A 55010-nucleotide genomic window follows, 5' to 3' on the forward strand; every position below is an offset into this window, starting at 1 on the left:
TGAGGCGATGGGGCGCACTGCTGTTTCGAGCAGTGCGCCCCATCGCCTTTGTGCATTTAGCATCGAGTTCTGGACCAGTCATCGGGGTCAAACTCGATCATCTGGTCAGAACTCGATTGGTCCTGCGCCACGGCGAGAACGCACCGCACCACTTTCGGTGCGGCCGTGCGCTGCTTCTCGTTCTAGGCGTCTGCTCGCGTCTTGATGGTTTGGACGCAGAGTGGTCTCGCAACGGTCCGGGAATGCAGAAGTGCCGCAGTCTCGCCTGAGCGATGCTGCGGCACTTTCCCTTGGTCGGGATAGCGGGATTCGAACCCACGACCTCCTCGTCCCGAACGAGGCGCGCTACCAAGCTGCGCTATATCCCGTGACCAGGAACTACTATAGCGAGGGGAACGCGATCTGAAAAATCGGGAAGGACCTCTGCTCGAGAATGAAAGGTATGTCTCATTGGCACTGACAGCCGAAAGCATCACCACCACTGCATTGAGCATTCTTTCGCAGTACGGTCTGGGCGATCTGTCCATGCGCCGGCTCGCCCGCGAACTCGACGTTCAGCCGTCTGCACTGTACTGGCACGTCAAGGACAAGCAGTCACTGCTCATTCTCATCTCACGTTCACTCAAAGCCGAAGTCGATGCCCTCTGTCCCGCCACTGCCGACCCGCTCGCCGCGGCGATGTCTCTGCGCGAGGTGCTGCTGAAATACCGTGATGGAGCAGAGATCGTGCTGCTGGGGTATTCGATCGCTCCGACAGACGTTGCGCCTCGGGCCCTGAGTGCTGATCGCCTGGGCGCCGAACTCTCGCACGGAATCCTCACCCTCACACTCGGTGCCGTGGCCGTTGAGCAGAATCGCAGGATCTTCGACGTCGACACCGCAGAGGCAGCTGAGAATTTCGCCGCCAATGCGGCACGCCTGCTCCGATCCTCCTGATGGCAGTCCGGACCGACGCACTGAGCGGTCCCGCGACCGCCTGCGTTCCCGTTTCGCCGGTCCCCATCGGATGTGGCATACTGATCAAGCGCTGTCGGAGACATCGACGACGCAGGTGGGGCCTATAGCTCAGTTGGCTAGAGCATCTCGTTTACACCGAGAGGGTCGGGGGTTCGAGTCCCTCTGGGCCCACCGTCAAGGCATCCCGTATCACGGGGTGCCTTTTCCGTTCTCCTGTAGGACCGACCCGAGCGGTCTTTGCCCGGCGCCGCTGGCCGGCCCAGGCCGGCAGTCATCACTCCGGTGATAGTTTCGAGGAGGAACTATCGAAGCGATTGAGAGGGGCAGCCGTGGCAGACGAACCCGTCATCGACGTCCGGACCTTACCGAAGTCGGAACGGCATCCGCTCGTCATCAGAGCGTATGAAGATCTTGACGTCGGCTCCAGCCTGATCCTCATCAATGACCACTCGCCTGAAGGGCTGCGCGTCGAAATGGACCGCGAGTTCGCCGAGGCGGTCGGGTGGGAGCCGCTGGAGAGCACGCAGGACGGGGTTCGGGTGCGCATCATCCGTCGTGCCGCCACCCCTGTACCCCGCGTCGTTCTCGATGTTGCCGAGCTGACCGCGACCGTCGAGGATTCCGGGTCCGTCTGGCAGCTGCCGACGCACCACCGTGACCTCGATGCGAATGTCATCGCGCTCGCCCCCGGCGGCGAGATCCGCGAACACACCGGCCCATCTCTCGACGTGCTCATCCACGTCCTCGCCGGTGCCGGCACCCTTGAGACCGCAACCGGAACGATCGAACTGTCCCCCGGTCAGATCGTGTGGCTGCCCCGCCGCTCCCGCCGGCGATTCCTAGCCGACGCCGAGGCGGGACTGCAGTACTTCTCAGTCCATCAGCGCAAATCGGGGCTGAGCATCACGGCTCGCAGATGAACACCGCGACGTTCTCGGCCACCGAGGTCATTCTGCGATCTCTCGGACAGGACCTGTCATCGACCGTCAGCGTGTGCAATCAGCTGCCCGGCTCGGGATCGTCGGGACGGGCAGCGGCGATCGCGATGAGTCGGCGCAGCACCGCCTCGTCGATGTTCTCCAGACGGCGCACATAGACGCACCCGGCCCCCTCGGTGTACTTTCCGAGCTGCGGGAGCAGCCTCGCTCCTTCGGGAAGGTCCTTGAGTCCGTACAGAGAGAGCTGGCTCCTGCGCGGGGAGAATCCCGTGGCCGGCCACTCACCGTGGTTGCGCGGGTTCACGGGCGACCGATAGTGGTACCGGCCGTAGCCGACGATCGAGGGTCCCCACATCACGGGTTCCTCACCGGTGACGTCTCGGAAGATCGCGTCAAGAGCGATTCCATCCTCGCGACGCTTCTCGGGAGTCACCGAATCGAGGTAAGCGGCGACATCGGCATCGGTCGGCTGGGTCTTGTTCTCTGCCATGAAGCCAGTATGGCAGTTCAGGCCTCCGAAGGGATCCAGGCAGAACCGTCTTCGACCCGATAGATGAGGTTCGTGCGCGTATGTGCGACAGCGGGATATCGGGTGAGGTAGTCGAGGACGAAGGACTGTACCGCAGCGGTGTCAGTGGCGACGATATGCAGCAGGTAGTCATCGGCTCCGGCCATGTGGTACATCCGCACCACCCCAGGGAACTTCGGCGCAGCCGCCGTGAACGCGTCGATCTCGGCCCGATCGTGTTTGGCCAGCCGAATCGATACGAGAGCCTGCAGACCGACCCCGAGCGCAGTCGGATCGACGTCGATATGGAAGCCGCGGATGACGCCGAGCGACTTCAGTCTCTTGAGACGCAGGGAGACCGTCGATTCGGAGATCCCGACGGCCGCAGCCAAGACCGCACCCGAGGCCCGGGCATCGGCGTTGAGCTCCTGCAGAAGGCGAAGATCGGTGTCATCGAGTGAGACGTTCTGCGACATGAGTCACAGTCTCCCATATCTGATCGCAGACTATCCCGGAAACGGCCGAATACTTGGAGGAGATTGCACGTTCATTGCACAGACTGGGAGAAGTGTATTGAATGCGCTTATGACTTCTATGCACCCTGAGACCCGTATGGTTCACGGCGGAATGGACGGTCTCGCGGCCGCAGGCGTCCATGTCCCCGCCATCGACCTCTCCACCACCAACCCGGTCAACGACGTCCGCACGGGAGGAGATTCCCATGAGAGCCTCGCCAGCGGACATCCTCTGAAGGAAGGGGACTCCCCCGTCTACCAACGTCTGTGGCAGCCCGGTGTGGCGCGATTCGAATCCGCGCTCGCCGAATTGGAGAACGCCGAATCTGCCGTCGCCTTCGCCACGGGAATGGCTGCCATGACCGCCGCACTGCTGGCCGCAGTCGAGGCCGGGACGCCCCATATCGTCGCCGTCCGTCCCCTCTACGGCGGCAGTGACCACCTGCTCGAGTCAGGTCTTCTCGGCACGTCGGTCACCTGGGCGGAGGAGGACCAGATCGCCGAGGCGATTCGCGAGGACACCGGGCTCGTCATCGTCGAGACACCGGCGAACCCCAGCCTCGACCTCGTCGACATCGGCTCGGTCGTCGCCGCAGCGGGAGTTGTGCCGGTGCTGGTCGACAACACCTTCTGCACCCCAGTGCTCCAACGGCCGATCGATCACGGGGCCGCCCTCGTCCTCCACAGCGCCACGAAATACCTCGGCGGTCACGGCGACGCGATGGGCGGAATCATCGCGACGAACACCGAATGGACCATGCGCCTGCGCCGGGTCCGCGCCATCACAGGGGCCCTCCTGCACCCGATGGGCGCCTATCTCCTCCATCGCGGGCTGCGGACGCTGGCCGTGCGGATGCGCGCAGCTCAGGACACCGCAGGTGAGCTCGCTCGTCGTCTCCAGACACGCTCCGAGGTCGCCCGGGTCCACTATCCCGGTCTCGCCGGGTCCGATCCGCGAGGTTTGGTCGGTTCGCAGATGCGCGGCGGAGGGGCGATGATCGCCATCGAACTCGCCGGTGGATTCGAAGCGGCCCGCACCTTCGTCGAACACTGCGACCTCATCGTGCACGCGGTCTCGCTCGGCGGCGCCGATACCCTCGTCCAGCATCCGGCCTCACTCACACACCGGCCCGTAGCCGCGACGGCGAAGCCCGGCGACGGCCTCGTCCGCCTGTCGGTCGGGCTCGAACATGTCGACGACCTTGCACGCGACCTATTCACGGCGCTGGACGCGATTCGCGAAGCCGCCTGACACCGTCCACTCGTCGAAGGTCTCAAACGGCTCTTGACCTTGACGCTGCGTCAACTTCTAAGCTGTCAGGCATGGACTGGTCCATTCAGGAAATCGCACGGCTGACGGGAACGACGAGCCGAACCCTGCGTCATTATGACGCCATCGGTCTGCTGCCGCCGACCTCCATCGCCGCCAACGGCTATCGCTGCTACGACGAAGCAGCCCTGGTGCGCCTCCAGCGCATCCTGCTGCTCAAGGAGCTGGGACTGCCATTGACGACGATATCGGAGGTACTCGATCGGAGAGACGATCCGGTCGAGGCGCTGTCGCAGCATCTGGTCTCACTCGGACGCGAGAGAGACCGGCTCGACCGACAGCTCACCGCCGTCACCGTCACCATCACACGACTGAAAGCAGGTGAGCCGCTCATGGCTGAAGAGATGTTCGATGGTTTCGACCATCGCGAGTACGAAGAGGAAGTGACCAGGCGCTGGGGAGCCGACGCCTACCGACGAGGAGACGAATGGTGGTCCAACCAGTCGCCTGAGGAGAAGAAGGAGTGGAAAGCCCTCGTTTCCGCTCTCTCCGCGGACTGGATCGCCGCCGCCGAGGCGGGGGCGCGTCCCGAATCGGACCGCTGCCAGGACCTCGCCCGACGTCATATCGAATGGCTGCGAGCAGTTCCGGGCACGCCCGCAGATGACCCCGACGGAGACCTCGGAGGATACGTGCGCGGTCTCGGGCAGATGTATGTCGACGACCCGCGATTCGGCGCGAACTACGGCGGAACCGCGGGAGCCGAGCTCGTCAGAGACTCACTCGACCACTACCTCGAGGTCAAAGGCCTCTGAGTCGATCTGAGCCGAGCAGCATCGGATCAGGACAGTGCGGAGAGCGCCTGCCGAATCTTCTCGGCGGGCGCCTCCAGCTGCTCCGGTGTCTGCATCGGAGCACGGTCGGAGATGTCGAAGTCATCCATGGAGTTCGTCGGCAGGACGTGGATGTGCAGGTGGGGCACTTCGTAGCCGACGATGAGGAGGCCGATCCGCTCGCAGTCGAAGGCCGCCTTCTGGGCTTCTCCGATCCTCTTCGCCACTGCGGTGAGGTGGGCGAGAAGCTCTGCGTCGGCGTCGATCCAGTGAGAGATCTCGTCGCGCGGGACGACCATCACATGGCCCTCGGTCATCGGAGCGACATCGAGGAATGCGACGCACTTGTCATCCTGATGGACGAAGGTGCCGGGGATCTCTCCGTTGATGATCTTCGTGAACAGCGTGGCCATGATGGGTCCTCCTCAATAGGCGCCGAAGGTGCCGTCGATCGGTTCTTCGGCGAGGCTCGATTCTCAGAGGCTGGAAAGCGCCGCGGCGAAATCCTCGGAGAAGTCCCGAGTCTCGGTGCGGGCGACATGCCTGCCACTCACGATCGTACCCGCAGGTGAGATGACGAAGACTCCTCGTTCGGCGACACCGTGGACCTCGTCGAAGACGCCGAACGCGCGAGCCGCCTCACCGTGGGGCCAGAAGTCCGATGCGAGAGTGACGTCGACCCTCGTCTGCCGTGCCCACGCCGCCAAGGTGTACTTGGAGTCGGTTGAGACGACCGCGACGTCGACGGCATGAGAGCCCTTTCGCATCCGTTCCTGCCACTGTTCGAGAGCGGCGAGTTCGTCTCCGCAGATCGGAGAGAAGGCGAACGGAACGAATGCGAGCACACGAGCGGTAAGTGGGGCCGCCTCGGTGAGGGTGATGACCGATCCGAGGTGATCGGGAAGGGTGAGATCCGGGGCCCGATCACCGGGCCGCAGGATCATGAATAGTTCTTCTTGCCCACGAGCCGGAATCCGGCCCAATCGTCGGCGGCGCTGACCGTGGAGGTCACGTGCATTCCGGCGGTGGGAGCCGCTTCGGAGATGTCGGCGGGGCTGATGTGTCCCGGACGGTTCGCCTTCGGGCTGAGCAGCCAGACGACTCCGCCCTCCTTCAGTGTGGTCTGGGCGTCGACGAGACCGTCGACGAGGTCGTCGTCGTCCGACCGCCACCACATGAGGATCACGTCGTAGACGTCATCCTCTTCGCCATCGGCGATCTTGTCTCCGATGATGTTCTCGATCGCCTCGCAGAGTGCCTGATCGACGTCGTCGTCATAGCCGACCTCTTGCACATAGTCGCCCTTTTTCAAGCCGAGGTTGTGTCCCAGCTCGTTTGCGAGGGTCGAAGTGGAGGATGTCCTTTCAGAAGCGGAGTTGCTCATGCCTGTATTCTTCCGCCAACAGTGGCCAAGGTGCAAATATCGGCGCGCCCGCGCGCGGCAAGCGCACTCAAACGGCACTCAATCAGCACACCGGACTGTGAGCCTGTCAGCACAGTGCGCAGATGCGTCAGAGAGATCACAACTTCGCGGGAGCGCGAAGTTCGGCTGGGAGTACTAGGCTGACAGGTAGATCGGGTGGCCTCTGGGCTCAGACAACCTGCGGAGCACACACCATCCGATGGTCATGATCTCTACACCAAAGAAGATCGTGGAGCTGAAGAGAGGACCACATCGTGGACAATCGGAATCAGGGCGGGCCCATCCTCAACGGGCTGCCCAGCCAGGTGCCCGACATCGACCCGGAGGAGACCGCTGAATGGCTGGCCTCCCTCGATGGCCTCATCGACGAGGGCGGTCGGACTCGAGCACGCTATGTCATGCTGCGCATGCTCGAGCGCTCTCGCCAGAAGCAGATCGGCGTGCCCAGCCTCACTGCCACCGACTACGTCAACACCATCGGTCCGGAGAACGAACCCTGGTTCCCCGGAGATGAAGAGGTCGAACGCCGCTACCGTCGCTGGAACCGCTGGAATGCCGCCATGCTCGTCCACCGGGCACAGCGTCCCGGCGTCGAGGTCGGCGGGCACATCTCCACCTACGCCTCCTCGGCGACCCTCTACGAGGTCGGTCTCAACCACTTCTTCCGCGGCAAGGACCATCCAGGCGGCGGCGACCATATCTTCTATCAGGGCCACGCCTCCCCCGGCATGTATGCGCGCGCCTACCTCGAGGGCCGGATGAGCGCAGAACAGCTCGACGGCTTCCGTCAGCAGCAGTCGCACTTCATCGACGGCAAGCCGCAGGGACTGCCGTCCTACCCCCACCCGCACCAGCTGCCCGACTTCTGGGAGCATCCGACGGTGTCGATGGGTCTGGGACCGATGAATGCGATCGCGCAGGCACAGTTCGACAAATACCTGCACAATCGTGGGATCAAGGACACCTCACAGCAGCAGACCTGGGCTTTCCTCGGTGACGGCGAGCTCGACGAGCCGGAGAGCCGCGGCATGCTCCACGTCGCTGCCCTCGAAGAGCTCGACAACCTCAACTTCGTCATCAACTGCAACCTGCAGCGTCTCGATGGGCCCGTCCGCGGCAACGGCAAGATCATGCAGGAACTCGAGTCGTACTTCCGCGGTGCCGGCTGGAACGTCATCAAGGTCGTCTGGGGACGCGAATGGGACGCGCTGCTGGCCAAGGACCGCGACGGCGCGCTCGTCAACCTCATGAATGCCACCCCCGACGGCGATTACCAGACCTACAAGGGTGAGTCCGGCGGCTTCGTGCGCGACAACTTCTTCGGCCGCGACCCGCGGACGAAGGCAATGGTCGAGGACTACAGCGACGAGCAGATCTGGAACCTCAAGCGCGGCGGGCATGACTACCGAAAGGTCTTCGCCGCCTACAAGGCCGCGATGGAGCACACCGGACAGCCCACCGTCATCCTCGTCAAGACGGTCAAGGGCTACTCGCTCGGACCGCACTTCGAGGCCCGCAACGCCACGCACCAGATGAAGAAGCTCACGGTCGACGATCTCAAGCTCGCCCGCGATCACTTCCAGATCCCGATCTCGGACAAGGAACTCGAGGACAACCCGAAGCTGCCTCCGTACTACCACCCGGGTGTCGACGCACCCGAGATCAAGTACATGCAGGAGCGCCGCGCGGAGCTCGGCGGCTACTCCCCCGAGCGTCGATCGACCCATGTCGATCTCAAGATGCCCTCGGACAAGGCCTACCAGGCCGGTCGTCGTGGATCAGGCAAACAGGAGATCGCCACCACGATGGGCTTCGTACGCGTGCTCAAGGATCTCATGCGGGAGAAGGAGTTCGGCCACCGGATCGTGCCGATCATCCCCGATGAGGCTCGCACCTTCGGCATGGACTCGTTCTTCCCGACGGCGAAGATCTACAATCCGCACGGACAGAACTACATCTCCGTCGACCGCGACCTGTTCCTCGCCTACAAGGAGGCCACGGACGGTCAGCTGCTCCACGTCGGCATCAACGAGGCCGGGGCGACCGCGGCACTGACCGCGGTCGGCACCTCGTATGCCACCCACGGTGAGCCGATGATCCCGTTCTACATCTTCTACTCGATGTTCGGCTTCCAACGCACCGGTGACTTCTTCTGGGCCGCCGGTGACCAGATGGCTCGCGGCTTCGTCCTCGGCGCCACCGCGGGACGCACCACTCTGGTGGCCGAGGGCCTCCAGCACGGCGACGGACATTCGCACGTGCTGGCGTCGACCTATCCGTCCGTGGTCTCGTACGACCCGGCCTACAGCTATGAGATCGCGCATATCGTCAAGGACGGCATCCACCGGATGTACGATCCCGCCGATGAGCGAGATCCTGACGTGCTCTACTACATCACCATGTACAACGAGCCGATGGTCCAGCCGCCCGAACCGGAGGATCTCGACGTCGAAGGCGTGCTTAAGGGTCTTTACCTCCTGAAGAAGGGACCCGACAACGGCGGACCGAAGGTTCAGCTGATGGCCTCCGGCGTCGGTGTGCCGTGGGTGCTCGAGGCTCAGGAGCTGCTTGACCAGGACTGGGGCGTCTCGGCTGATGTGTGGTCGGTGACGTCGTGGACCGAGCTGCGCCGTGACGGACTCGACGCCGAGAACGAGCGTCTGAAGAACCCCGAATCCGAACCGCGGACTCCGTATGTCACCGAGAAGATGGCCGAGACCGAGGGCCCGGTCATCGCGACCTCGGATTATATGCGCGCAGTGCCGGATCAGATCCGCCAGTACGTGCCCAGCCACTTCACCTCGCTGGGGACCGACGGATACGGAATCTCGGACACCCGTCCTGCCGCACGTCGCTATTACCTCGTCGATGGTCCTTCCGTGGTCACGCAGGCACTCATCTCGCTGGCCGATACCGGGAAGATCTCGATCGACAAGGCCGCCGAGGCGGCTGAGAAGTACCAGCTCAACGATGTCCGTGCCGGCAACTCGGGTTCCACCGAGGGGGCAGGCGCCTGATCTCGCCCGCACACTGACAGCGAATATGGCCGGAGTCTCCAAGACTCCGGCCATATTTGTCACCTTTTTCGACTCTTTGTATGTCGCTGACAACCGGATTGTTCTCATTCATCTAAACTCGTGCTCATGATGTCTGATGCCGAGACCCTGCGCCGTCGTGCCGAAACCGCCCGCAGACTGCGTGCCGGAGTCGGCGTCCTGTCATCGGTGACTCTGCAGCGGCTGGAGGCTCAGCTGCCCTGGTACCGCTCGATGTCGTCGTCCGATCGCTCTTGGGTGGGGCTGCTCGCCCAATCGGGCATCTCCTCGTTCGTCGATTGGTACCGCAAGCCCGATACGAATCTGCGTGTGGTCTCCGACATCTTCAAGACTGCGCCACGCGACCTCATCCGGGCCATCAGCCTGCAGCAGACCCTGCAGCTGCTCAAGATCGTCGTCGAAGTCGTCGAGGAACGCGTTCCGGACATCGCTCGCCCCGTCGAGCAGCCGGCGCTCCGCGAAGCGGTGCTCATCTACTCCCGGGAGATCGCGTTCGCCGCGGCCGATGTCTACGCCCGGGCCGCAGAGGCCAGAGGCAGCTGGGACGCACGACTCGAGGCGATGGTCGTCGACGCCCTCGTCCGCGGAGACTCCGTCGACGAACTCGCCAGCCGCACCGCTGCCTTCGGCTGGCAGTCAGAAGGTCCCGTGTGCGTCATCGTCGGCCGCGCACCGCAGCGCTCGGCGAAGAAGGGATTGGACGGCATCCGCCGCAAGGCCAGTCGCTGGGCCGATGATGCTCTTGTGGGCATCCACGACAACCGTCTGCTCATCGTCCTCGGCGGGGTGACGGAACTCGACGATGCCGTCGAGGACCTCTCGGACTGCTTCGGGCCTTCCGAAGTCATCGTCGGACCGGCAGTGCCGGGACTTGCCGAAGCGGCCACCTCGGCGAAGGCGGCGATCCGCGCACTCAAGGCGGCGACCGCCCGCCCCGATTCCCCGCGCCCGGTCAAAGCCGATGATCTTCTGCCCGAACGCGCCCTGTCCGGGGACCGGATCGCCTTGACCGAACTCATCGAACGCTATTACGAACCGTTGACCTCGGGAACGGGTCAGCTGCTGAAGACCGTGAGCGCCTATGTCGAATTCGGGTCCTCGCTCGAAGCCACGGCCAAGGCACTGTCCGTGCACCCGAATACCGTGCGCTACCGACTGCGGAAGATCACCGACGCCATCGGGCTCGATCCGACGACTTCGCGTGATGCCTTCGTCATCCACATCGCCTTGGTGTATGGGCGACTGTCCGAGGACGGCGTATTGTCGAACAACGACAAATCTCGCCGAGATCGGTCCAGTGTCCATTAGATTGATCAACGGAACCCAACGAAAAGAGAACTGAGTGCTTGCAATCACCTGTCCGGGCCAGGGAGCCCAGAAGACCGGTTTCCTGAGTTCGTTCCTCGAACTCGACACCTTCTCGGCACAGATCGACGAACTCTCGACCGCATCGGGAATCGATCTGCGTCTGCACGGAACCGAATCCGATGACGAGACGATCAAGGACACCGCGGTGGCACAGCCTCTGCTCGTCGCCTCCGCCGTCGCCTGCGCCGCTGAGCTCGGCGTCAGCCCTGCCGTCGTCGCCGGCCACTCCGTGGGAGAGATCGCAGCCGCACAGATCGCAGGCATCTTCACCCCGGCGGACGCCATGGCCTTCGTCAAGGTCCGTGCCGATGGAATGGCGGCCGCTGCCGCCGTCACCCCGACCGGCATGTCCGCCGTGGTCGGCGGCCAGCCCGAGGACGTTCTCGCCGCGATCGAGGCCGCCGGGGCCAGCCCCGCCAACGTCAACGGCGGAGGCCAGACCGTGGCTGCCGGCTCTCTCGAGGCGCTCGAGACCCTGGCCGAGAACCCGCCGGAACGTGCTCGGGTCATCCCGCTGGCAGTGGCCGGCGCCTTCCACACCGAGTTCATGGCTCCCGCCACCGCTGATCTCGATGCCGCCGCCTCGGCGATGGAGGTCTCCGATCCCTCCGTGTCGATCCTCAGCAACTCCGACGGCACTGCGGTCGAAGCCGGCCGAGAGTATGTCGACCGTCTGGTCAAGCAGGTCACGAACCCGGTGCGCTGGGATCTGTGCCAGGAGGCGCTGCTGAACTCCGGTGTGACCGGAATGATCGAACTCGTCCCCGGTGGCACGCTGACCGGAATCGCTCGCCGCGCCATGAAGGGCGTGGAGACATTCGCCATCAAATCGGCCGCCGACCTCGACGGCGCGCGTGAGTTCGCGGCAGCCCACGCCTGAGAATCGAAAGAAGACGCCATGCCTACACTCAAGACTGCCGAACTCGGCACTTTCTCCCGCATTGCCGGAATCGGTGCCTACCGTGCGGAGAACCTCGTCACCAATGACGATATCGCCGGACCCATCAACTCCTCCGACGAATGGATCCGGCAGCGCACGGGCATCGTCACCCGCCGTCGTGCCAGCAAGGACGTCGGCGTCCTCGACATGTCCGAGGAAGCCGCGCTCGAGGCGATCGCCTCGGCGGGGCTGAAGCCGGAGGACGTCGGCGGCATCATCATCTCGACCGTCACGTTCGAGTACTTCACACCCTCAGCGGCTGCGGCTCTGACCGCACGACTGGGGACCGGGCCGATTCCGGCTTGGGACATCAGCGCGGCGTGTGCCGGCTACTGCTACGGTATCTCGCAGGCCGATGCACTGGTGCGTGCAGGCACGCTCGACAATGTCCTCGTCATCGGAGCCGAGAAGCTCTCCGAGGTCATCGACCCCGAGGACCGTTCGATCTCGTTCATCCTCGGTGATGGCGCCGGCGCGGTCGTCGTGTCCTCCTCCGACGAACCCGGCATCTCGAAGACGGTGTGGGGCTCGAAGGGCGAGAACTGGTCGACCATCCGGATGACGGATTCCCTCTACGACATCCGTGACGACCGGGAACTGCCCTTCCCGACCCTGCGTCAGGACGGGCCGACCGTCTTCCGCTGGGCCGTGTGGGACGGCGCCGAGGTGGCAAAGGAGGCTCTCGCTGCTTCCGGCATCGAGGCCGAGGACCTCGCTGCATTCATCCCACACCAGGCGAACATGCGCATCATCGACGAGCTCGCCAAGCAGCTGAAGCTCCCCGAGTCCGTTGTCATCGCACGTGACATCGCCGACAACGGGAACACCTCGGCGGCGTCGATCCCACTGGCCACCGAACGTCTCCTGCGTGAACAGCCCGAACTCAGCGGCGGTCTCGCCCTGCAGATGGGCTTCGGTGCGGGCCTCGTCTACGGTGCTCAGGTCGTGCGCCTGCCCTGAGACACACCCATTCACGGAAAACTCTCCGTGAATGTCCTAAGATATTCGGCGGGACACTCGTCGAAAAGTTCCTCAAACGGTCGAAAAACCCTCGACCGAAATCAGAAAGTAGGAAAGAAATGGCATTCACCGAAGCTGAAGTCCTCGCTGGGCTGGCAGAGATCGTCAACGAAGAGACCGGCCTGGCTGTCGAAGCAGTCGAAGCCGACAAGTCGTTCACCGATGACCTCGACATCGACTCCATCTCGATGATGACCATCGTCGTCAACGCTGAGAAGAAGTTCGGCGTGAAGATCCCCGATGACGACGTCAAGGACCTCGTCACCGTTCAGGACGCTGTCGACTACATCAACAAGGCTCAGGAAGCCTGACACACAGCAGCCGAACACGGCCCGTCCACAGACGGGCCGTGTCCACACTATCGACGAGGTTTGTACCATGACATCTAAAGTTGTCGTCACCGGAATCGGTGCGGTAACCCCCTTGGGCGCGACTGTCGATGCCACTTGGGAAGCCATTCTGGCCGGTCAGTCCGGCGTCCACACGATGGACAACGATTGGTCAGAGAAGTACGGCCTCGCCGTGGACTTCGCAGCGCAGGTCGACCCACAGGTCGTGCCCGACAATCTCAAACGGGTCCAGGCCAAACGCCTCGATCCTTCGAGCCAGTTCGCTCTCATCTCTGCTCGTGAAGCCATGGCCGATGCCGGTCTCGAGGAGACCGATCCGGAACGCACCGCCGTCTCCTGGGCCACCGGGATCGGCGGAGTCTGGACTCTGCTCGACGCCTGGGACACCCTGCAGGAGGAAGGCCCGCGCCGGGTCATGCCCCTGACAGTTCCCATGCTCATGCCCAATGGACCTGCGGCCGCTATCGGCATGGAATTCAAGGCACGTGCCGGTGTGCAGACCCTGGTCTCCGCCTGCGCCTCATCGACCGAGAGCCTCGGCCACGCCTATGACGTTCTCGCTTCGGGCAAGGCCGACATCATCATCGCCGGCGGTTCGGAAGCAGCGATCCACCCGATCACTCTTGCCGCGTTCAATTCGATGCAGGCGCTGTCACGTCGCACCGATTCACCCGAGACCGCTTCGCGTCCCTATGACGTCGACCGCGACGGCTTCGTCATGGGCGAAGGTGCGGGCACGCTCATCCTCGAGACCGAGGAGCATGCGAAGGCTCGTGGAGCGAAGATCTACGCCGAGGTGGCCAGCTGGGGCATCTCGAACGACGCCTACCACATCACCGGTGGAGAGCCGGAGGGCAAGCACGCGCTGGCCGCCATGCAGCAGGCACTCGACGCCGGAGGTCTGACCGCCGGCGAAATCAAGCACGTCAACGCGCATGCCACGTCGACTCCGGTCGGAGACATCCCGGAATCGCTGGCCATCAGCGAACTCCTTGGTGACAACGTCTCCGATGCACTGGTCTCGGCCACGAAGTCGATGACCGGACACCTCCTCGGAGGTACGGGTGCCGTGGAGGCGATCCTCACGGTCAAGGCGCTGCAGACTCGCACCGCTCCCCCGACCATCAACATCGACGAAGTCGACCCGAAGGTCAAGGGGATCAACATCGTCCGTGACACTCCTGCTGATCTGCCTGCCGGCGATATCGCAGCGATCACGAACTCGTTCGGCTTCGGCGGTCACAACGCCGTCGTCGCGTTCCGCTCAGTCTGAGGTTCTGAGCGAACTCAGACAGCTCTACGGCCCACTCTGAGTCGGAAAGCACGGTTTTGAAACTGTGCTTTCCGACTCAGAGTGGGCCGTTTCCATGAGGGCGCACGACGCGATCTGTGCTTGGGAAGGTGGCTTGCGGAGAGCCTCCTGCATAAGCGCTCAGGCACGAGAGCGTGCGAAATGGGCACACCCGAGGTAGGAGGGTGTGCCCATCGGCATTTGTGAACGCCCGAACTCTCGCAGCTGAGTGCAGTTCGGCGGTGAAGGGAGCGGTTCAGCCGACCTTCGTCAGCCAGCGCACCGGTGCGCCTTCACCTGCATGGCGGAACGCGTCGAGTTCCTCATCCCAGGCTTCTCCGAGGGCGGTCGCCATCTCCGAGGAGAACTCCGCCGGGTCCCCGGCAGCGCGTTCCATCACGGAGCGGATGCGGTCTTCAGGGACGAGGATGTTGCCGGCTGTGTCGGTGACAGCGTGGTAGATGCCCAGATCAGGTGTGTGGCTCCATCGACCGCCGTCGACTCCGGCCGAGGGCTCCTCGGTGACTTCGTAGCGAAGTGAGTCCCAGCCGCGCAGGGCGGATGCGATGCGAGCTCCTGAGCCTGCGGGCGCGCGCCAGCAGACTTCTGCGCGCACGAGACCTGGTGCTGCCGGCTGGGGTGTCCAGTCGAAGCGTGCCTGTGCGCCTATGGCCCCGCCCGCTGCCCACTCGATGTGAGGGCACAGCGCACGAGGTGCTGAGTGGACGAAGAGTACGCCCTGAGTCATATCCATTTCTGCCTCCTACCTCGGATACGTCTTCCCCTACGATCCGAAAGGAGGTGCTGACCACATGATAGTCGATGTTCGGCGTGCAGCCAAGCATCAAAGATGCTGGTGGCGTCGGGTGTCTGGGCCGAGCGAATGACCGGCGTTAGGCTGGCGCCATGACCGAGGAGCAGATGACCGACGAACGACCGCCGCGGACCATCCGCATGTTCCCCGACTATGCGGGTACGGTGCTGTGGATCAGCATGCCCATCGACTACGAGGACACGGGGCTGTCCGGCGCACTTGTCGCGCAGCTGGAGGCATGGGAACAGTCCTACTATGACTCGCTGGATTCCGACTTCAATTGGGTGCCGGAGACTGCTGCGCGCATTTTCGCCGAGCAAGGCGTGCATCTCGCGCGACTCGTGTCTGCCGAAGTCGGCCCGCAGTTCGTCGTCGAGATCTCTTCATCCGATGACGACACCGAGGCAATGCGAATACGGGCCGAGCATTCCGCCGAGAACCCGAAGGCGGAAGCAGCTTTCACACGGCTGTTCGACGAGGCGGAGGCAGACGACCGCAGAATTGCCGAACTCGTCAGGAACGAACCGGACGGAGAGTGGACTGCCTACGCTCCGTTGTCCGGGACCGTCTTCAAACCGAATTCGAATGAGAAAGGCGAGCCGCCAACAGAAGCTGAGTGACGGGGCCTGAGGGTTCGCGTACGAATCAGCGGAGCGCTTCGTGGTGCCCCCGGTCGGACTTGAACCGACGGCCAAGGAATTCTAAGAGGTACTGATCTTGCGTGTCAGTCGTTGATCGCACTGGTCTGTCCTTGACCAGTGATTTCGAGGCCTTCAGCACCTTAGACCGATTCTCGGCAGATGGCCCAAGAGACTAGAAATTTCGCTCAAACCGTGTCGTAAACGTGTCGCAGACCAGCGTCTCCTAGTCGGCGCACGTTCATTGCGCTCCAGCCCTCCGTTGTCGCTCAACATACTGCCGGAGATCCCGTGGGTCGTAGCGCCACATACCGCCAATCGCCATCGCCGGCAAGTCTCCACGCTTACGCAACGTGTTGACATGTTTCGGAGTGCACTGGAGGGTCTCCGCGACCTCTTTCGAAGTGAGTAGCTGCTCTAGATCGATCATCTCGTTTCCTTGCTCCCCCCGGTTTCATGTCGGTCGAGCCAGGCGTCCACGGCGGACTGGCGTGTTCCGCGTGCTCGGGGGCGCCAGGAGGTGCCGACCTCGATCCATGCGGGGGCTCGGTCACCTCTGTCGCCTCGGTCGAGTGCGCGGTCGGCTCGTAGCTGATAGACACTGCAGCCGAGCTGTTCGGCGACTTCCTGGTCGGATAGCAATGCAACTTTCCGTCCTTCTAGCTCGTGATCTCGCCCAGCGGCTGCCTTGTCTCCCTGCTCCATCATGAACTCGTCCCGCCATGCCTGGATGCGCTCCTCGAGCTCATCGAGCCCCGGCCCACCGGGCGTGTAGGCGCGTTCAGCTGCTTCCCGTGCTGTGCCCTCTTGAATGCGGGAGAATGCCTCCGCGAGTGGCTTTGCTGCCCGCTTGATTGCTTCTTCGTAGGTGGTCATGTTTGCCTCCTTCGGCGCTCGTGAATAGAGTCTAAGGACGCCTCTGGGTCTCGGCTAGGTGTGCGTTCGGACAGTCGTGCTCGTGAACAGGGTCTACCGTCACCCCTTGATTGCCGAGACCATCGTTGCCTGAGACGCTAGGACGCTCAGCCGACCGAATTCAGTCCTGAGTCGTCAAGAGCAAAACGACTTCGACCAGGGGAAATGCTAGTCTCAAACCGAGCTTTGCTTACGGTGTAATCATGACAGAGACGGACCTGCAACGGAGCGACCTTGCCAACTCCAACGAAGAAGATCACTGAACTACTCCAACGCCCAGAAGTCACGACCGATCTCCTCCAGATCGTCAAATCTGTCGTCGCGGCAACGGCAGCATGGTGGCTGTCAATCGCAATACTCGACTCGGCGATGCCTTTCCTCGCGCCATGGACTGCACTGCTCACCGTTCACGCGACGGTCTACCGATCACTTTCGCGAGGCGCCCAGTCAACAGTGGCCTCTGCAATCGGCGTGGGCTTGTCCTTCCTGATTGGCAACTACCTCGGAGTCAGCCTGTGGACGTTCGCCCTGGCGCTCTTTGTTGGTCTTCTCGGAGCCAGGGTGACATGGATCCGAGACGAGGGGATCGCCATCGCCACCACCGCGATTTTCATCCTCGGAAGCGGATTCGACAGTCAGCAGCCCCTCCTTCTAGAACGAATCATTGAGATCGCGCTGGGCGTAGCTGTCGGGCTCGCCGTCAACTTGATCATCATTCCCCCGATCCGGGACCGGCAGGCCTCTCGCTACGTCGACAGTATCAATCGGCGCATGGGCGACGTCCTGACCAGCATGTCCGACGAGTTCAGCGACTCCTGGGACACAGACCGCGCCGATGAGTGGTTCCGCGAGACCGAGTCCATGAGCGACGAGCTCAACACAGCATGGCAGTCCGTTCGCTTCGCAAGGGAAAGCAGGCGAGCAAACCCGAGAGGCGATTTGAGGAAGTCGCTTAATCCTCGGGTTCGCAACCAAGCACAGTCTCAGGCGGAGGAAACGAGCTACGAGAATATCCTGCAGCGGGTCGATGAAGGGATCTCGCATCTGAGGAATCTGACGCGCACGCTCCGCGACGCGACGTACGCCGAGGGCGAGTGGGATGACAGCTTTCGCCGCGAGTGGGGAAACATTGTCAAAGATGCCGGGCGCTCGATCAGCGACCCTGATGCTGAAGTTGAGCCCGTGTATGAACGCCTCGACTCACTGGCGAGAGCCCTTTCCGATGACCAGCATCTCCCGACTGCTTCGTGGCCCCTCTACGGGGCGTTGATCACGAGCATGCGTCATATTGCTGTTGTCGTCGATGACGTTGCCTCTGCCAGAGAAGCTCGAGAGCCGAACAAGGGTTGAAGATGTGCCTGTTGCGAAGATCGTCGGAAGACTCTAAACCCCTCTTGCAGCAGTCTGACCAGCAGTTTAGAGTCTTTTTCATTCAGTGCTTTGACAATTCCACAGAAGGAGTGTGTCTCGTGTACACCATGCTCAACAACCAGGAACAGTCGAAATTCGACCTGTACCTGCCCGGGAAACTCGTTGCATCGCTGCATTACAAGATCGACGACGAAGACAACGAAGTCATGTTCGTCTACTGCGAGGCGATCGAGGACACCGACAAGGACGCTCACTGCCAGGAGATTATGAAACGAGCTCTGGAAGATGCTCGCGGCCGGTGGCTAAAGGTGAACGTGACATGCCCGATCGCGCTCAAGTATATGGAGCAGAACGCAGCTGAGAACTGACAGGCTTCCCCTCCCACCACACATCATCCGGCGGCAACCACGCCCCGATCGCCTGGACTCGTCGATCTTTGATCTCAACGAATATCGCACCATCGAAACCGAGTCGCGTCGCGGTGCCATCGAGCCATACTTCACCGTCGCGCTCGAACATGACATGAGCACGCACCGGCACGGGCGGACGGCTCTGGAAGGAACCGCGGGCGCCGGCGTCGTTGCGGATCTTCTGCCAGTACCGCCAGGTGGCTGTGACATAGTCCTCATATTCGATCTTGTGTTCTATTCTGCATCCGCCATACTCCACCCACAGCCAAAGGCCGAACCGGACACGAGCGCACGCGACCCGAGCTAGCACCGACTTCCCACCGAAAGCATCGACGCCAGCAGTACGCAACAGAACCATGTTGAACCAGTGACGCGGACTTGGATATAGTCAAACTCGGAAACTATCGCCGAACCACCTGAAATCTCAGGAAGAAAGGAATGGTGGCCCTCGTGGCCTGCTTCTAGTCCTGCTGCCCTAGAATCACCCGAACTCCGCATTCACAGCCGGTCGGGTGATAGGTGACTTGTGCCTAAACACAGTCGACCTAGCTTCTACCCATTCCCTGTTGCCGTAGCTGATTGCCACGCTAAACATTCTCAGTTAGCCACTCGCGTTCACCGGTCATGCTTGGTGCGAACAAAGCCCGCCAGCACCCCCAAAGAGCTGCCCGCAAGAATGCGCGAAGGCTAAACTGCACCGGCTTCACGGCTATTCACCTTCAGGCAACTGCTGAAATCAGAGAAAGCCAGTCATGCAGCAACTCAATGCCACCCAGATTAAGAAGTCCTTTATCAACACCTCTCGCCGCGAAGTGGAAAAGATCACACTGCCACCCAATCTCGCTGAGATCGAGTGGGCCGAGCTCGACTACTTTGGTTGGGCTGATGCGAAAATTCCTCAACGGGCCTATATAGTCGTCCCCGTAGACGACGTCCCACGCGGACTGATGCTCAGGGCAGTGCCCATGGCGAAGTCCCAAGCGATGTGCAGTTGGTGCGAGGACTTGCACGAGACCACCGGCGTACGGATGTTCACAGCGAAGAAGGCCGGGCCTTCGGGACGAAACGGCAATTCGCTCGGGACGCTCATACACGGTAATTTCGAGTGCTCCAAGATCGTCAGGAATCCTCCACGCGCAGTCGAAGGTCACAATGACTTCGAAGCCCATGTGTCAATGCGCGTCGACAAACTGAACGAGCGTGCCACCAGCTTCGTCAAGAGAGTGCTAGGCGAAAAGTAGTCCCCACTCGGGCCCGTCAAACCACGGCGATCCCACCATGAAACAACGTAGGCCCCCGCCGTAACCACGGTGGGGGCCTACATTGCTTCCGCTACCCTATTGCCATGCCCTCAACGATGAGCCCAGCATGAGCACCTGTGCCGCAGTGTGGTGTGACCGGGACGCAATAGCGCGTGGATTGTGCAAACGCTGCTATGACCGGTACCGGCGAGGCACCAGCCCCATCTCTCCAACCAAGCGGCATGCGGTAGCCGAGGACAAGGCACGCCTGCGCGACGAGATTACACTGCGCCGAGAGGCCGGGCAGAGAATTGCTGACATTGCCGCCGCGGTCGGGTTAACACATCTACCGCGAGTAGGTGGCTGCGCGAGTGGGGCGTGCGGGTCGGGACACGAGAAGATGCGAGAGCTGCGATCCTGTGGCGGCCGTGGGCGCGAGACGACATCGACTTCGCTGTGACCCGAACAGACCTAACGGTCGCGGAAAGGGCAGCCATTCTCGGTCGTTCCGTCGCGTCCATAGAGGAGATCAATCGCACCAGTCGTCGACGGGCTGCCCGCAGCAAAAGCACATGAAAATACCAACGGCACCCCAGTAGCGCTCGGTAATCTTTATGGCCCATCCATCGCAGGAGCGAGTCATGGAACTGATTCAGAACAGCAGCGAACTATGCACTCTCCGAAACGGCAGCACCGCGGCGTATCACGTCACGATCGCCGGCGACGTGCGCAATGACATCAACGTACCCGAGCTGATACCGGGCCAACATGTCCAGTTCGAACTAGCTCCACCCTTTCAGCGAAAGACGGGTGGATTGCACGTGACGACGGGTGGATTGCACGTGACCTGGGAGAACCACCTCGGCGAGAAGCAGGTGCTCGACTTCACGCTTCAATGAAATCTTCCGAGCAGACGACAAATGGCCCCACCGCCGTAGCGGTGGGGCCAGGGTAATTCAGTCAGAGCACAGCGCGAAGGAAGTCCTCTGCCGTTCGCTCGTCCTTCTTTTCGTTGAAGTAAGTGCCGTGAGTGACCTTGACTGTCTCAATAGAGTCCGATCCGACGAGCACGATGTCGATGGCGTGTGAGTCCCTGAACTTCTTTTCTCGTGCCGCATACTCGGCCATCGCTAGTTCTGAGTCGTGGCCATAGTCTTCTACCTCAATTAGCCGATCCTTTGAGTGATCGAACACGAGCAAGAAGTGGTTAATTGAGCTTGCTTCGTTAGGCATTTAGGTGTCCCTCCTTGTGCGGTGGGCCTTGAGTGCAGAGTTAACGTCTGCGAGTTGATGGCTGATCGTAGCGCGCAAACTCACTGGCTCCGGTATGCCCTCCTCCTCACAACGGTACCGGACAGACAGAGATTTACCTAGATCTTGCACAACGCTTGACCCGTCTTGTTTGTAGTTCTCCCCCAGTGCACCGGATAAACCTTCGATAAACTCGGCCCAGGAGTGCATCAGTGCTGAGCGTAATTGGATTTCGACTGGCTTGCCGTCGCGTTCGACCACGAGGTGAACCGCTCGATACCCCGATTCTCGAGGCTCGGCAATGTAATCGGTTCTGCGGATGATATCCGATCCCCATGCTGCCTCTAGAGATTTTCGTAGCTGCTCGAGCTCGTCAATCGTCTCGGTGACGGCGCGGCATCCACCGATGTCTTGCATGCGAGAAAGATCAAGACCACGGACGCGACTCAACTTGTCGACGATCGTCGGCAATCGTTTCAAGCGCTGGGTCACTCGGGCTTCGACGCCCGTTTTCCGGGCGTAATGACGAATACCATTATTGATTCTGACCAGTGGGCTCTGGAACGTCGCCCGGTAGGCGTCGAGATCCTCGACTGCATCCATATAGGCATCGACTTCCTCCATCGTCTCAGGAGATCGGCGCAGTATCTTGCCGATCTTCCTCGCTCGAGACTTAGAGATCTCGCGTGCCTTTTCCATGGGCTTATCATATGCGAGAGCTATCAACCCTGCTCAAACAGCGACGAATGGCCCCGACCGCACTGTGTGGTGAGGCCGGGGCCGAGCGTCCAGCGGACGCATCTAGTCGGGGAACTAGAGGGTAAAGAATACCGGGTCAGTGCCGAGGCCGGTAGTCCTCTGCCGGGGGTGTCTTGTCGATCTCGGCTGCGAGTTGCGCGTCGAGGGCAGCTTGCTCGTCGGCCTTCACCACCTCGAGGGAGTCGAGCTCCTCGTCTGGTTCGATTTCGTCGGGGTCGATGATGTCGTTGTCGTCATCGGGTTCAATGATCGGCTCGTCACCGGTGGCTCGCTGGTTGACGATGGTGTTCGCGGCCGCGGTGAGTCCGAACGCGCCACCGACGTAGAGGAACACGTTCGTGGCCACGGCGTGCCAGGCGGGCACATGCTCGGGCCCGTAGGCGGTGGCGATCGCGCCGAGTGCAACACCGATGAGGGCGTAGACGGCGTAGGTGGGTTTCCGCCAAGCGGCGGGGATGATTTCGTTGAGGTTCATAGTTCAGTCCTTTGCGAATCGGTGGGAGGCTTTGGTGAAGGTGACGCCTTTCGTCCCGGCGAACACTTCGAAGCGGAGACGGATGCTGCGCCCCTTGTCGGGGGTGCGGGACGAGTTCGCCATCTGCATCACCGAACCGAGGCTGGTGCCCGCAGTTCCGACGATTTCCTTGGCCGGGTAGGTGCCACCCTTCAACCGGCGGGTGGGGGTGCCCTTCTTATAGGAAACGAGGTAGAAGCGGCCGATGACCGCGGCACCCGGGTTGAGGCCCTTGAACGTGAGTTCCGTGTCAGCGATGAAGCTGGTGCCGTTGGCGAGGATGCCGAGCGAGTAGCCGCCGGCGTCGCCGATGGGGATGGACTTCCACTTCCCCTTCGGGAGTGGGACGTCCTTGTTTCTGAAGCCTGCGTTGGTGACGCTCATGCCGAGAATCCCTTCTGGTTCGGTGGGCTTACTGGGGGTGGTGGTTTCGGTGCTGGTGAAGTTGAGGCGGATTCCTCCGCCGACGAGAGACAGCGGGCGGGTGCGGTTCCACACGCCACCGCCGTCACGCTGGGAACCGCTCGACCCCGGCGAGGTGTTGCCCTCGACGGTTTTCACCGAACCGCCGGAGGCGTCGGCGCGGGCGATGGCGATGTGGGAGAAGTGGGGCAGGAAGACGACGAGGTCTCCCTTCTTGATGTTCGACGGGGACACCCACCGGCCACGCTGCTGCGCCCAGGAGCGGGCGATCGCGACACCGGCAGTGCGCGGGTAGTCGATGTTGGCTTTCATGCCGATCTGGGCGCAGGCCCAGGATGTGAACGCGGCACACCATGCGGCCCACGACCCGTATTTGGATCGGCCGCCGTAGAACCAGTCGTTGAACTCGACCTTGTTGGTGTACCCGATCTCAGTGGTGCCGACCTTCGATGTTGCCTTGGCGACGAGTTGAGATGGTGTAGCCATGAGTCAGCTCGACGGGACGAATCGAGGCCGTCCTGCAGGGCATCAAGAAGTCCACGCCGCAGACAGCAAGACAGCTTCGCAACGTACTCCGTCAGGGATTCAACGAGGCAGTGCGCCTCGACGTCATCGCTGTGAATCCAGTCCTGGCAACGCGGTCTATCGAAGTGTCAGCGAAGGAGGCGCGGGCGATGACCGGGGCCGAAGTGTCTGCCTTGAGAGCAGCTGCGGCGAAGTGGGAGGCAAGACCGCGGAAGAATACGCGTCCGTGGCCGAAACTGCGTATCGGCGTGTGCATTGATGTCATGCTCGGCACGGGATTGCGGGTCGGTGAACTGCTGGCCCTCCGCTGGTCCGACCTCGACTTGGTTTCTGATAATCCCACTGTGACTGTGTCGGGCACCATCGTGTACGGGGAAGACGGGCGCGTGAAGCGGCAAGAGCTGTCGAAGTCGCGGTCTTCTGAGCGAGTGCTGTACCTGCCCCAATTCACTGTGGCGAGCCTCAGGAGCTATTGGCACGACCTTGACCACAAGCCGGAGAACGATGCGATATTCCCGACTTCAGTGGGCTCATGGATGGACAAGGACAACTTCAGCGGCCGGTTCCGACAGGTACGGGCCATGGCCCAGGGTGTGGATCTCTCGTGGGTGACTACGCACACGATCCGGAAGACCGTCGCAACTCAGGTCTACCGATCATCGGACCTCAAGGATGCGTCACAGCAGCTCGGGCATTCTGAAGTGGGAGTTACGAGTAGGCACTACATTGAGCACGAAAACCGCGGTCCTGCCGAAGTCGTGGCATTGCTCGATCGATTTGTCGACGAGAACGAAACCGTGTCGTAACCGTGTGTTTCAGTATCAGGCCGGGAGGTAGATTTGCCTATCGTTCCTGGTCAGTGGTGCCCCCGGTCGGACTTGAACCGACGACCAAGGAATTATGAGTTCCCTGCTCTAACCAGCTGAGCTACGGGGGCCAGCCGAGACAACATTAGCACCATCGGAGTCCGCTTCCCCATTCGGATCACACGTGCGTTCAGCGGAGTCGAGACACCCGGACTCGCGCTGCTCAGGTCCGCAGCTTCGCCGTTGCGGTGAGAGGTGCGACGCGAGTGAGAACGCTGCGTGCGGCGTCGACGCATGTGTATCGGTCGGTCGTGATGTAGACATCGAAGACGGTCTGTCCGTCGCTGCCCGGGTCGTTGCGTTTCGACGCGGCAACCATGCCCGACCAGTCCGGCCCGACCACGACGACGCCGTGTTCGTTGCGGATGGGATCGGACGCGTCGACGAGTCCGGTGCGCACTCCGGGAATCGGCGGTCCGTCGAAGCCGCCGGAGAACATCGCCGTGAGCCCCACGGTGTCCCGGATCTTCTCGTACCGGAGTCGCGTCGCCTCGGAGAATTCGTCGTCCTCCCCGAACACGCCGAGGGTGATGGTTGCGGTACCCGATGCCAGAGCGCGTTCTTCCAATGCCGCGATCTGAGCGACGAGAAGTTCGCGGTTCATCACCAGAGGCTCGCGCCGCAGTCCCTGAGAGATCGAATACGGGGTGCCCAGCGCAGGCAGATTGCGAGAGTAGTGAGAGACGAGGGCATCCTCGCTCGGCTCGGAGAACGCCTGCGGCTGCTTCGTGGCCTCACCGAAGTAGGGCCCAGACATGAACCGTGCCCCGAGCGCACGCACACGGTCCAAATCGTCTTCGGTCTCGACGCCGTCGGCGAGGATGACCGCTCCCGTGCGCTCGAGGTGGGCGTGGAGAAGGCGGTTGAGTTCGGCCAGATGAGAATCGCAGTCGATGCGCAGAACGTCCGGGTGGAGTCCGACCACCGAAGGATTGACCAGCGGGACGAAAGCGGTGCTGCGCAGGTCGGCACCCACAGAAGACATGCCGACTCCCCATCCCATGGCGCGTGCGGAGCGCACCGAGCGCAGCACGGAGGCCGGGGACGAGGCGACCCGAGTGGCGTCGAGCTGGAGGATGACCGAGCGGTCGGGTTCTCCGGTGCGGTCCTCGAGGGTCGCGAAAGACTCAGCTTCGGCATGGAGGAACAGGCGGTTCGACTTCGGCAGTCCGGCACCTTCTGCCGTGCGCAGCGCAGAGTCACGCAGAGAGGCATCGATATCACCCGTGATCGTCGAGGCGCGCATGGCGTGGCGCAGGTTCTCCGACTCGGCGCGACCCAACTCCGGGGAACCCGTGGGAGCCTGCAGAATCTGGTGGCCGACTCGGTGGAAGGTCAGTGCGTCGACGACGGGGGCGAAATAGGTTTCGATCCCGCCCGAGCGCACGAGTTCCTCGAGCTCCAGCTCGTCATCGGGTACGGCCTCGACCACTGTGTTTCCTTCCATGGGCTGATGTGCGTTCACAGTCTTCCACATTCGGACACAGCGGATTGTCTAAAATCCGTAACATTATTGCGCTGACAGCTGACGATTGCCTGACTCGGCCGGGCGCGCTGCGAGCGGCACTCAAGCCCGGCGGGGGCCGCCTCGGCGAACCTCGATGAGACCGACGATTCCGGCGAGGATGACGATGACGGCGATGGCGACGAACGCCCCCATCATCCCCCAATGCCAATTGCTCACCGCGGTGATCGAGAACGCCAGCGCGGTCATGATCGCAAGCCCCATCGAAGTGCCGATGCGCTGCCCGGTCTGGAGCACTCCTCCCGATGATCCGGCGTATCTCAGGGGGACCTCCTGCAGAGTGAGAGTCTGGTTGGGGCTGATGACCATGCCCTGCGCGGTGCCGATGAACGCCAGAGTCAGCAGCAACCACCACTCGCTGCCGATGCCCTGGGACAGGAGCGCGACGACGGCGATCGTGGCCACCAGACCGACGAAGCACAGCGCGATCCCCCAGACGACGAGGCGGCGCCCGATCTGGAAGACGAACCGTCCGGACACGTCGGCTGAGACCGCCGAGCACAGCGCGGCCGGCAGACCGATCATTCCCGCGGCCAGGGCTGTATGTCCCAGTCCCTGCTGCATGTACATGGCGACGAGGACCCAGACGCTGGTGACGCCGAGGAAATAGAGGGCGATGATGATCGAACCGTTGCTGAAGCTGCGGATGCGAAAGAGATCGAGATCGACCATCGGGGGACGGCCCAGATGCGCGTACCGACGTTCCCACCGGGTCCACACCCAGATCATGCCGATGCCGATCGGCAGGGACAGCCAGATGAACCAGCCCAGCGATGATTCGACGAAGGGCAGAAGGATGAGGAGGACACCGACGCCGAGGAGGATGACTCCCACGGGGTCGAGATCCTTGCCGCCATCGGAGTTCTTCGCATCCTGGTCGACGGCGGGTCGCCATGCGCCGGCAGGCAGCCAGGCCCGGGCGAGGATGAGAGAGGCGATGGCGAAGGGCACATTGACCAGGAAAGTCGCTCTCCAGCCGAGGTCGCTGCCGAACAGTGCGATGAGGGCACCGCCGAGCACAGGGCCGATGGCCACCGACAAACCGACGGTGGTGCCCATCAGCCCGAATGCACGACCGCGCGGCGGCCCCTGGAAATACTGCTGCAGCAGGCCCACGACCTGTGGGTTGAGGAATCCCGAGCCCAGCCCCATGGTCACTCGGGAGATATTGAGCGTCAGCGGATCCGGGGCGATTCCGGCCACCAGCGAGGACAGGCCGAACAGGCCGACTCCGATGGCGAACAGCTGTCCGCGTCCGAAGACGTCTCCGGCACGTCCGGCGGCGACGAGGACCACACCGAAGGACAGCGCATAACCGGTGAGCACCCATTGCAGCGCCGAAGTGGAAGCGTCGATATCAGCAGCGATCGACGGCAGGACGACGTTGATGCTGGACACCGACAGCAGGGACATGAAGAGGGGAACGAGGCCGATGAGGAGGATGCGCTTCTGCGTCTGCGTCATCTTCGTGCTCTTGCTCACGCGGCCCCCTCAGCTACTCATCGTCTCTGCCTCGTCTCATCCTACGTTCATGCAGTTCAGTTCGGCCCCGTGTCTCAGCTCTGTCCGGCAGGAACCCAGCCCAGGGCCGGCGCGACGTGCTGGGCAAAGGACTCGAGGATATGCAGGTTGTAGTCGACGCCGAGCTGACTGGGGATGGTGAGCATGAGGGTATCGGCTGCCGCGATCGCCGCGTCGGCCTTGAGCTCTTCGATCAGCTTGTCCGGTTCACCTGCGTAGGTACGGCCGAACGTCGACCGTGTGTCGTCGATGATGCCGATCTGATCCCCTTGGCCTGCCCCACGCCGACCGAAGTAGAGGTCGTCGAGGTCAGTGGTGATCGGGAAGATGCTGCGGCTGACGGACACTCGTGGAGTCCATCCGTGCCCCGCGGCGCTCCATGCCTGACGGTACCTGGCGATCTGCTCGGCCTGCAGGTCTCCGAATGCGGCGCCTGTCGCCTCGGTGAGCAGAGTCGAACTCATCAGGTTCACACCCTGATGTGCAGCCCATTCGGCGGTGGAGGCGGACCCGGCTCCCCACCAGATGCGGCGTTCAAGGCCAGGGGAATGCGGTTCGATGCGCAGACGCTTCCCCGAACCGAACTGCTCCGGATCGGCCGGGGCAAGTTCCTCGCCGCGGACGGCCCGGAGGAACCGATCGAACTTCTCTCTGGCCATGTTCGCGGCCTTCGGCTCGGTGAGATCCTCGTAGCCGAACGCCTCCCATCCGCGCAGGGCAGGCTCCGGGGACCCGCGACTGATGCCCATCGCCACTCGCTGGTCGGAAAGCAGATCGAGGGCGGCGGCCTCCTCGGCGAGGTAGAGCGGGTTCTCATATCTCATGTCGATGACCCCGGTGCCGACCTCGATGTTGCTGGTCTTCGCGGCGATCGTCGCCAGCAGCGGAATGGGAGAGGCCGCCTGGGTCGCGAGATGGTGGACTCGGAAGTAGGCGCCGTTGACGCCGAGCTCGTCGGCACCGACGGAGATCTCCACCGCATCGCGCAGCATCCGCCCGGCGTCGAGGTCGCCGCCAAGGTCGTAGTGACCGAAACTGAGGAATCCGAAAGACTTCATGCCAGATGAACCCGCCGCGTGCAGAGCCTATTCCCCAGCCACGTCGACGACCCCGAGCGCGGTGTCGGGCAACGACGAAGGCCCCGTCCTAACGGACGGGGCCTTGGCTGCTCCCCCGGCTGGGCTCGAACCAGCGACCCTTCGATTAACAGTCGAATGCTCTGCCAACTGAGCTACGGAGGAATGCCGCAGCTTCCTGCGGACGTGTGTCCCAGCTTAGCAAACCCCCGGGCCGGCGAACAAAACCGTGACGAGTGCTTTAGCTCACAGCATTGAGGGTGCTTCGGCCACGGCGCTGAGGGTTTCCCCACCTGTCGCCGCAGGGTTGCCTTACAGTCAGGACAAACACAGTCTGCGGCCATCTTCGCCGCCGCCTCGCGCGATAGACTCGAAGCGATCCGCTCCCCACATCCACACCGTCGATACCGGAAGACTCATCGTGACCATAGTGGCAATCGCCCTCGCCGTCCTCGCGGCCGTGGCACTGGCCTATGGCGCCTTGTATCAGCACGATGCGGTCGCCGGGCAGGATGACTCCCACAACGGCCTGAGCTGGGCCCATTTCACGGAACTGCTGCGCAATCGTCGGTGGCTGCTCGGACTGATCATCCTCGGAGTGGGAACGGCGGGCAATTTCGTGGCCCTGGCGCTGGCTCCGGTGATGGTCGTGCAGCCGATCGGAGCGTTCTCACTCATCGTCTCGGTGCTGCTCGGCGTCCGCCACCGTGGGCTCAAGGTCAACAGGCGACTCGTCCAGTCAGTCGTCTGGTGTACCGCCGGGGTGACGCTCTTCGTCGCGCTATCGGCGACGACGGCACAATCGGAGGTCCACCTCGGAGCCGATGCGATGCCGCTGTTCTGGATCACTGCCGTTGCCGTGGCGGTCGGCCTGGTGATCGTGGTGGTCTTCCGCCACGCCCCTCAGCTCGTGCTCATCATCGCCGCCGGCCTGCTGTTCGCCTGTGTGGCGACGAACGCTCACCTGGTCAGCGTCCAGTTCCTCCAGGCCGGACTCGACCAGGTCACCTGGATCAACGTCGCGGCGCTGCTGGCGGCAGTTGCCCTGGGGTCCCTGTTCGTCCAGAATTCCTATGCCGCGGGCCCCCCGGAGATGGTCATCGCCGGCCTGACCGTCATCGACCCGATCGGTGCCGTGATCCTCGGCACCGTCGTCCTCGGCGAGGCGGCTCACTCCCCCGTCTGGCTCATCATCCTCATCTCTCTCACCGGATTGGTCGCCTGCGCAGCCGTCGTTGTATTGTCGCGGTATCATCCCGATGTCAGAGATCGAGAAGCTCAGCGCAGGAACGCCCGCCGTTCCGACACCATGACCGACACCGAGGAGAGCTGAATCCTGTCTGCGCACCGTCCCACCCCGAAACGCCGCATCCTCATCCCGGCGGAGACGTACGCCCCCGAAGTCAATGGTGCCGCGAAGTTCGCCGAGCGCTTGGCCGAAGGTCTCGCCGCTCGCGGGAATGATGTCCACGTGGCCTGCCCCTCGGCCACGGGCAAACCCTCGGTCAGTGTCGAGAACGGGGTCACCGTCCACCGCCTCACCGCTCACAGATGGCCTCTGCACCCGACGTGGATGATCTGCATGCCGTGGGAGACGAAGCCCGAGCTCTCGCGACTCCTCGACAGCGTCCGCCCCGATGTCGTGCATACTCAGGCGCATTTCGTCATCGGCCGCTATGCCTTCTCCGAATCGATCAGGCGCGGAATCCCTGTCGTGGCCACGAACCACTTCATGCCCGACAACGTCCGCCCCTATCTCAAGGCTCCGAAGGCCGTTCTCGACGGCGGCACCGCCATCGCCTGGTGGGATCTGCGCCGGAAGTTCCAGTCCGCCGATTTCATCACGGTTCCGACGCAGCTGGCCGCCGATCTGCTCACCGAGAACGGGTTCTCCTCGCCCATCAGGGCGGTGTCCTGCGGGATCGACCTGGAACGCTTCGCTCATCTGCGCGAACTCGACTGCGCCGCGTCGCGGGCCGTTCCCCCGCGTGTTCTCTTCGTCGGCCGACTCTCCTCGGAGAAGCACGCCGCCGACATCGTCGAGGCCGTGGCGAAGACCGATCCAGCGCTGGGGCTCGAAGCCGATATCGTCGGCGGTGGTGACCAGGAGGAGCCGCTGAAGCAGCTGGCTGTCGAACTCGGCATCGCCGATCGTGTGCATGTGCTCGGGAAGATCAGTGACGAGGCGCTCATGGAGGCCTACCAGCGCTGCACCTTCTTCTGCATGCCCTCGACCGCTGAGCTGCAGTCCATCGCTACGCTGGAGGCGCTGGCGTCGCGCAAACCCGTGGTCCTCGCCGATGCGGTGGCTCTGCCGCACCTCGTCCGCGACGAAGTCAACGGGTACCTGTTCCCGCCGCGCGACACAGATGCGCTGGCTGACCGGTTCACCCGTATCTGCCGAATGCCCGATGATGAACTCGATGCCATGTCGAAGGCGTCGCTCGACGTCGTGGCCAAACACGATATCGAATACACTCTCGACACGTTCGAAGCGATCTACGACGGAGTCATCCGAGACGCCGTCGACTCGTCAGAAGCCTGATGAAGATGCGGCCTGACGAGGCGCCGGCATGAGCGGATTCGGCCCTAGGAACCCGCAGGCGGGATGAAGACCGACGGCGTCGTGGACATCCGGGCGAAATCGATGCCGCTGACCATATCGTCGACGGATCTCCACGGGCCACCGTCTCCGGCGAATCCCAGCGACTGCTGCATCCAGGCGAAGAGGTCCTCGTTGGTCCATCCGAGGCCGCACAGCTGCTGATAAGTCACCGCTCCATCACGTTTGGCCAACCGCTGACCGCACTCGTTGAGCACCAGCGGAACATGCACCCAGCCCGGTTCGGCCAGACCAAGCAGCCGAGCCAGATACGCCTGCCTGGGTGCCGAAGAAGCGAGATCGTCCCCGCGCAGGATCTCGTCGATTCCGGTCGCTGCATCATCGACGACGACGGTGAGATTGTAGGCGAAGACACCGTCACCTCGCCGCAGCACGAGATCGTCGACGACCGCCTCCACCCGGCCGAGCAGCACATCGTCGATGCTGTGAACTCGATTGTCCGCGCGCAGACGCAGCGCCGGCCGCCGGTCGTTCGCTTCGAGCCTCAGCCGGGCGGACTCGCGCTCCTCTTCCCCGAGGCGGCGACAGGTCCCCGGGTAGGCTCCGGGTGGTGCGTGCGGTGCACTGGGGGCCTGAGCGATGTCTTTGCGTGAGCAATAGCATTCGTAGACGAGTCCGTCCGCCTCCAGCCTCGCAAGCGCAGCGGCGTATTCGGCAGTGCGTTCGGATTGGACCAGCGGCGCCTCGTCCGGGACGACGCCGAGATCGGCGAAGACCTGAAGCTGTGAGGCGGCCGCGCCGACCTTCACCCGATCGAGGTCTTCGATCCGCCACAGGAATCGCCGGCCCGTCTGCCGGGCACGCACATAGCTGAGCAGCCCGGAGCGGATATTGCCGATGTGGAGGTCACCGCTCGGGCTCGGAGCGAAACGGCCGGCCCCGCCGCCTCGAGGTCTCTCCGTCACTGATGGGCCACGAGATCGCCGTACTGCGGGAACCGCTCGAGGTAGTCCTGCACGTACGAACAGGTCGGCACGAGGGTCGACTCGTCGGCCCGAATGAGGTCGAGCACCCGAGTGACGAGGGTACGGGCGAAGCCTCGTCGGGAGAAGCCTTCGGAGATGATCGTGTGCTGGAGTTCCAGGGTGTGGTCATCGATGACCTGGTAGGCGAGGAACCCGATGAACTCTCCCGGTGTCTCATCGGTGAACAGCTCGTACCGTTCGCGGTCGATGTTCTTCACTACTCGAACCGGTGTGGGGCTGAGTTGAGGCTGTGGCATTGATGCACTCCTTCATGGCCGACTCCTATGTGAACGATACATGGTCGAACGAGGGCCCGGTCGCTGCCGACCGGGCCCTGTTCGCGACTGCAGAGTCAGTCGACGATCTTCGAGGTCAGGCCGTCGGCCTCGGTGTCGGCGGTGGTCTTGCGCTGGAGTCGGGACTCGAGCCAGCGAGCGAACCCGGCGACGATCATGTTGATGATGATGAACAGTGCCGCACCGACGATGAACGTCGGCAGCAGGTTGTTGTACTCACGACCGATGAGGTTCACCTGGTAGAGCAGGTCTTGATACGTGACGATGAAGCCCAGGGCCGAATCCTTCAGGAGCACGACGATCTGGGCGATGATCGTCGGCATCATCGCTCGCAGCGCCTGCGGCATGAGCACCAGGCTCATCACCTGCCCCGAGCGCAGCCCGATCGCCATGGCCGCTTCACGCTGCCCGGTGGGGACGGCGAGAATGCCTGCGCGGATGATCTCGGCCAGCACCATTCCGTTGTAGAGAGTCAGGCCGAAGACGACCGACCAGAAGGCACCGATCTCGTTGCCGAAGAGGAGGAACATCGCGAAGATGAGCAGCAGCACGGGCACGCCGCGGAAGAATTCGAGGACGATCGTTCCGGGAACCGAGATGACTTTCTTGTGTGAGAGCCGCAGGAGGGCGAAGACCACTCCGACCACCAAGGCAAGGACCGATGCCACGACCGCGACTTTGAGGGTCGCGAGCATGCCTTGGAGAAGGACGGTCTGAATCTGCGCGAAGGTGAAGGGGTACCACTTCTCGGGTTCGAGCTGACCGGCGTCGGCGAATTTCCAGATCACAAACGCCACGAGAGCCAACAGCACGATCAGCGACACGATCGAGAGGATGATGTTGTTCCGGCGGGACTTCGGCCCCGGTTCGTCGAACAGCACTTGAGTGGGTGCGCTCATCGCAGAATCACCAGCTTCTTCTCCAGGTAGTCGAAGACACGGCCGAGCAGCAGAGCCAGGATCAGATAGGCCAATGCGGTGCCGAACAGAATCGGGATGACGAGGTCACCGCGGATTTCGATGGCATTGCGCATCGCGGAGATCAGCTCTCGGTTGTTGAACGCCGAAGCGATCGAGGTGTTCTTGAGCATCGCGATGATCACACTGCCCAGGGGCGGGATGACCGTTCGGAAGGCCTGAGGCAGAACCACTTCGCTCAAGGTCTGTCCGAAACTCAGGCCTACTGCGCGGGCGGCTTCGGCCTGTCCGACGGGAATCGTCGAGATTCCCGACTTCAGCGTCTCCGCAACGAAGCACGCGGTGTAGGCGATGAGAGCGATCGTGGCGTAGACGAAGGAGTTGAAAGAACTCGTCGACCCGAATCGGATGTCGAGGAACGGCAGTCCGAATGCACAGAAGAACATCACGAGCGTCAGCGGAGTGTTCCGGACGACGTTGATGTACGTCGATGCGGCGATGCGCAGCACCGGGGTCGGTGAGACACGCATGGCGGCGAGTACCGTACCGAGGATCATCGATCCGATCAGGGCGACGGTGAAGAGTCTGATCGTTCCCCACGCGCCGGAGAGGAACATCTGGAGAAGCTCCAGGAAATCCATGGCAGATTCCTTAATCGATGCGAGGGCACCGCACGGTGCCCTCGCATCATGTCAATCTGTGGACTGGGTCAGTAGCGGTCGACCTTGGGCATGTCGACACCATCGGTGGATCCGAGTGTGTATTCGAATGCCTTCTTCCAATCGCCGTCGTCCATGCCCTTCTCCAGAGCATCGTTGACCGCGTCCCGCAGGGCTTTGTCGTCCTTGGGCAGTCCGACGCCGTAGGGCTCTTCGGTGAAGGGCTTGCCGACGACTTTGAATTCGCCTTCGTACTGCTTGGCATAGCCGCGCAGGATCGCGTCATCGGTGGTCACCGCGTCGACGGATCCCGACTGCAGGTCGGTGACGCACTTCGAGTAGGCATCATAGGTGACGAGTTCGGCCTTCTTGTACTTGTCCTTGATGTTCTGCGCCGGAGTCGAACCGTCGACGGAGCAGACCTTCTTGCCGTCGAGGTCCTCAGGACCGGCGATATCGGAGTCCTCGGCGACGAGCAGATCCTGACCGGCGACGTAGTACGGCCCGGCGAAGTCGACGACCTTCTTGCGCTCGTCGTTGATCGTGTAGGTGGCGACGACCATGTCGACGTTGCCCTGCTGCAGGAACGGCTCACGGTTGGCCGAAACGGTCTCCGTGTACTTGATCTGGTCGGGCTTGAAACCGAGCTGTGCGGCGACCATCTTCGCGATCTCGATATCGAAGCCCTCGGGCGTCTTCGATCCGGCCGAGACGTTTCCGAGACCCGGCTGATCGTACTTCACGCCGATGGTGATCTCGCCGGCGTCCTTCGCCGCCTTCCACGTCTTCGAGTCGGCGATGTCCGCGCTCTCGTTGACAGTGTATTCGGGAGCCTCTGCCTTGGCTCCGTCGCCGTCGGCAGGTGCGTCCGGGGTTCCGCCCTGGCCGCAGCCGCTGAGTGCCAGCATTCCGATGGCCACCGAGGCGACCGCCAGTCTGAGCTTCTTCATGGTCTCTCCTTGTGAGTGAGGTGGTGCTGATTGAAAGCGGTGGTGTCAGTTGGTGAGGATCTTCGACAGGAAGTCTTTGGCTCGGGCGCTCTGGGGGTTCGTGAAGAACTCCTCGGGTTCGGCGACTTCGACGATCTCCCCGTCGGCCATGAACACCACGCGATGGGCGGCTTTGCGGGCGAAGCCCATCTCGTGTGTGACCACGACCATGGTCATTCCCTCCTCGGCGAGTCCGACCATGACGTCGAGGACTTCGTTGATCATCTCCGGGTCCAACGCCGAGGTGGGCTCATCGAAGAGCATCACCTTCGGCTTCATCGCCAGAGACCGGGCGATCGCAACACGCTGCTGCTGACCACCGGAGAGCTGAGCCGGATACTTGTCGGCCTGGTGGGCGACGCCGACGCGTTCGAGCAGCGCCATCGCCTGCTTGTCCGCCTCGGCCTTCGGGATCTTGCGCACCTTGATCGGTCCCAGAGTGACGTTCTCGAGGATCGTCTTGTGGGCGAAGAGGTTGAAGGCCTGGAACACCATGCCGACGTCGGAGCGCAGCTGAGCCAGGGCCGCGCCTTCGGCGGGCAGTTCCCGGCCATCGATCGTGATGCTGCCGGAGGTGATGGTCTCCAGCCGATTGATCGTCCGGCACAGGGTCGACTTGCCCGAGCCGGAGGGTCCGATGACGACGACGACTTCGCGTTCGGCGATATCGAGATTGACGTTCTTCAATGCGTGGAAGTCGCCGTAGTGCTTCTCGACTTTGCTCAAGGACACCAGTGGTGGTGATTCAGCTCTCATATGTTGTGATCCTAGTGAATATGGGCGCGCAGAAGAACGGCACGCCCGGGGCAGACAGAACTGCAACCGACTTGTGACCTCGAGCACTCCCCCGACTGCAGTTCCTGCCGGGACGCGATCGCAGCCCTCAGGCGTCGGCCGTGTGAGCGAGCTTCTCGCCTTCTCTGCGCAGCTCGATCTTGCGGATCTTGCCCGACACGGTCATCGGAAACGACTCACGGACTTCGACATAGCGAGGGATCTTGAAATGAGCGAGTTTGCCGGAGCAGAACTCACGGACCTCGTCGGCGGTGAGCGAGTCGAATCCGTCCTTGAGGATCACCCACGCCATAAGCTCTTCGCCGTACTTCTCATCGGAGACGCCGACGACCTGGACGTCGCGGATCGCGGGATGATGGTAGAGGAATTCCTCGACCTCGCGCGGATAGATGTTCTCGCCTCCGCGGATGACCATGTCCTTGATCCGTCCGGAGATGTCGACGTACCCATCGTCGTCCATGATGGCCAGGTCGCCGGTGTGGATCCAGCGAGCCGCATCGATGGTTTCGGCCGTCTTGTCCGGCTGATTCCAGTAGCCGAGCATGACAGCGTATCCGCGAGTGCAGAACTCGCCCTTCTGGCCGCGCGGAACGGTCTGTCCGGTGACGGGGTCGACGATCTTGATCTCCAGGTGGGGCATGACTCGGCCGACCGTCTCGGTGCGCTTCTCCAGTGAGTCATCCACTCGCGTCATCATCGACACCGGCGCGGTCTCCGTCATGCCGTAGCAGATGGCGACTTCGGACATGTTCATATCGTCGATGACTCGACGCATCGTATTGACCGGGCAGGGCGAACCGGCCATGACGCCGGTGCGCAGCGAGGAGAAGTCGAATTCCGCGAACTGCGGATGCTCGAGTTCCGCGATGAACATCGTCGGTACACCGTAGAGCGAGGTGGCCTGCTCTTCGGTGACCGCCCGCATCGTCGCCACCGGGTCGAAGGCGGGAGCCGGAAGCACGATCGCTGCGCCATGGCTGAGTGCGGCCAGGTTGCCGATGACCATGCCGAAGCAGTGGTAGTACGGCACGGGAACGACCACGGTGTCGGCGGGGGTGTACGAGAGCATCTCGCCGATGAAGAAGCCGTTGTTGAGGATGTTGTGGTGGCTGAGCGTCACGCCCTTGGGGAAGCCTGTCGTTCCGGACGTGTATTGGATGTTGATCGGATCATCGGCCGAGAGGTCGTCGATGAGCTGCTGCAGCCGCACCGCGTATTTCGCCCCTTCGTCGTCGAGCATCTCGCGACCCTGCTCGATGAGGTGGGCGAAGGATTCGCGCTCGCCCACCGTGACACCGCCGATGAGGTCCTCGGTGACAGTGTCGAGGAAGACGAGGTCGAGGCCGGGGATCTTGGCCGCCACCTCGGTGGCGATGGCATGGAAGTCCGAGTGCGGAGGTGCGACGATCTGCGAGATCATCAGGCTCATTCCGGACTGCTCGACGACGAACTCGAGTTCGTGGCTGCGGTAGGCGGGGTTGACGTTGACGAGGATCGCCCCGATCTTCGCCGTGGCGTACTGGACGAGCGCCCATTCGCCGACGTTCTGCGCCCAGATGCCGACGCGGTCGCCCTTCTTCACCCCACGTTCGAGAAGACCGATGGCCAGTGCGTCGGTATCACGATCGAAGTCGGAGTACGTCCACCTCCGGTTCGAATGCCGATCGACCAAGGCCAGCGCTTCGGGATTCTCGGCTGCGGTGCGTTTGATGTGCTCGGCGATGGTGATCCCGAGCAGCGGTTCCGTCGATGTTCCCGACGAGTAAGACAATTCGGACACTGCGGTGTGCTCCCTTGCATGCCAATTTTCACTGTGACTGATTGCACACTATTCCGTCACGGTCCCGCATGCAAAAGCTGAGGAGGAATTCAGCGGCCTCACCTGCGGATTCGGGGTCGACCTGCCCGATGGGAGCCGAGTGGGCGACGCTTCCGTTCTCGACCAGAACCAGTGAGTCGGCCAAGGCGGTGACATCGTCGACGTCATGAGTGACGAGCAGTGCGCTGCGACCCTTCAGCAGACGGACCAGCACTTGCCGGGTCTCGACTGCCACATCCACGTCGAGGGCAGCGAGAGGCTCGTCGAGCAGCAGCAGCTTCGGCTCGACGACGAGAGCACGAGCCAGGGCGATGCGGGCGGCCTGCCCGCCGGAGACGGCGTCCGGTCTGCGGTTCGCGCACTGCCCCACGCCGAGGCGGTCGAGCATCGCCTGCGCGCGTTCATTTGCGGCGCCGCGAGACGCGCCCAAAGCCCGCAGACCGAAGCTGACGTTCTCGATGACGTTGAGGTGCGGGAACAGGAGCGGGTTCTGCGCGAGATGGACGATGCCGCGATCGTGGACGGGTGGCCACAGGCCCGCGGCGATATCGAACACCGTGTCCTCCCCGATGCGGAGTCGTCCGGAGTCGGGCACGAGGGCTCCGGTGAGGACCTGGAACAGGGTGGATTTTCCGGCCCCGTTGCGACCGATGATCGCGGTGGTTCCCGGCCGCGAGGCACTGAGATCCAGTGCGATTCCACGGGTGCTGAGTCGGATTTCGGCACTGATGCCCTGCCCGGGGTCCGCGGATTGCGCGTCTGTGCTGTCCGCTCCCCCACGTTCGGATACATCCGTCGGGGAGCGCGGGTCCGCCTCGACGGGGGCGGCAGCCGGGACCGTGTCGGCGGGAGTGGGGGTCGGAGAACTGCGCGGGGACTTCAGGCGGGGAGCGTGCGGGGACCGGTAGGCGAGGATGATGATGAGCACGGCGATGGCGATGAGCAGGAGCGAGAGGCCGATGGCTGCCTGCGGGTCGGATTCGCGCACGAGATAGATCTGCAGCGGCATCGTCCTGGTGACGCCGGACAGCGACCCGGCGAAGGTCAGCGTCGCCCCGAACTCGCCGAGCGAGCGAGCGAAGCACAGCACGGCACCCGTGATGATCCCGTGTCGGAGCAGCGGCAGGGTGACGGTGAAGAAGACGCGATTGGGTTTCGCGCCGAGCTCGGCGGCGGTGAGCTCATAGCGGCGGCCGAGTCCCGCGGTGGCGGTCTCGACGGACATGACCATGAACGGCAGGGACACGAAGACCTGCGCCATGATCACCGCCGAGGTGGTGTAGGCGAGGCTGAGGCCCGCCGCCTCGAGTCCGCCGCCGAGGATGGCCGACCGGCCCCAGGTGTAGAGCAGTGCGAGTCCGCTGACCACCGGTGGCAGCACGAGGGGCAGCAGGATGAGGGTGCGGACGATGCGTTGGCCGGGGAACGTTCGGGTGGCGAGCAGGTACCCGAGGGGAAAGCCGATGAGGACGCTGATGAGAGCCGAGGTCACCGAGGTCAGCAGGGACAGCTTCATCGCCAGCCGCGATTCCTCGGCCGTGATCACGGCAAGCAGACCCTGCGGGTCGACTCGGGTGAGCATGCCGATGATCGGCAGGAGCAGGAAGACGATGCCGATGACGGCGGGCAGCCACAGCCAGCCCGGGATGAGCGGATCCGATCTGAGCCGCCTCTCTCGGCTGGGCGGGGACGCCGCCGGTCGGTTTGGGAAGGGCGCGGGCATTGTCAGCCTGCGGCGAAACCGGCGTCGCGCAGCAGCTTCTGGGCTGTGTCGGAGCCGAGGAACTTCACGAAGGCATCGGCTTGGTCCTGGTTCTCGCTGGCCTTGACGGTGGCGGCCGGGTACTTGTTGATGACCTTGTCTGCGCCGTCGAGATCGACCTGTTCGACCTTGCCGTCGCCACGGGCGATATCAGTGACGTAGACGATTCCCGCATCGGCCTGTCCGGCGCCGACCTTGCCGAGGACATCGGTGACCGAGTTCTCTTCGCTGACCGGATCGAGATCGACGTCATTGGTCTCGGCCCACTTCTCCGTCGCGGCTCCGCAGGGCACCTGAGGTGCGCAGACTACGAGGTCGTTGCCGGAGAAGTCCTTGGAGCTCTTGATCGCCTTCGGATTGCCGTCGGCCACGGCCAGCGTGAGCGTGTTCGAAGCGAACATCTCAGGCTCGCCGGCGAGCAGGTCGTCGTTCTCCAGCGTGTCCATCGTCTTCTCATCAGCGGTGGCGATGACGTCGGCGGGGGCGCCTTCGGAGATCTGGGAGACCAGGTCGGACGATCCGGCGAAGGAGAACTTCACCTCGGGTGCGTTCGGATCGGCGGCCGTGAACTCATCGGCGATGTCTTCGAAGACTTCGGTGAGCGAAGCGGCGGCGAAGACGGTGATCTCTTCCGATTGGTCCGCTTCGGCCCCCGTGTCGGGTCCGGAGGAGCAGGCGGTCAGGGTCAGGGCTGCGACGGTGCAGAGCCCCAGCAGGGTTTTCTTCATACCCCCATTGAACCCGCAGATGCGGTTCCGTGTCGACTTCAGTTCCGATTATGAGACTCGCAGAGTTCGTGCAACGCGGAAGAGTCGGCTGCCCTTCATGAACCCGGGACGGTGTCGATCGACACCATCGTCGCCTTCACCGAGGCGGTCGCGAGGCTTCCCGGTTCGAGCTCGAGTTCGCGACAGGCTTCGGCCGACATCAGCGATACCACGCGGAAGGGACCGCACTGCATGCTGACCTGGGCCATCACTCCGTCGATGCTGACGTCTGTGACGAGTCCGGCGAAGCGGTTGCGCGAGGAGCTCACGACGCCGCTGGGATCGGGCAGAGCCCCGGACGATGTTTGGGCGAGGGCGGCGAGCTCACTGCCTTCGACGACCGCCCGGTTCGACGCGTCTTTGTGTTGGGAGAGGCGACCATCGGCGACCCACCGGCGAACCGTGTCATCGCTGACTCCGAGGAAGCGTGCCGCATCGCTGATACGCAGTCGTGTCATTCGAGGGCTCCTACCCATTCGTCCGTGCCATCGCTGAAGTGCTGGTGTTTCCAGATCGCGACCCGGGCCTTGACCTCGTCGATGAGCTCGGAGCAGGCACGGAAGGAATCCTGCCGGTGAGCGGAGGCGACGACCGCGGCCAGGGCCACGTCGCCGATCTCGAGGTCACCGACGCGGTGGACGACGGAGAGCCTAACCGCGGGATGACGGGCAGCGACGTCTGCCGCCACCTCGGCGATCTGTGTTGAGGCCAGGGGGTGGTATTCATAGTGCAGTCGGCTCACTCCACGGCCTTCATCGTGGTCGCGGATGACACCGGAGAAGCTGACGGCGGCACCACAGGCGTCGGTGAGGACCTCGGGTTCGAGCTCCTGGGTCGAAATCGGGGTCTCGACGACTCCTGTGGTCACGACGGTTCCGGTGCTCATGACTCTCGTGTCCAATCGCCGCTCTTTCCGCCGGTCTTCTCGATGACCTTGATGTCGCCGATCACGGCTCGACTGTCGACGGCTTTGATCATGTCGAAGATCGTCAGCGCCGCCGTGGTCACAGCCGTCAGCGCTTCCATTTCGACGCCAGTCTTCGACACAGTCTTGACCGCGGCAGTGATGGCCACCGCGTCCTCGCGGAGTTCGAACTCCACATCGATTCCCGTCAGCGGCAGCGGATGGCACAGCGGGATGAGGTCGCTGGTGCGCTTGGCGCCCATCACGGCCGCGATGCGGGCCACGGGCAGGGCATCGCCCTTGGGCAGTCCCGCCTCGGTGATGAGGTCGATGACCTCGGACCGAGTGGTGATGAGGCCGGACGCGACGGCCCGGCGCTTCGTGACGTCCTTGTCGCCGACATCGACCATCTGGGCTGTCCCCGATGCGTCGACGTGGCTGAGTTTCATGCGATCTTCCACGTCATCAGCCTATCTTCCATAGCTGAGAACGGATCGCCTGTGCCCGCCTCCTCGGGTGAGACGAAGACGAGATGGCTGGCTTCGGCATAGCTGTGCAGCAGGTGGGATCGGGAGTCGCCGACGAACTCGAGGCCTGCCTCAGTCAGTCTGGCACGGCGGACCTGCAGCTTTCCGGCTGGAGGGGCTTCGTCGAATCCGTGGGCCAGTCGGTGGTGGGCGACTTCCCGGGGTGCTTCATGATCGGCCAGCCCGAGCAGGGCGGGGCGGATGAAGAGCTCGAAGCTGATGAGTGTGCTCACCGGGTTGCCGGGAAGTGCCACCCACGCGTGGTCGGCCAGACGTCCGCAGCCCTGCGGCCCCCCGGGCTGCATGGCGATCGGTTCGAAGGTCATCGAAGAGCCCGCATCGAGATCGGCAGCGAGTTTGACGACTTCGTGCGCTCCCTTCGAGATGCCGCCGGTCGAGATGACCAGCTGAGCGTCGCTGTCGCGGACTCGGTCGAGCAGCTGCTGCGGGTCGTCGGGGACGAACGCGACCTCGGTGTCGACACCGAGGCGGCGCAGCCCGGAGCTGAGCGTCACGGAATTCGCGTCGTTGATCCCGGCGGCCGCCTCGGCGGCGATCTCATCACCCGTGCTCACGACGAGGACACGCGGCAGGCCGAGCACGGGCAGTTCGTTCACTCCACACGCGGCGGCCACGCCGAGGTGAGCGGGCGTCAGCATGGTGCCCGCGCTCAACACGGTCTGACCGGCGCTCACGTCGGAGCCGCGGGGGCGGACGAATGCTCCCGGGCACGGTTCCGCATGAGCGTCGAGGGTGATGGATAGGGTGATGGATTCGGCACCGAAGCGTCCCGGCGAGGTGTCTTCGATCTTGACGACCATATCGGTTCCCTGCGGCAGCGGTGCCCCGGTCATGATCTCCACCGCGGTGCCCGGCTGGACTGTCTCACCACGGGACCCCGCTGCGACGCGACCGCATACGAGAATCGGGCGTTGCCGCATCTCCTCCACGGTGGCCGCGGCCAGGGCGTAGCCGTCCATGCTCGAGTTGTCGAAGCCGGGCACATCGATCGGCGATTCCACATCGGCGGTCAGTCGCCTCGGCGCTTCCAGCAGTGAACTCAGCGGCAGGCTCACCGGACCGGTCAGCGGCGTAATGATCTCGGATATGCGCTCACGATGCATCTTCGCAGTAGTCATGGGACGATGATATCGACACGCTGTTCAAGGAGGATGACGCAATGGAGAAGATCGGCCTGCCCATGCCGGTGCTGAGAACTCCGACGGTGGACCCGGGCGAGGAGTTCACCGCTCACAATGAGGACTCGCTGCTCGACACCTTCGATCGCCGCGCTCGCGACCTCCGCATCTCCCTCACCGACTTCTGCAATCTGCGCTGCACCTACTGCATGCCGGAAGAGGGCGTCGAGTTCATGTCTCGCGACTCCGCAATGTCCGGTGACGAGATCGTCCGCTTCGTCCGCATCGCCGTGGAGAAGTTCGGCGTCGACCAGGTCCGCTTCACCGGAGGCGAACCTCTCACCCGCAAGGACATCAACGAGATCATCGCCGGCGTCGCAGCACTGGAGCCGCGACCGAACATCGCACTGACGACGAACGCGATCGGCCTGGACAAACGCGCCGCGGGGCTGAAAGCGGCGGGACTGGATCGCATCAACGTCTCTCTCGACACGATCGATCCGGAGACCTTCGCGACCATGACCCGGCGCCCGTTCCTCAAACGTGTGCTCGAGGGCATCGACGGGGCGAAAGCCGCCGGTCTCAACCCTGTGAAGATCAACGCTGTGCTGCTGCCGGGGGTCAACGATGCACAGGCTCCTGATCTTCTGCAGTGGTGTCTCGAGCAGGATCTGAGCCTGCGGTTCATCGAACAGATGCCCCTGGATGCCGGACATTCCTGGGAGCGGACGTCGATGATCACCGCAGCCGACATCTTCGCCCTCCTCGAACCCCGATTCGTGCTCACCCCGGATTCGGCCCCGCGGAACGGGGCCCCGGCCGAGAAGTTCCTCGTCGCCGATCGACGCCGTCCCGATTCGATCCTCGGCACTGTCGGCATCATCGCTTCGGTCACGCGTCCCTTCTGCGCAGACTGCACTCGCACCCGCCTGACCGCGGAGGGACGTGTGCGCACCTGCCTGTTCTCCCGCACCGAGGTTGATCTGCTCACGGCGATGCGCGATGGTGCTTCCGACGAATCGATTGCGAACCTATGGAAGGGTGCGCACTGGAAGAAGCTCGCCGGTCATGGGATGGACACGGATTCGTTCGAGCAGCCACAACGACCCATGAGCGCCATCGGAGGATAAGTGCCCACCATCACCGTTCGGTTCTTCGCCGCAGCCCGGGAGGCCTTCGGCGCCCGCGAATCACAGATCCGTGCCGGGTCCGTCGATGAGCTCGTCACGTCCCTCGCCGAGGCGGCCGACCCCCAAGCCGCGACCGTGCTGTCGCGCTCGAGCTTCCTCGTCAATTCCGTGGCCGCCACCGATCGGTCCGTGAAACTGTCCGACGGTGACACCGTCGATGTCCTCCCGCCGTTCGCCGGCGGGTAGGACCTTGAACAGCGAGATCGGTTGAAGCCTCGTCAGCTCTGCTCTGGAGTCGGCTGTGACAGATAGGCGAGATATCCGCCGTTGACCGAGGTCACCGCGATGCCGTGAGAGCGCAGCTGCGCAGCGGTCTTCGCCGAGCGCACTCCCGACCGGCAGTAGAGGGCGATGCCGTGCGGCCGTGCTGGGGCGGCATCAGAGGAGGCGGGGGTGTCCGCTGTGTCGGGAGTCGGCAAGCGGCTGGGATCGGCGAGCAGCTCGTCCATCGGAATGTGAATGGCACTGGGGACCATCCCCGAGGCGACCTCATCGTCATCGCGGATGTCGACGAGGATGGAGTCGGCCTCGACGTCCGCCCAGGTCACGGTGGCCGGCCCCAGGAGGCTTTCCCCTGTGGTCGGGCCGGCTGTTCTCTCTGCGGTGTCGTCGGTCTTGAGTGAGTCGAACGTGTGCTGGGCGTAGTCGCCGCGGTGCTGCCCGAGGTCTGTCACCGGAGGCCTGCCCGGAATCGGTCGCACCGGGACCGTCTCCCAACTGGTGTCGAGGCTGCTGTGGATGGCCACGCTGTTGACGAGCGGTGTGCCGATTCCGGTGAGCACCTTGATGGCCTCCATCGCCATCGCGGATCCGATGCTTCCGCACAGGGGCCCGAGGACTCCGGCGACCGAACAGTCGGGCACACTGCCCGGAGCCGGAACCTCGGGGTAGAGGTCGCGCAGTGTGGCGCCGCGTTCGGCATCGAAGACGGCGACCTGACCGTCGAAACCGAGGATCGTCCCCCACACGAGTGGGATTCCGAGAATCTCACAGGCATCGTTGGCAAGGTAGCGGGTGGCGAAGTTGTCGCTGCCGTCGACGACGATGTCGACGCCTTCGAAGAGTTCGAGAGCGTTGTCCGGAGTGAGCAGCTGCGGAATCGTCCGGACCTCGATCGACGAATTGATCCCGTTCATCCGCTGCCGGGCGGAATCGATCTTACGAGTGCCGATGGCCGCCTCGGTGTGGATGACCTGGCGATGCAGATTGCTCAGCTCGACGACATCGGGATCGATCACGGTGATCGTGCCGATGCCGACGGCCGCGAGGTAGCTGAGTATCGGGGCGCCGAGTCCCCCGGCACCGATGACGAGAACATGCGAGTCGAGCAGTGCGGCCTGCGCGCTTTCACCGAATCCGGACAGTCGGATCTGCCGGGCGTAGCGGGTCCGGTCGGCAGGACTCAGGCGTGAAGTCGACATGACCCCATCCTAATCCGGAAGGGAGGGAGGGAAGGCGTCAGCACTCGAGGTAGTCGATGGCCGTGCCTGCGCACAGTTCTGCTGAACCATGCGGGGTATCGGTGCCGCGCGGGATTCTGATGATCACATCGGCCGCGGCGAAGTTCGGAAGCCTGGACCGGTCGGCAGGGAGGATCTCCCCTGATTCGGTGAAGGTGCCGGGACGGAAAGTGACGACGTTTCCGTGTGTTCGCAGATCGGGCCCCGCGAGAAGTCCCTTCCGCCATCTCCGTCGCAGGCTCTTCCCGGTCAGCAGCGAGCCGACAAAGAGGTGGAAGGCGACGAAGGCTCCCTGTGGAGTGCCGGGCAGATGGATGAGCGGCAGAGTGCCGCGGCGTCCGAAGCCCTGAGGCGATCCGGGTCGCATATCCAGTCGGCGGAACGTCGAATGGTCGGGTTCCAGGACCTGACGGACGACTTCGAAGGCACCGGCGCTGATACCTCCGGTTGTCACAACGAGGTCGGCCTCGGCGCTCATCGTCGTGAGCACACCGCGCAGCTCGTAGGCGTCGTCGCTGCACGTGGCTTCGATGGATTCGGCACCGAAGCCGCGGACTGCGGCGGCGAGCATCGGCAGGTTCGAATTGAAGATCGAGGAGGCGGCCGCCTCGGTGCGACTCTCACCTGTCTGGTCGGCACCCTGGATTTCGTCCCCGGTGACGATCAGACCGATGCGGGGTCTGCGGAGAACTTCGATCTCGGTGATGCCGAGCATCGCCAGCACGCCGACTCCGGCCGAGGTGATCCGCTCCCCGACGGTCAGGACGATGTCGCCCCGGCACATGTCCTCACCGATCGAGCGGATGTTCCACCCGGGCGGGACAGCGGCGGGGAGGGAATCAATTCGGATGGCTTCGGGAGCCGGCCCGGTCTGTCGAGCGTCGGTCAGCTCGACAGGGACGACCGCCTCGGCGCCGGAGGGAACGGGAGCACCTGTCATCACGCGCACAGCGCATCCCGTCTGCAGCGTGACGGCGGAATGTCCGGCGGGGGTGTCGCCGACGACTCGAATGGCGTTCCCGTCGCGGGCGGAGTTCAGGGCAGCGCCGTCGAGGGCGAAACCATCCATCGCCGAGGCGGCGAAGTCGGGCACCGATCGCGGAGCTCTGATGTCCGAGGCCGTGGTGCGCCCGACGGCGCTGCGTACCGGCGTCGTCTCGGTGTGGAGATTCGGTGCCAATTCGGCGATGAGCTCGGAGTAGTCCTCTGGGTCCAATGATGTCCTTCCCTCGCTCCGATCCTACTTGTGAATCGGCGGAGCCAGACGCGATGATTCGGTGCGGCACTGGTCGAAGTTCCGGTGCGACTCGGACCGGGTTCGTCTACAGTGTGGAGCGTGGACACTGACCGAGCAGTAACCATCGAATCCTCACAGTTGAAACCGCTCAGCTGGGAGGCCGCTGCGGCTGCCTCGCTGGCGGTCTCGGCGGTTGTGCTCTTCGGCCTGGGAACGACGTTTCCGCAGGTCCGCGCCTTCGGATACGCACCGATGCTCGCGGCCCTGATCATCGCGTGGAGTGTCAATCGGAGTTTCGCCAGAGACCTCAGCATCATCGCCGCGTGTCTCGCTCTCATCTCGGCGATATCGGTCGAAGCCGATATCTCGTGGTCGAACATCGCACGCATGGGCGTTGTGCTCTCGGCCGTCGTCATCGGCCCTTGGCTCGTGACTCGTTATGTGTTCGAAGACAAGACGATCCAGTTTCCGCTGCGTCGCGGCCAACCCTGGTCGCGGCTGGAATGGGCATGGCTGGTCTTCGTCGTTGTGGTCGCCTGGGCAGTGCTGCCGCAGTACTTCATGCGCACCGGGGTCTACCTCAACTGGCCTCCGCTGACGAACTGGTCGGAGATCATCCGACTGTTCTTCGGGGTCAACGCCGTGGGCATCTGGGACGAGCTGTTCTTCATCTGCACGGTCTTCGCGCTCCTGCGCAAACACTTCTCGTTCTGGACCGCGAACATATTCACCACGATCATCTTCGTCTCGTTCCTCTGGGAGCTCGGCTACCGGTCGATCGGTCCGCTGCTGACGATCCCCTTCGCACTCGTGCAGGCCTTCATCTTCACTCGCACGAAATCGCTGCCGTATACGGTCACGGTGCATCTGCTCTTCGACGCGCTCGTGTTCCTCACGATCGTCCACGCCCACCATCCTGACGCGCTGCCCATCTTCATCGGCGTCTGACTGCTGCAGGCAGCCTCTCGATGCCCGGCATCTGTCACCCGAACTCGTATAATCTGCCGGTGGCACCGCACCCCTCACCCGTCCGGCCACACCCTCGTGCTGCAACGCTCTGAAGCGACACTGCGGGTGAGGGATGCCCGCCCGGAAACGACGAAGGCTCCCGTGAGGCGGTGACCCACAGGAGCCTTCGGACTGCGCTGGCTATGCGCGAAGCTACTGAATCAGCGGATTCCGCGCAGCAGCCCCAGCATCGGCTTCGTCAGCGTCAGCGCGAGCAGGCCGAGCACGACCGACGATCCTCCGACCGACAGCCAGTAGGGTGCCTGGTTGCCGGCGTCGAAGTACCCGCCGAGCACACCGGACAGTGCCGTACCGACACCCGAGGCAAGGAAGAACACGGCGATCATCTGCGACTGGAAGACCTTCGGAGCGACCTTCGTCGAGAACGACAGGCCCACCGGCGAGATGAGCAGCTCACCGAAGACGAATACGGCCAATGTGAGAGCCACCCACAGCAGCGGAGTCTCATTGGGGCCGGCCTCAGCGAAGGGCAGGAACATGAGGAACCCGATGCCGATGAGCACGAGTGACAGTCCGGCCTTGACCGGTGTCGAGATCTGCTTGGGTCCGAGCTTCATCCACATCGTCGCGAACAGCGGGGCGAAGACGATGACGAAGAACGCAGGGATCAGCTGGATCCAGTTGATCGGCATCTCCCATCCGAAGATCGACCGGTTGAGCTGAGTATCCGAGTAGACGGTCAGCACTCCGAAGATCTGCTGGTACATCGACCAGAACACGACAACCGTCAGGAAGAACGGGATGAAGGCGAGAACACGAGAGCGTTCGTCGGAGTTCGTCTGCGGCGAGGTGTACATGACGATGAAGTAGCAGGCGGCCGCTCCGGCAGAGATCCCGGCGATCCACCAATCGAGGTTTTCCGCGTTGACGATCTTCGTCATCCACAGAATGACGGCGAGGAGAATGACGACCACGACGGCCACGATGAAGAGGTAGAGCTTGTTCTTCGGCAGCGGATTGACTGCAACACGAGACTCCGGCGGCAGGCTCTTGCGACCGGTGAGGTAGATGATCAGGCCGAGTGCCATACCGACCGCGGCGGCCCCGAATCCATAGTGGAATCCGATGTTCTTCTGCAGGAGTCCGGTGAGCAGCGGGCCGAGGAGGGCACCGATATTCACGCCCATGTAGAAGATGGTGAAGCCGGCGTCACGACGCGGGTCCTTCTCTTCGTAGAGTTCACCGACCAGTGCCGAGGCGTTCGCCTTGAGACCGCCCGAGCCGAGCGCAACAAGGATGAGGCCGACTGCCACTCCCCCGAAGCCGGGGATGAACGCCAGGCAGATGTGACCGATCATGATGATGATCGCGGAGTAGAAGAGGACCTTCTCCGCTCCGGCGAGGCGGTCGGCGATCCAGGCGCCGAGGATCGTGGCGAGGAAGACGGCACCGCCGTACGCACCGACGATGCCCACTGCCGTACCCTGCTCCATCCCCATGCCGCCGTCGGTGACGCTGAAGTAGAGGTAAATCGCGAGGATGCCGTTCATCCCGTAGTAGGAGAATCGCTCCCACAGTTCCAGGCTGAACAGCTGCATGAGCGGCAGAGGGTGTCCAAAGAAGCGGGTATCGCTGCGGACGGCCTCGGTCGTCGAGGTGCTTGAAGACATTGTGTGCTTTCCGTAGTGGTGTGAGAGGCCACGATCCGTGGCGCATTTCACGATGGACCAGCGGACATCCTACTCCTCGGTTATGTCCCGGTCACACCTGGCAATGCCTGGGACACGCCGTCCCAAAACACGGAAAGTCGAAGTGATTCAGATCTCTTCCTCGGCTCCGTCGACGCGCTGCCGTGACGGCTTGTCAGAGCTCAGATCGCGGCGCCTCCCGACGAACAGATTGAGGACACCGGCACACAGGACGATCGCCGAGGCGGCCACCGGGACGGCCATCGCCACGGCCGTTCCCCGATCCTCGGCGAGGATTCCGTTGATCGCCGAGGACACCGATTGGCCGACGATGATCGCCGACCCCGCCATCGACATCACGGTCGCCGACCGTCCGAGCGGCGCACGTTCGGCGGCGAGGCTGAAGAGGGTGACGAGGCTCGGGCCGATTCCCGTGCCCATGAGCAGCAGAGCCATGACGATGATCGGCATCGATTCCGTCGACGCGAGGATGACCGATCCCGTGACCAGAATGGGCGCGAAGCACAGCAGTCGCGCCCACAGAGCGAACGCAGAGGGGAACAGCGCCACCGAGATCGCCAGCACCGCAGAGCCGATGCCCATCACTCCGTAGATGAGACCGGCCTCCTCCGGCCGGCCGATGTCGTTGGTCAGCGCGGTGAGAGCGGTGAGGGTGGAGCCGAACACCATTCCGACGCCGAAGACACCGAGGATGATGACGAAGACACCGGCGGTGAACATGTCCTTGGCGGGGGCACGCTCGCCGAGGCTGCTCGACGTTCCAGTCGAACGCGCCCGCCCGGTCGGGTGGAGTGCGAAGGCGGAGACGAAGACGAGCGTCATCACGATCGCCCCGATGATGGGCGCGACCGGGGTGAAGAAGGTCGCCAAGAGCCCGACGAGGAAGGGTCCGAAGACGAAGATGACCTCATCGGCTGCGGATTCATAGGCCATCGTGGCATTGAGCACCTTCGGCCGCCTCGACAAGGGCAGCACGGACATGACGATGTCGACGAGGCGAGACCGCGACATCGGCGCGACCTGAGGTGAGGTGGCACCGATCGCGAAGGCGGCGATGAACACGACGAAATCCGGCAGCGGGCTGAAGACGACCCACGCCATGAAGGTCAGCGCCAGGCAGTTGAGGATCCCGGCGATGAGCAGAACATAGCGCTGACCCCACCGGTCGGCGGCCGCCCCGATGAAGGAACCGAACAGAGCCGTGCCCAATCCGACCACAGCTGAGTTGATCCCGCCCAAGCTCAGCGATCCGCGGCCGGCCACAACGAGGGTGAGCACACCGACGACGATCATGGCGAAAGGCATGCGGGCGACGAAGGCGATCGGGAAATAGCTGCGTCCGACGGCCGAGAACAGAGTCGGTGAGGACTGCTGCGCGGTGGTGCGCCGAGCCGAGGCGGGCATGTCGCTGTCTGTCATATCAATCCAGTTTCTGCTCCCGCTCGTCCGGGAGGTCGTGCCGCCGTGGTGACCTGGATCAAATCACTCGGTAGGTGCACGCTGTTGGTCTGAGAAAGTCGAACCGAAGGGTTCACCTTCAGGCTACTGTGTTTGGCGATCCGATTCGAGTGCCAATGCACCAAGCGACGTTGAGTTTGATCACCATGGCACGGACCTCATTCCCATCCGCGACTCAGAAAGAACGCAGATCGGTCTGCGAGGATGACGGCTATGAACTTCTTGTCTCGCGTCATCGTCAACGCCTGTGCGATCTGGGTGGCGGCCTGGATCCTGCCGGGTGTGACGATCACAGGGAACCGGGTCGTCGAGGAGCAGGCCGGCGCCATTCCGGCGATGATCATCTCCTACCTCGTCATCGGCCTCATCTTCGGATTGGCGAATGCCTTCATCAAACCGATCCTCAGCTTCGTCTCGGCTCCGATCACGTGTCTGACCCTGGGACTGTTCTCCATCGTCATCAACGCGATCATGTTGGCGCTGACGAGTTGGCTCAGCGGGTTCACCCCGTTCGAGTTCACCATCGATTCGTTCTTCTTCTCCGCCATCTTCGCCGCGATCATCGTCTCGATCGTCTCGGCTCTGCTCGGTTGGCTGGTCCCGGAGCGAAGCACCGAACACGACCGGAGATGAGCAAAGTCCTCTACGCGATGTAGACTGTTGCTGAGAGTCAGCTGACCACCAGAAACATCGCCGGAGGAGACCATGTCCGATATCGCCGCCCCGAAGAGAACCCGCAATTCAGCATCGTTCGCCGATGTCATCGTCTTCGTCTTCGCCTTCGCTCTGTTCGTGTTCGGACTCTACCTCTTCGGAGCCTCATTCTCCTCACCTGAGGGAACCGAGTTCTGGGTGTTCTGGGGTGGTCTGCTCGCGTCGTGCTTCGCATTCCTCGTGCCGATTCTCTACCGCTGGGCACGCGACTCCCGCCGCTGATCTCCAACACGGTTGAAGAGAAGGGCCGCTGCGCTGATGCGCAGCGGCCCTTCGTCGATTCACCGTATCTGCCTTCGGCCTGTCACGCGCCGAATCACCGGTCGATTCGCCGGTGGCAGAAATCCATGATCGCCGAGGCGGCCTCCTCCGACCGTTCATAGTGCACGAGGTGGCCCACCCCATCCAATTCCACGAATTCGACGTCGGGGAGCTTCTCCACGAATGCCCGGGTCGGGCCGATCGGGGCAATGGCGTCCTGATCGCCGGCGATGACGAGCGTGGGCATACTCAGGTGGTCGGCCACCTCGGTGACGGTGTGCGCGACGGACGTCGCGAAGGCCTCTGACAGGGACGCGCGGTCAGCGAACGACGAGAAGTGCCGCGAATGCTGATCATGGATGTACGAACGCAGGCCGGGGTCGCGAGTCGTGGCCATGGCCACGCTCATGGCCCGGACGATCACGGGGTTGCTCAGCAGGGAGCGACCGGCTCGCTCGGGCAGCCGCGCACCGAGGGCGTAATAGGCCCGGGTGACCGCGGTGAGGAATCGTGCGGGCCCTTCGAGGGCGGGGCTGGTGATCGGATTGATGAGCACGAGCTCGTCGACGACGTCCCGGTGGGAGGCCGCCAGGTGGCTGACCAGGATCGAACCGAAGGAGTGCCCCACCAGGATCGGTGTCACGCCCCGCTGCCTGCCCACCTCGGCGCGCAGAGCGAGGAGATGATCGACGAAGGCAGAGAGCGACGAACCCGAATCCAGCGGGGCAGTGAGACCGAACCCGGGCAGGTCGGGCACGACCACCTCGCGGTCGGTGATGCTGCCGGCGATGAGGTCCATTCCATGATGATCCCCACGGAAGCCATGCACCATCAGCAGCGGACGCCGACGCCGCTCACCCGGATGGATCCACGCGGCCGTGCTGTGGGAGCCCAGCCGGATGTCGGTCCGCTGTGATTGACGTATCCGCACCTCAGTCGGTTTCGGCGGTGTGCAGTCGACTCACGGCACGTCGGGGCACGACCACCACCGGAACGGGCAGGACACGCAGCAGACGGCGAGCCCTCGCACCGATTGCTACCTTGCCTCCGTGGCCCAAGCGGCTCGATCCGATGAAGGCGAGGTCGCCGGGCTGCCAGTCGATGGTCTCGGCGGCCTCTTCGATATCGGCTCCGGCCTTGGTTCTCACCGTCGCACGGCCAGAGGCTAGCATCTCCGAAGCGTCGTCCGCCAGCACCGCTCCCCCGTACTGTTCGGCGAATTCGGTGATCTCGGCGACCTCGTCGTCATAGAGTCCGTCGTTCTCGATCAAGGACAGCAGTCTGAGATCGACTCCGAGGCCGACAGCCGATTCGATGGCCGCTCCGATGAGTGACGAAGCACCTGGGCGAGCCCCGTAGAGTGCGGTCACCCGCGAGATCGGCCCGATGTCGGACCTGCCCGACGGGGCGAGCACGACGGGCACCGTCGACGAGTGCAGCAGCGACGAAGCGACCGTGCCGATGCGCAGTTGGCGCATCAGTGTGGTGGCCCGTGCACCGATGATGATGCCCAGTGCGCCTTCCTGCTCGGCGACCTCCATGAGGCCCTTGGATTCGTTCGAGGCGATGTGGATGCAGCCTCTGGCGCGGATGTCATCGGGGATGAGTGCCAGGGCTTCGTCTAGCCAATCGTCGATCTGCTGGGCCACGATCCCGGCCCCGTCCTTGGGCACGGCGCTGCCGGCGAGAATCGTCGATGATTCCGGACGGACGATGGTGACCACGAGTTCGACGTCGATGGAACGCGCGATCGAAATGGCCAGCGAGATCGCATCCCGGCCCCGATCCGTGGCGATGTATCCGACGACCAGACGTCTGGTGGTGGCGGTCTCTGACATCCTCAACTCCTCAAGCTGCGTGTCCGACTGATGCACGTCTCTTCCGATTCTACGTCGGCCCAAACAGCGCTTCGACCAACAGTTTTCACGAACCGTCTTTCTCGCCCGAACAGTCGAAGTGAAAATATTTGAGAAAATAATGAACAAAACTCCCACACGCAATGAAAGCTGTGCTAAATTCGACAGTGCAATTACGGATTCGCAGACACCAACCTGATTGCACCTTGACAATAGCGGACGTTGACGCCGTCCCCACGAGATCCACGACCATGAAAGGAGAGCAGTTACGATGATGAATTTTCTTGCAGGCCCTGACCTTCGAACGCCTTGGCATGAATACGCTGCCTGCCCGATTGGCGGACAAGGACTCGTCGGCTGACACAGCCGTCTCCCACGTCTTTTCCACCGGTTGGCTTCCGGCCACCGTTGTCCTCTGAGCCACCGGTTGCCTGATATCCGGCATTCTTCACGCCCGGCTTGTGTCCAGATCACTTTCGGCATCCCTGCTGTGCCTAGCACCGCCAGTTGCCGCACCTGATCCGGCCACTTCACGCCAACATCATTGAGTTCGGTCCGATCTGCTGCATTCGCGAGTGAGCGCCGTACCACCTGGCGCCTTCCGCTGTGCGGCCGACCAGTTCGGATTCATTGCCTATCGTATTCCGTTGCCATATCAGTGAATCTGTCATTGCAATGACCTATTCCCATATTGGCAATTAGCTGCCTTTGTCATATGCACCCTTGCGCAGGCGATTCATTGTCAATGTCACGACTTTTTCGGCAATTGTTTATCTGACCGTCATTCCGGGATATCTCCTGCCCATTTGCGGATATCCCCTGCCCGAAAACCACGAGGAATAATTGTGTCCACCACATTCCCATTCACCTATCCACGACGCTGGGCCCTGAGCACCGGAATGAAGCTCATCCGGTGGGCGCGCCGCCCAGCCCCGACACCCGAGTCTCGCCGCCTGAAGGTTGCCCGTCGTCAGCAGGCTCGCCTGCGCGAACACGCTCGCGAGCAGCGCGTACGTGAACTGCGCGAGCGGGATATCGTGCGCTACCTCAGCCAGGTCCGGCCGTTCATCTGATCCACCGCGGAGAATCCTCGGCGGATAGCTGACTCGCCGCGGCCCGAGTTCATCGGACTCGGGCCGCGGGGTCGGCCCCGATCAGTGCCTGAACACGGGGTTCCAGTATTCCCGCCCTTGTGGCGAGCGTCACTCTCCGCCGATTTGGTCTCTCACCCACACGTGGGTAATATTGATCAGGCAAGCGGGGGTATGGCGCAGTTGGTAGCGCGTCTCCATGGCATGGAGAAGGTCAGGGGTTCGAATCCCCTTACCTCCACCGCTGAAGGGCGGGGATCCAAACAAGGATCCCCGCCCTTCTTGCTACCTGACGGCGGCCCAGCAACCTGGCGCGAGGTTGCTGGGCCGCCGTCAGGTAGTAATTAGGGGCGGGTTTCCAGGGTGAGCAAGGTGCGTTTCTTTCCCTCTCCCCATGCGTAGCCGGTCAGGGATCCGTCCGCTCCGATGACTCGGTGGCAGGGCACGATGATGCTGATGGGGTTCTTTCCGTTGGCGGCCCCCACAGCACGCGCCGCACCGGGTCTTCCCAGCATCTCGGCCAGCTCACCGTAACCTGCTGTGCTGCCAAACGGAATCTGCGTCAGCGCCTGCCACACCGAGCGT

General features: G+C 63.1%; 59 protein-coding genes and 5 tRNA genes (1 of these 64 running past the window's edge). 26 read left to right on the top strand and 38 right to left on the bottom strand.

Annotated elements, in window-relative coordinates:
- Positions 1-291 precede the first annotated feature (291 nt).
- Positions 292-368: transfer RNA gene (locus tag ACU4IU_RS18700), tRNA-Pro, on the bottom strand.
- An 82-nt stretch (positions 369-450) separates the two neighbouring features.
- Here ACU4IU_RS18700 and ACU4IU_RS18705 point away from each other — a divergent pair.
- The 3 genes from ACU4IU_RS18705 (at position 451) to ACU4IU_RS18715 (ending at position 1877) form a co-directional block, all read left to right on the top strand.
- Positions 451-936, top strand: coding sequence for a TetR family transcriptional regulator (locus tag ACU4IU_RS18705; RefSeq protein WP_139467163.1), 486 nt, complete (start codon positions 451-453; stop codon positions 934-936).
- A 118-nt stretch (positions 937-1054) separates the two neighbouring features.
- Positions 1055-1128: transfer RNA gene (locus ACU4IU_RS18710), tRNA-Val, on the top strand.
- A 158-nt stretch (positions 1129-1286) separates the two neighbouring features.
- The gene (locus ACU4IU_RS18715; protein ID WP_139467162.1) at positions 1287-1877 is read left to right on the top strand and encodes a DUF2249 domain-containing protein; all 591 of its coding nucleotides are present in this window, start codon (positions 1287-1289) and stop codon (positions 1875-1877) included.
- A gap of 79 nt (positions 1878-1956) precedes the next feature.
- On the opposite strand, the gene ACU4IU_RS18720 is transcribed toward ACU4IU_RS18715, so the two are convergent.
- Both ACU4IU_RS18720 and ACU4IU_RS18725 read right to left on the bottom strand, forming a co-directional pair.
- Positions 1957-2385 (bottom strand): DUF1801 domain-containing protein, encoded by a 429-nt coding sequence (locus ACU4IU_RS18720; RefSeq protein ID WP_139467160.1) that lies wholly within the window; start codon positions 2383-2385, stop codon positions 1957-1959.
- A 17-nt stretch (positions 2386-2402) separates the two neighbouring features.
- Positions 2403-2879 carry an Lrp/AsnC family transcriptional regulator gene (locus tag ACU4IU_RS18725; RefSeq protein WP_101546684.1) on the bottom strand — a complete coding sequence of 159 codons (477 nt, stop codon included), beginning with the start codon at positions 2877-2879 and terminating at the stop codon, positions 2403-2405.
- 109 nt (positions 2880-2988) lie between these two features.
- Here ACU4IU_RS18725 and ACU4IU_RS18730 point away from each other — a divergent pair, with 109 nt between their 5' ends.
- Both ACU4IU_RS18730 and ACU4IU_RS18735 read left to right on the top strand, forming a co-directional pair.
- A complete protein-coding gene (locus tag ACU4IU_RS18730; protein WP_446657550.1) occupies positions 2989-4170 on the top strand; it encodes a trans-sulfuration enzyme family protein in 1182 nt (393 codons plus the stop codon).
- Positions 4171-4241: 71 nt separating this feature from the next.
- The gene (locus tag ACU4IU_RS18735) at positions 4242-5003 is read left to right on the top strand and encodes a MerR family transcriptional regulator (protein ID WP_446657551.1); all 762 of its coding nucleotides are present in this window, start codon (positions 4242-4244) and stop codon (positions 5001-5003) included.
- A gap of 26 nt (positions 5004-5029) precedes the next feature.
- Here ACU4IU_RS18735 and ACU4IU_RS18740 read toward each other — a convergent pair whose 3' ends face one another.
- The 3 genes from ACU4IU_RS18740 to ACU4IU_RS18750 form a co-directional block, all read right to left on the bottom strand.
- On the bottom strand, positions 5030-5434 hold the full coding sequence (locus tag ACU4IU_RS18740; protein ID WP_139467155.1) for an HIT family protein: 405 nt from the start codon (positions 5432-5434) through the stop codon (positions 5030-5032).
- A 63-nt stretch (positions 5435-5497) separates the two neighbouring features.
- The gene (locus ACU4IU_RS18745) at positions 5498-5965 is read right to left on the bottom strand and encodes a redoxin domain-containing protein (RefSeq protein WP_139467153.1); all 468 of its coding nucleotides are present in this window, start codon (positions 5963-5965) and stop codon (positions 5498-5500) included.
- The gene (locus tag ACU4IU_RS18750) at positions 5962-6405 is read right to left on the bottom strand and encodes a DUF3052 domain-containing protein (RefSeq protein ID WP_139467151.1); all 444 of its coding nucleotides are present in this window, start codon (positions 6403-6405) and stop codon (positions 5962-5964) included. The genes ACU4IU_RS18745 and ACU4IU_RS18750 overlap by 4 nt, the downstream gene beginning before the upstream one ends.
- A gap of 293 nt (positions 6406-6698) precedes the next feature.
- On the opposite strand from ACU4IU_RS18750, the gene aceE reads away from it, so the two are divergent.
- The 6 genes from aceE to ACU4IU_RS18780 all read left to right on the top strand — a co-directional run bounded on the left by aceE (position 6699) and on the right by ACU4IU_RS18780 (position 14451).
- Complete coding sequence (gene aceE / locus ACU4IU_RS18755; protein WP_446657552.1) at positions 6699-9461, top strand: pyruvate dehydrogenase (acetyl-transferring), homodimeric type; 2763 nt, start codon at positions 6699-6701, stop codon at positions 9459-9461.
- Positions 9462-9587: 126 nt separating this feature from the next.
- Positions 9588-10808, top strand: a complete 1221-nt coding sequence (locus ACU4IU_RS18760) for a PucR family transcriptional regulator (protein WP_139467149.1) — start codon at positions 9588-9590, stop codon at positions 10806-10808.
- A gap of 34 nt (positions 10809-10842) precedes the next feature.
- The gene (locus ACU4IU_RS18765; RefSeq protein WP_139467147.1) at positions 10843-11748 is read left to right on the top strand and encodes an ACP S-malonyltransferase; all 906 of its coding nucleotides are present in this window, start codon (positions 10843-10845) and stop codon (positions 11746-11748) included.
- An 18-nt stretch (positions 11749-11766) separates the two neighbouring features.
- Positions 11767-12768 (top strand): beta-ketoacyl-ACP synthase III, encoded by a 1002-nt coding sequence (locus tag ACU4IU_RS18770; RefSeq protein ID WP_139467145.1) that lies wholly within the window; start codon positions 11767-11769, stop codon positions 12766-12768.
- 119 nt (positions 12769-12887) lie between these two features.
- The gene (locus ACU4IU_RS18775) at positions 12888-13139 is read left to right on the top strand and encodes an acyl carrier protein (RefSeq protein WP_025776743.1); all 252 of its coding nucleotides are present in this window, start codon (positions 12888-12890) and stop codon (positions 13137-13139) included.
- A 67-nt stretch (positions 13140-13206) separates the two neighbouring features.
- Positions 13207-14451 carry a beta-ketoacyl-[acyl-carrier-protein] synthase family protein gene (locus ACU4IU_RS18780; RefSeq protein ID WP_139467143.1) on the top strand — a complete coding sequence of 415 codons (1245 nt, stop codon included), beginning with the start codon at positions 13207-13209 and terminating at the stop codon, positions 14449-14451.
- A 274-nt stretch (positions 14452-14725) separates the two neighbouring features.
- Here ACU4IU_RS18780 and ACU4IU_RS18785 read toward each other — a convergent pair whose 3' ends face one another.
- Positions 14726-15217: a DUF3145 domain-containing protein gene (locus tag ACU4IU_RS18785; protein WP_139467428.1), complete on the bottom strand. Its 492-nt coding sequence runs from the start codon at positions 15215-15217 to the stop codon at positions 14726-14728.
- A gap of 158 nt (positions 15218-15375) precedes the next feature.
- Between ACU4IU_RS18785 and ACU4IU_RS18790 the strand changes: the two genes are divergently transcribed.
- Entirely contained in the window at positions 15376-15903 is a 528-nt protein-coding gene (locus tag ACU4IU_RS18790; protein ID WP_139467141.1) for a hypothetical protein, read from the top strand.
- Between the two features lie 259 nt (positions 15904-16162).
- Here the strand turns inward: ACU4IU_RS18790 and ACU4IU_RS18795 are convergent, their stop codons facing one another.
- Together ACU4IU_RS18795 and ACU4IU_RS18800 are read right to left on the bottom strand one after the other, a co-directional pair.
- Positions 16163-16351 carry a helix-turn-helix domain-containing protein gene (locus ACU4IU_RS18795; RefSeq protein ID WP_139467139.1) on the bottom strand — a complete coding sequence of 63 codons (189 nt, stop codon included), beginning with the start codon at positions 16349-16351 and terminating at the stop codon, positions 16163-16165.
- Positions 16348-16797: a hypothetical protein gene (locus ACU4IU_RS18800; protein WP_139467137.1), complete on the bottom strand. Its 450-nt coding sequence runs from the start codon at positions 16795-16797 to the stop codon at positions 16348-16350. Before ACU4IU_RS18800 ends, ACU4IU_RS18795 begins: the two co-directional genes overlap by 4 nt.
- A 273-nt stretch (positions 16798-17070) precedes the next feature.
- On the opposite strand from ACU4IU_RS18800, the gene ACU4IU_RS18805 reads away from it, so the two are divergent.
- The 4 genes from ACU4IU_RS18805 (at position 17071) to ACU4IU_RS18820 (ending at position 20757) form a co-directional block, all read left to right on the top strand.
- Positions 17071-18186 carry an FUSC family protein gene (locus ACU4IU_RS18805; protein ID WP_139467136.1) on the top strand — a complete coding sequence of 372 codons (1116 nt, stop codon included), beginning with the start codon at positions 17071-17073 and terminating at the stop codon, positions 18184-18186.
- Positions 18187-18305: 119 nt separating this feature from the next.
- Positions 18306-18575: an N-acetyltransferase gene (locus ACU4IU_RS18810; protein WP_139467134.1), complete on the top strand. Its 270-nt coding sequence runs from the start codon at positions 18306-18308 to the stop codon at positions 18573-18575.
- A 794-nt stretch (positions 18576-19369) separates the two neighbouring features.
- Positions 19370-19858, top strand: a complete 489-nt coding sequence (locus ACU4IU_RS18815; RefSeq protein WP_139467130.1) for an FBP domain-containing protein — start codon at positions 19370-19372, stop codon at positions 19856-19858.
- 641 nt (positions 19859-20499) lie between these two features.
- Entirely contained in the window at positions 20500-20757 is a 258-nt protein-coding gene (locus tag ACU4IU_RS18820; RefSeq protein WP_139467128.1) for a hypothetical protein, read from the top strand.
- Positions 20758-20818: 61 nt separating this feature from the next.
- Here ACU4IU_RS18820 and ACU4IU_RS18825 read toward each other — a convergent pair whose 3' ends face one another.
- The 4 genes from ACU4IU_RS18825 to ACU4IU_RS18840 form a co-directional block, all read right to left on the bottom strand.
- Positions 20819-21091 carry a hypothetical protein gene (locus tag ACU4IU_RS18825; RefSeq protein WP_139467126.1) on the bottom strand — a complete coding sequence of 91 codons (273 nt, stop codon included), beginning with the start codon at positions 21089-21091 and terminating at the stop codon, positions 20819-20821.
- The gene (locus tag ACU4IU_RS18830; RefSeq protein WP_139467125.1) at positions 21092-21808 is read right to left on the bottom strand and encodes a RelA/SpoT domain-containing protein; all 717 of its coding nucleotides are present in this window, start codon (positions 21806-21808) and stop codon (positions 21092-21094) included.
- Positions 21809-21944: 136 nt separating this feature from the next.
- Complete coding sequence (locus tag ACU4IU_RS18835; protein WP_139467123.1) at positions 21945-22343, bottom strand: hypothetical protein; 399 nt, start codon at positions 22341-22343, stop codon at positions 21945-21947.
- A gap of 3 nt (positions 22344-22346) precedes the next feature.
- Positions 22347-23291, bottom strand: coding sequence for a CHAP domain-containing protein (locus tag ACU4IU_RS18840; RefSeq protein WP_139467121.1), 945 nt, complete (start codon positions 23289-23291; stop codon positions 22347-22349).
- Positions 23292-23401: 110 nt separating this feature from the next.
- Between ACU4IU_RS18840 and ACU4IU_RS18845 the strand changes: the two genes are divergently transcribed.
- Positions 23402-24136, top strand: a complete 735-nt coding sequence (locus ACU4IU_RS18845) for a tyrosine-type recombinase/integrase (RefSeq protein ID WP_139467120.1) — start codon at positions 23402-23404, stop codon at positions 24134-24136.
- Positions 24137-24190: 54 nt separating this feature from the next.
- On the opposite strand, the gene ACU4IU_RS18850 is transcribed toward ACU4IU_RS18845, so the two are convergent.
- The 5 genes from ACU4IU_RS18850 to ACU4IU_RS18870 all read right to left on the bottom strand — a co-directional run bounded on the left by ACU4IU_RS18850 (position 24191) and on the right by ACU4IU_RS18870 (position 28483).
- A tRNA-Ile gene (locus tag ACU4IU_RS18850) sits at positions 24191-24267 on the bottom strand.
- Between the two features lie 92 nt (positions 24268-24359).
- On the bottom strand, positions 24360-25628 hold the full coding sequence (locus tag ACU4IU_RS18855) for an EAL domain-containing protein (RefSeq protein WP_228281818.1): 1269 nt from the start codon (positions 25626-25628) through the stop codon (positions 24360-24362).
- Between the two features lie 135 nt (positions 25629-25763).
- On the bottom strand, positions 25764-27185 hold the full coding sequence (locus ACU4IU_RS18860) for an MFS transporter (protein ID WP_180345525.1): 1422 nt from the start codon (positions 27183-27185) through the stop codon (positions 25764-25766).
- 92 nt (positions 27186-27277) lie between these two features.
- Positions 27278-28300 (bottom strand): LLM class flavin-dependent oxidoreductase, encoded by a 1023-nt coding sequence (locus ACU4IU_RS18865; protein WP_139467115.1) that lies wholly within the window; start codon positions 28298-28300, stop codon positions 27278-27280.
- 110 nt (positions 28301-28410) lie between these two features.
- Positions 28411-28483 (bottom strand) — tRNA-Asn (locus ACU4IU_RS18870).
- 256 nt (positions 28484-28739) lie between these two features.
- Between ACU4IU_RS18870 and ACU4IU_RS18875 the strand changes: the two genes are divergently transcribed.
- Both ACU4IU_RS18875 and ACU4IU_RS18880 read left to right on the top strand, forming a co-directional pair.
- Positions 28740-29651 carry a DMT family transporter gene (locus ACU4IU_RS18875; RefSeq protein WP_229663917.1) on the top strand — a complete coding sequence of 304 codons (912 nt, stop codon included), beginning with the start codon at positions 28740-28742 and terminating at the stop codon, positions 29649-29651.
- Between the two features lie 42 nt (positions 29652-29693).
- Positions 29694-30863 (top strand): glycosyltransferase, encoded by a 1170-nt coding sequence (locus tag ACU4IU_RS18880; protein WP_446657615.1) that lies wholly within the window; start codon positions 29694-29696, stop codon positions 30861-30863.
- 44 nt (positions 30864-30907) lie between these two features.
- On the opposite strand, the gene gluQRS is transcribed toward ACU4IU_RS18880, so the two are convergent.
- From gluQRS to ACU4IU_RS18945, 13 genes are all read right to left on the bottom strand, one after another.
- Complete coding sequence (gene gluQRS, locus ACU4IU_RS18885) at positions 30908-31846, bottom strand: tRNA glutamyl-Q(34) synthetase GluQRS (protein WP_139467111.1); 939 nt, start codon at positions 31844-31846, stop codon at positions 30908-30910.
- Entirely contained in the window at positions 31843-32163 is a 321-nt protein-coding gene (locus ACU4IU_RS18890) for a GNAT family N-acetyltransferase (protein WP_139467109.1), read from the bottom strand. Before ACU4IU_RS18890 ends, gluQRS begins: the two co-directional genes overlap by 4 nt.
- Positions 32164-32258: 95 nt before the next feature.
- Entirely contained in the window at positions 32259-33101 is an 843-nt protein-coding gene (locus tag ACU4IU_RS18895) for an amino acid ABC transporter permease (protein WP_139907983.1), read from the bottom strand.
- On the bottom strand, positions 33098-33760 hold the full coding sequence (locus ACU4IU_RS18900) for an amino acid ABC transporter permease (protein WP_092014068.1): 663 nt from the start codon (positions 33758-33760) through the stop codon (positions 33098-33100). The genes ACU4IU_RS18895 and ACU4IU_RS18900 overlap by 4 nt, the downstream gene beginning before the upstream one ends.
- Positions 33761-33828: 68 nt before the next feature.
- A complete protein-coding gene (locus ACU4IU_RS18905; RefSeq protein ID WP_139467106.1) occupies positions 33829-34728 on the bottom strand; it encodes a glutamate ABC transporter substrate-binding protein in 900 nt (299 codons plus the stop codon).
- A gap of 45 nt (positions 34729-34773) precedes the next feature.
- Entirely contained in the window at positions 34774-35523 is a 750-nt protein-coding gene (locus tag ACU4IU_RS18910; RefSeq protein WP_139467105.1) for an amino acid ABC transporter ATP-binding protein, read from the bottom strand.
- Positions 35524-35650: 127 nt separating this feature from the next.
- Entirely contained in the window at positions 35651-37342 is a 1692-nt protein-coding gene (locus ACU4IU_RS18915; protein ID WP_139467104.1) for an AMP-binding protein, read from the bottom strand.
- A gap of 28 nt (positions 37343-37370) precedes the next feature.
- Positions 37371-39104 carry an ABC transporter permease gene (locus ACU4IU_RS18920; RefSeq protein WP_139467102.1) on the bottom strand — a complete coding sequence of 578 codons (1734 nt, stop codon included), beginning with the start codon at positions 39102-39104 and terminating at the stop codon, positions 37371-37373.
- Between the two features lie 2 nt (positions 39105-39106).
- Positions 39107-39871, bottom strand: coding sequence for a molybdate ABC transporter substrate-binding protein (gene modA, locus ACU4IU_RS18925; protein WP_139467099.1), 765 nt, complete (start codon positions 39869-39871; stop codon positions 39107-39109).
- A gap of 95 nt (positions 39872-39966) precedes the next feature.
- The gene (locus tag ACU4IU_RS18930) at positions 39967-40368 is read right to left on the bottom strand and encodes a TOBE domain-containing protein (RefSeq protein WP_139467097.1); all 402 of its coding nucleotides are present in this window, start codon (positions 40366-40368) and stop codon (positions 39967-39969) included.
- The gene (locus tag ACU4IU_RS18935) at positions 40365-40796 is read right to left on the bottom strand and encodes a molybdenum cofactor biosynthesis protein MoaE (protein ID WP_139467095.1); all 432 of its coding nucleotides are present in this window, start codon (positions 40794-40796) and stop codon (positions 40365-40367) included. The genes ACU4IU_RS18930 and ACU4IU_RS18935 overlap by 4 nt, the downstream gene beginning before the upstream one ends.
- Positions 40793-41263: a cyclic pyranopterin monophosphate synthase MoaC gene (gene moaC, locus ACU4IU_RS18940; protein WP_139467425.1), complete on the bottom strand. Its 471-nt coding sequence runs from the start codon at positions 41261-41263 to the stop codon at positions 40793-40795. Before moaC ends, ACU4IU_RS18935 begins: the two co-directional genes overlap by 4 nt.
- Positions 41260-42480, bottom strand: coding sequence for a molybdopterin molybdotransferase MoeA (locus ACU4IU_RS18945; RefSeq protein ID WP_229663916.1), 1221 nt, complete (start codon positions 42478-42480; stop codon positions 41260-41262). The genes moaC and ACU4IU_RS18945 overlap by 4 nt, the downstream gene beginning before the upstream one ends.
- A 41-nt stretch (positions 42481-42521) precedes the next feature.
- On the opposite strand from ACU4IU_RS18945, the gene moaA reads away from it, so the two are divergent.
- The gene (moaA, locus tag ACU4IU_RS18950) at positions 42522-43610 is read left to right on the top strand and encodes a GTP 3',8-cyclase MoaA (protein ID WP_139907981.1); all 1089 of its coding nucleotides are present in this window, start codon (positions 42522-42524) and stop codon (positions 43608-43610) included.
- Positions 43611-43856: a MoaD/ThiS family protein gene (locus tag ACU4IU_RS18955; RefSeq protein WP_139467091.1), complete on the top strand. Its 246-nt coding sequence runs from the start codon at positions 43611-43613 to the stop codon at positions 43854-43856.
- A 32-nt stretch (positions 43857-43888) separates the two neighbouring features.
- On the opposite strand, the gene ACU4IU_RS18960 is transcribed toward ACU4IU_RS18955, so the two are convergent.
- Together ACU4IU_RS18960 and ACU4IU_RS18965 are read right to left on the bottom strand one after the other, a co-directional pair.
- Positions 43889-45091 carry a ThiF family adenylyltransferase gene (locus tag ACU4IU_RS18960; RefSeq protein WP_139907980.1) on the bottom strand — a complete coding sequence of 401 codons (1203 nt, stop codon included), beginning with the start codon at positions 45089-45091 and terminating at the stop codon, positions 43889-43891.
- Positions 45092-45128: 37 nt separating this feature from the next.
- Positions 45129-46346, bottom strand: a complete 1218-nt coding sequence (locus tag ACU4IU_RS18965; protein ID WP_446657553.1) for a molybdopterin molybdotransferase MoeA — start codon at positions 46344-46346, stop codon at positions 45129-45131.
- A 111-nt stretch (positions 46347-46457) separates the two neighbouring features.
- On the opposite strand from ACU4IU_RS18965, the gene ACU4IU_RS18970 reads away from it, so the two are divergent.
- A complete protein-coding gene (locus ACU4IU_RS18970; protein WP_373284067.1) occupies positions 46458-47315 on the top strand; it encodes a CPBP family intramembrane glutamic endopeptidase in 858 nt (285 codons plus the stop codon).
- A 221-nt stretch (positions 47316-47536) separates the two neighbouring features.
- On the opposite strand, the gene ACU4IU_RS18975 is transcribed toward ACU4IU_RS18970, so the two are convergent.
- Together ACU4IU_RS18975 and ACU4IU_RS18980 are read right to left on the bottom strand one after the other, a co-directional pair.
- Positions 47537-49006, bottom strand: coding sequence for a peptide MFS transporter (locus tag ACU4IU_RS18975; protein WP_139467086.1), 1470 nt, complete (start codon positions 49004-49006; stop codon positions 47537-47539).
- A gap of 147 nt (positions 49007-49153) precedes the next feature.
- Positions 49154-50464 carry an MFS transporter gene (locus tag ACU4IU_RS18980; protein ID WP_229663914.1) on the bottom strand — a complete coding sequence of 437 codons (1311 nt, stop codon included), beginning with the start codon at positions 50462-50464 and terminating at the stop codon, positions 49154-49156.
- A 252-nt stretch (positions 50465-50716) separates the two neighbouring features.
- Between ACU4IU_RS18980 and ACU4IU_RS18985 the strand changes: the two genes are divergently transcribed.
- Positions 50717-51136: a phage holin family protein gene (locus ACU4IU_RS18985; RefSeq protein ID WP_446657554.1), complete on the top strand. Its 420-nt coding sequence runs from the start codon at positions 50717-50719 to the stop codon at positions 51134-51136.
- A gap of 72 nt (positions 51137-51208) precedes the next feature.
- Positions 51209-51439, top strand: a complete 231-nt coding sequence (locus tag ACU4IU_RS18990; protein WP_139467084.1) for a hypothetical protein — start codon at positions 51209-51211, stop codon at positions 51437-51439.
- A gap of 94 nt (positions 51440-51533) precedes the next feature.
- On the opposite strand, the gene ACU4IU_RS18995 is transcribed toward ACU4IU_RS18990, so the two are convergent.
- Together ACU4IU_RS18995 and ACU4IU_RS19000 are read right to left on the bottom strand one after the other, a co-directional pair.
- Positions 51534-52277 (bottom strand): alpha/beta fold hydrolase, encoded by a 744-nt coding sequence (locus tag ACU4IU_RS18995; RefSeq protein ID WP_229663913.1) that lies wholly within the window; start codon positions 52275-52277, stop codon positions 51534-51536.
- 133 nt (positions 52278-52410) lie between these two features.
- On the bottom strand, positions 52411-53316 hold the full coding sequence (locus tag ACU4IU_RS19000; RefSeq protein ID WP_139467079.1) for a universal stress protein: 906 nt from the start codon (positions 53314-53316) through the stop codon (positions 52411-52413).
- An 863-nt stretch (positions 53317-54179) separates the two neighbouring features.
- Here ACU4IU_RS19000 and ACU4IU_RS19005 point away from each other — a divergent pair.
- Both ACU4IU_RS19005 and ACU4IU_RS19010 read left to right on the top strand, forming a co-directional pair.
- On the top strand, positions 54180-54407 hold the full coding sequence (locus ACU4IU_RS19005; protein WP_139467077.1) for a hypothetical protein: 228 nt from the start codon (positions 54180-54182) through the stop codon (positions 54405-54407).
- A gap of 186 nt (positions 54408-54593) precedes the next feature.
- Positions 54594-54666 (top strand) — tRNA-Ala (locus tag ACU4IU_RS19010).
- A 103-nt stretch (positions 54667-54769) separates the two neighbouring features.
- Here ACU4IU_RS19010 and ACU4IU_RS19015 read toward each other — a convergent pair.
- Positions 54770-55010 carry the final stretch of a methylated-DNA--[protein]-cysteine S-methyltransferase gene (locus tag ACU4IU_RS19015; RefSeq protein WP_446657555.1) on the bottom strand. 332 nt of this gene lie beyond the right edge of the window, so 241 of the gene's 573 nt are visible here — the last part of the coding sequence; its start codon lies off the right edge, out of view; it ends in the stop codon at positions 54770-54772.

The organism is Brevibacterium sp. CSND-B09 (assembly GCF_052906525.1).

What these genes read in the sequence shown, in the direction of transcription:
- ACU4IU_RS18720 (WP_139467160.1), bottom strand. Translation starts at nt 2,385, where the DNA reads ATGGCAGAGAACAAGACCCAGCCGACCGATGCCGATGTCGCCGCTTAC.
- ACU4IU_RS18725 (WP_101546684.1), bottom strand. Translation starts at nt 2,879, where the DNA reads ATGTCGCAGAACGTCTCACTCGATGACACCGATCTTCGCCTTCTGCAG.
- ACU4IU_RS18730 (WP_446657550.1), top strand. Translation starts at nt 2,989, where the DNA reads ATGACTTCTATGCACCCTGAGACCCGTATGGTTCACGGCGGAATGGAC.
- ACU4IU_RS18735 (WP_446657551.1), top strand. Translation starts at nt 4,242, where the DNA reads ATGGACTGGTCCATTCAGGAAATCGCACGGCTGACGGGAACGACGAGC.
- ACU4IU_RS18740 (WP_139467155.1), bottom strand. Translation starts at nt 5,434, where the DNA reads ATGGCCACGCTGTTCACGAAGATCATCAACGGAGAGATCCCCGGCACC.
- ACU4IU_RS18745 (WP_139467153.1), bottom strand. Translation starts at nt 5,965, where the DNA reads ATGATCCTGCGGCCCGGTGATCGGGCCCCGGATCTCACCCTTCCCGAT.
- ACU4IU_RS18750 (WP_139467151.1), bottom strand. Translation starts at nt 6,405, where the DNA reads ATGAGCAACTCCGCTTCTGAAAGGACATCCTCCACTTCGACCCTCGCA.
- ACU4IU_RS18760 (WP_139467149.1), top strand. Translation starts at nt 9,588, where the DNA reads ATGATGTCTGATGCCGAGACCCTGCGCCGTCGTGCCGAAACCGCCCGC.
- ACU4IU_RS18770 (WP_139467145.1), top strand. Translation starts at nt 11,767, where the DNA reads ATGCCTACACTCAAGACTGCCGAACTCGGCACTTTCTCCCGCATTGCC.
- ACU4IU_RS18775 (WP_025776743.1), top strand. Translation starts at nt 12,888, where the DNA reads ATGGCATTCACCGAAGCTGAAGTCCTCGCTGGGCTGGCAGAGATCGTC.
- ACU4IU_RS18780 (WP_139467143.1), top strand. Translation starts at nt 13,207, where the DNA reads ATGACATCTAAAGTTGTCGTCACCGGAATCGGTGCGGTAACCCCCTTG.
- ACU4IU_RS18785 (WP_139467428.1), bottom strand. Translation starts at nt 15,217, where the DNA reads ATGACTCAGGGCGTACTCTTCGTCCACTCAGCACCTCGTGCGCTGTGC.
- ACU4IU_RS18790 (WP_139467141.1), top strand. Translation starts at nt 15,376, where the DNA reads ATGACCGAGGAGCAGATGACCGACGAACGACCGCCGCGGACCATCCGC.
- ACU4IU_RS18795 (WP_139467139.1), bottom strand. Translation starts at nt 16,351, where the DNA reads ATGATCGATCTAGAGCAGCTACTCACTTCGAAAGAGGTCGCGGAGACC.
- ACU4IU_RS18800 (WP_139467137.1), bottom strand. Translation starts at nt 16,797, where the DNA reads ATGACCACCTACGAAGAAGCAATCAAGCGGGCAGCAAAGCCACTCGCG.
- ACU4IU_RS18815 (WP_139467130.1), top strand. Translation starts at nt 19,370, where the DNA reads ATGCAGCAACTCAATGCCACCCAGATTAAGAAGTCCTTTATCAACACC.
- ACU4IU_RS18820 (WP_139467128.1), top strand. Translation starts at nt 20,500, where the DNA reads ATGGAACTGATTCAGAACAGCAGCGAACTATGCACTCTCCGAAACGGC.
- ACU4IU_RS18825 (WP_139467126.1), bottom strand. Translation starts at nt 21,091, where the DNA reads ATGCCTAACGAAGCAAGCTCAATTAACCACTTCTTGCTCGTGTTCGAT.
- ACU4IU_RS18830 (WP_139467125.1), bottom strand. Translation starts at nt 21,808, where the DNA reads ATGGAAAAGGCACGCGAGATCTCTAAGTCTCGAGCGAGGAAGATCGGC.
- ACU4IU_RS18835 (WP_139467123.1), bottom strand. Translation starts at nt 22,343, where the DNA reads ATGAACCTCAACGAAATCATCCCCGCCGCTTGGCGGAAACCCACCTAC.
- ACU4IU_RS18840 (WP_139467121.1), bottom strand. Translation starts at nt 23,291, where the DNA reads ATGGCTACACCATCTCAACTCGTCGCCAAGGCAACATCGAAGGTCGGC.
- ACU4IU_RS18860 (WP_180345525.1), bottom strand. Translation starts at nt 27,185, where the DNA reads ATGACGCAGACGCAGAAGCGCATCCTCCTCATCGGCCTCGTTCCCCTC.
- ACU4IU_RS18865 (WP_139467115.1), bottom strand. Translation starts at nt 28,300, where the DNA reads ATGAAGTCTTTCGGATTCCTCAGTTTCGGTCACTACGACCTTGGCGGC.
- ACU4IU_RS18890 (WP_139467109.1), bottom strand. Translation starts at nt 32,163, where the DNA reads ATGCCACAGCCTCAACTCAGCCCCACACCGGTTCGAGTAGTGAAGAAC.
- ACU4IU_RS18895 (WP_139907983.1), bottom strand. Translation starts at nt 33,101, where the DNA reads ATGAGCGCACCCACTCAAGTGCTGTTCGACGAACCGGGGCCGAAGTCC.
- ACU4IU_RS18900 (WP_092014068.1), bottom strand. Translation starts at nt 33,760, where the DNA reads ATGGATTTCCTGGAGCTTCTCCAGATGTTCCTCTCCGGCGCGTGGGGA.
- ACU4IU_RS18905 (WP_139467106.1), bottom strand. Translation starts at nt 34,728, where the DNA reads ATGAAGAAGCTCAGACTGGCGGTCGCCTCGGTGGCCATCGGAATGCTG.
- ACU4IU_RS18910 (WP_139467105.1), bottom strand. Translation starts at nt 35,523, where the DNA reads ATGAGAGCTGAATCACCACCACTGGTGTCCTTGAGCAAAGTCGAGAAG.
- ACU4IU_RS18920 (WP_139467102.1), bottom strand. Translation starts at nt 39,104, where the DNA reads ATGCCCGCGCCCTTCCCAAACCGACCGGCGGCGTCCCCGCCCAGCCGA.
- modA (WP_139467099.1), bottom strand. Translation starts at nt 39,871, where the DNA reads ATGAAGAAAACCCTGCTGGGGCTCTGCACCGTCGCAGCCCTGACCCTG.
- ACU4IU_RS18930 (WP_139467097.1), bottom strand. Translation starts at nt 40,368, where the DNA reads ATGACACGACTGCGTATCAGCGATGCGGCACGCTTCCTCGGAGTCAGC.
- ACU4IU_RS18935 (WP_139467095.1), bottom strand. Translation starts at nt 40,796, where the DNA reads ATGAGCACCGGAACCGTCGTGACCACAGGAGTCGTCGAGACCCCGATT.
- moaC (WP_139467425.1), bottom strand. Translation starts at nt 41,263, where the DNA reads ATGAAACTCAGCCACGTCGACGCATCGGGGACAGCCCAGATGGTCGAT.
- ACU4IU_RS18945 (WP_229663916.1), bottom strand. Translation starts at nt 42,480, where the DNA reads ATGACTACTGCGAAGATGCATCGTGAGCGCATATCCGAGATCATTACG.
- moaA (WP_139907981.1), top strand. Translation starts at nt 42,522, where the DNA reads ATGGAGAAGATCGGCCTGCCCATGCCGGTGCTGAGAACTCCGACGGTG.
- ACU4IU_RS18960 (WP_139907980.1), bottom strand. Translation starts at nt 45,091, where the DNA reads ATGTCGACTTCACGCCTGAGTCCTGCCGACCGGACCCGCTACGCCCGG.
- ACU4IU_RS18975 (WP_139467086.1), bottom strand. Translation starts at nt 49,006, where the DNA reads ATGTCTTCAAGCACCTCGACGACCGAGGCCGTCCGCAGCGATACCCGC.
- ACU4IU_RS18980 (WP_229663914.1), bottom strand. Translation starts at nt 50,464, where the DNA reads ATGACAGACAGCGACATGCCCGCCTCGGCTCGGCGCACCACCGCGCAG.
- ACU4IU_RS18985 (WP_446657554.1), top strand. Translation starts at nt 50,717, where the DNA reads ATGAACTTCTTGTCTCGCGTCATCGTCAACGCCTGTGCGATCTGGGTG.
- ACU4IU_RS18990 (WP_139467084.1), top strand. Translation starts at nt 51,209, where the DNA reads ATGTCCGATATCGCCGCCCCGAAGAGAACCCGCAATTCAGCATCGTTC.
- ACU4IU_RS18995 (WP_229663913.1), bottom strand. Translation starts at nt 52,277, where the DNA reads ATGGACCTCATCGCCGGCAGCATCACCGACCGCGAGGTGGTCGTGCCC.
- ACU4IU_RS19000 (WP_139467079.1), bottom strand. Translation starts at nt 53,316, where the DNA reads ATGTCAGAGACCGCCACCACCAGACGTCTGGTCGTCGGATACATCGCC.